The sequence below is a fragment of the Marinobacterium litorale DSM 23545 genome, from assembly GCF_000428985.1.
GTDB classification, from domain to species: Bacteria; Pseudomonadota; Gammaproteobacteria; order Pseudomonadales; family Balneatricaceae; genus Marinobacterium_D; species Marinobacterium_D litorale.
The window spans coordinates 53,324-110,994 of sequence record NZ_AUAZ01000003.1 but is presented as its reverse complement, the minus strand read 5'-3'; the positions used below and the strand labels follow the sequence as shown (position 1 = coordinate 110,994).

At 57.4% G+C, this 57,671-nt stretch carries 57 protein-coding genes and 3 tRNA genes (1 of these 60 cut by a window edge); 23 read left to right on the top strand and 37 right to left on the bottom strand.

The window, feature by feature from the left end; translation table 11 throughout:
- Both G403_RS0103555 and zntB read left to right on the top strand, forming a co-directional pair.
- Positions 1-282 carry the 3' portion of a hypothetical protein gene (locus G403_RS0103555; RefSeq protein WP_027852766.1) on the top strand. 105 nt of this gene lie to the left of the window's left edge, so the window shows 282 of its 387 coding nt (coding positions 106-387); the start codon falls outside the window, past its left edge; the stop codon is at positions 280-282.
- Positions 267-1,265, top strand: coding sequence for a zinc transporter ZntB (zntB, locus tag G403_RS0103550; protein WP_051298494.1), 999 nt, complete (start codon positions 267-269; stop codon positions 1,263-1,265). The genes G403_RS0103555 and zntB overlap by 16 nt, the downstream gene beginning before the upstream one ends.
- Here zntB and G403_RS0103545 read toward each other — a convergent pair.
- Both G403_RS0103545 and G403_RS0103540 read right to left on the bottom strand, forming a co-directional pair.
- Positions 1,262-2,158, bottom strand: a complete 897-nt coding sequence (locus G403_RS0103545) for a DMT family transporter (protein ID WP_027852764.1) — start codon at positions 2,156-2,158, stop codon at positions 1,262-1,264. The genes zntB and G403_RS0103545 overlap by 4 nt on opposite strands.
- 27 nt (positions 2,159-2,185) lie before the next feature.
- Positions 2,186-2,620 carry a hypothetical protein gene (locus G403_RS0103540; protein ID WP_027852763.1) on the bottom strand — a complete coding sequence of 145 codons (435 nt, stop codon included), beginning with the start codon at positions 2,618-2,620 and terminating at the stop codon, positions 2,186-2,188.
- An 83-nt stretch (positions 2,621-2,703) separates the two neighbouring features.
- On the opposite strand from G403_RS0103540, the gene greB reads away from it, so the two are divergent.
- On the top strand, positions 2,704-3,204 hold the full coding sequence (gene greB, locus G403_RS0103535; protein WP_027852762.1) for a transcription elongation factor GreB: 501 nt from the start codon (positions 2,704-2,706) through the stop codon (positions 3,202-3,204).
- A gap of 52 nt (positions 3,205-3,256) precedes the next feature.
- Here greB and G403_RS0103530 read toward each other — a convergent pair.
- The 6 genes from G403_RS0103530 to G403_RS0103505 all read right to left on the bottom strand — a co-directional run bounded on the left by G403_RS0103530 (position 3,257) and on the right by G403_RS0103505 (position 8,785).
- A tRNA-Lys gene (locus G403_RS0103530) sits at positions 3,257-3,332 on the bottom strand.
- Positions 3,333-3,378: 46 nt separating this feature from the next.
- A tRNA-Asn gene (locus G403_RS0103525) sits at positions 3,379-3,454 on the bottom strand.
- Positions 3,455-3,511: 57 nt separating this feature from the next.
- Positions 3,512-3,599: transfer RNA gene (locus G403_RS0103520), tRNA-Ser, on the bottom strand.
- A gap of 95 nt (positions 3,600-3,694) precedes the next feature.
- Positions 3,695-6,451, bottom strand: coding sequence for a bifunctional diguanylate cyclase/phosphodiesterase (locus tag G403_RS24310; protein WP_051298492.1), 2,757 nt, complete (start codon positions 6,449-6,451; stop codon positions 3,695-3,697).
- 35 nt (positions 6,452-6,486) lie between these two features.
- Positions 6,487-7,419, bottom strand: a complete 933-nt coding sequence (locus G403_RS0103510) for an ABC transporter substrate-binding protein (RefSeq protein WP_027852761.1) — start codon at positions 7,417-7,419, stop codon at positions 6,487-6,489.
- 622 nt (positions 7,420-8,041) lie between these two features.
- Positions 8,042-8,785, bottom strand: a complete 744-nt coding sequence (locus G403_RS0103505) for a glutathione peroxidase (protein ID WP_027852760.1) — start codon at positions 8,783-8,785, stop codon at positions 8,042-8,044.
- A gap of 330 nt (positions 8,786-9,115) precedes the next feature.
- On the opposite strand from G403_RS0103505, the gene G403_RS0103500 reads away from it, so the two are divergent.
- Positions 9,116-10,441: a DEAD/DEAH box helicase gene (locus G403_RS0103500; protein ID WP_027852759.1), complete on the top strand. Its 1,326-nt coding sequence runs from the start codon at positions 9,116-9,118 to the stop codon at positions 10,439-10,441.
- On the opposite strand, the gene folK is transcribed toward G403_RS0103500, so the two are convergent.
- Positions 10,438-10,977: a 2-amino-4-hydroxy-6-hydroxymethyldihydropteridine diphosphokinase gene (gene folK / locus G403_RS0103495; RefSeq protein ID WP_027852758.1), complete on the bottom strand. Its 540-nt coding sequence runs from the start codon at positions 10,975-10,977 to the stop codon at positions 10,438-10,440. The genes G403_RS0103500 and folK overlap by 4 nt on opposite strands.
- A complete protein-coding gene (folB, locus tag G403_RS0103490; protein ID WP_027852757.1) occupies positions 10,974-11,333 on the bottom strand; it encodes a dihydroneopterin aldolase in 360 nt (119 codons plus the stop codon). Before folB ends, folK begins: the two co-directional genes overlap by 4 nt.
- 23 nt (positions 11,334-11,356) lie before the next feature.
- Between folB and plsY the strand changes: the two genes are divergently transcribed.
- Positions 11,357-11,947, top strand: a complete 591-nt coding sequence (gene plsY, locus G403_RS0103485; RefSeq protein ID WP_036232441.1) for a glycerol-3-phosphate 1-O-acyltransferase PlsY — start codon at positions 11,357-11,359, stop codon at positions 11,945-11,947.
- 8 nt (positions 11,948-11,955) lie between these two features.
- Here plsY and tsaD read toward each other — a convergent pair whose 3' ends face one another.
- A complete protein-coding gene (gene tsaD / locus G403_RS0103480) occupies positions 11,956-12,984 on the bottom strand; it encodes a tRNA (adenosine(37)-N6)-threonylcarbamoyltransferase complex transferase subunit TsaD (protein WP_027852755.1) in 1,029 nt (342 codons plus the stop codon).
- A gap of 173 nt (positions 12,985-13,157) precedes the next feature.
- Between tsaD and rpsU the strand changes: the two genes are divergently transcribed.
- The 3 genes from rpsU (at position 13,158) to dnaG (ending at position 15,790) form a co-directional block, all read left to right on the top strand.
- A complete protein-coding gene (rpsU, locus tag G403_RS0103475; protein WP_027852754.1) occupies positions 13,158-13,373 on the top strand; it encodes a 30S ribosomal protein S21 in 216 nt (71 codons plus the stop codon).
- Between the two features lie 65 nt (positions 13,374-13,438).
- Positions 13,439-13,882, top strand: a complete 444-nt coding sequence (locus G403_RS0103470) for a GatB/YqeY domain-containing protein (RefSeq protein WP_027852753.1) — start codon at positions 13,439-13,441, stop codon at positions 13,880-13,882.
- 36 nt (positions 13,883-13,918) lie between these two features.
- On the top strand, positions 13,919-15,790 hold the full coding sequence (gene dnaG, locus G403_RS0103465; RefSeq protein WP_027852752.1) for a DNA primase: 1,872 nt from the start codon (positions 13,919-13,921) through the stop codon (positions 15,788-15,790).
- Here the strand turns inward: dnaG and G403_RS0103460 are convergent.
- The 10 genes from G403_RS0103460 to G403_RS0103415 form a co-directional block, all read right to left on the bottom strand.
- Positions 15,761-16,621 carry a putative RNA methyltransferase gene (locus G403_RS0103460; RefSeq protein WP_027852751.1) on the bottom strand — a complete coding sequence of 287 codons (861 nt, stop codon included), beginning with the start codon at positions 16,619-16,621 and terminating at the stop codon, positions 15,761-15,763. The genes dnaG and G403_RS0103460 overlap by 30 nt on opposite strands.
- Before the next feature lie 4 nt (positions 16,622-16,625).
- Positions 16,626-17,768, bottom strand: coding sequence for a succinyl-diaminopimelate desuccinylase (gene dapE / locus G403_RS0103455; RefSeq protein WP_027852750.1), 1,143 nt, complete (start codon positions 17,766-17,768; stop codon positions 16,626-16,628).
- A gap of 65 nt (positions 17,769-17,833) precedes the next feature.
- Positions 17,834-18,865, bottom strand: a complete 1,032-nt coding sequence (gene dapD / locus G403_RS0103450; protein ID WP_027852749.1) for a 2,3,4,5-tetrahydropyridine-2,6-dicarboxylate N-succinyltransferase — start codon at positions 18,863-18,865, stop codon at positions 17,834-17,836.
- A gap of 68 nt (positions 18,866-18,933) precedes the next feature.
- A complete protein-coding gene (locus G403_RS0103445) occupies positions 18,934-19,281 on the bottom strand; it encodes an arsenate reductase (RefSeq protein WP_027852748.1) in 348 nt (115 codons plus the stop codon).
- A gap of 9 nt (positions 19,282-19,290) precedes the next feature.
- Entirely contained in the window at positions 19,291-20,490 is a 1,200-nt protein-coding gene (dapC, locus tag G403_RS0103440) for a succinyldiaminopimelate transaminase (protein ID WP_027852747.1), read from the bottom strand.
- A gap of 148 nt (positions 20,491-20,638) precedes the next feature.
- On the bottom strand, positions 20,639-22,588 hold the full coding sequence (locus G403_RS22075) for a polysaccharide biosynthesis protein (RefSeq protein WP_051298490.1): 1,950 nt from the start codon (positions 22,586-22,588) through the stop codon (positions 20,639-20,641).
- Positions 22,589-22,623: 35 nt separating this feature from the next.
- Positions 22,624-23,646, bottom strand: coding sequence for an MraY family glycosyltransferase (locus G403_RS22070; RefSeq protein ID WP_036232438.1), 1,023 nt, complete (start codon positions 23,644-23,646; stop codon positions 22,624-22,626).
- Positions 23,640-24,596: an NAD-dependent epimerase/dehydratase family protein gene (locus G403_RS0103425; RefSeq protein WP_027852746.1), complete on the bottom strand. Its 957-nt coding sequence runs from the start codon at positions 24,594-24,596 to the stop codon at positions 23,640-23,642. Before G403_RS0103425 ends, G403_RS22070 begins: the two co-directional genes overlap by 7 nt.
- On the bottom strand, positions 24,596-25,699 hold the full coding sequence (locus tag G403_RS0103420; RefSeq protein ID WP_027852745.1) for a glycosyltransferase family 4 protein: 1,104 nt from the start codon (positions 25,697-25,699) through the stop codon (positions 24,596-24,598). Before G403_RS0103420 ends, G403_RS0103425 begins: the two co-directional genes overlap by 1 nt.
- A 12-nt stretch (positions 25,700-25,711) precedes the next feature.
- Complete coding sequence (locus G403_RS0103415; protein WP_027852744.1) at positions 25,712-27,154, bottom strand: mannose-1-phosphate guanylyltransferase/mannose-6-phosphate isomerase; 1,443 nt, start codon at positions 27,152-27,154, stop codon at positions 25,712-25,714.
- A gap of 175 nt (positions 27,155-27,329) precedes the next feature.
- Between G403_RS0103415 and rfaH the strand changes: the two genes are divergently transcribed.
- From rfaH to G403_RS0103355, 12 genes are all read left to right on the top strand, one after another.
- Positions 27,330-27,824 (top strand): transcription/translation regulatory transformer protein RfaH, encoded by a 495-nt coding sequence (gene rfaH, locus G403_RS0103410; protein WP_036232434.1) that lies wholly within the window; start codon positions 27,330-27,332, stop codon positions 27,822-27,824.
- 162 nt (positions 27,825-27,986) lie between these two features.
- A complete protein-coding gene (locus G403_RS0103405) occupies positions 27,987-30,782 on the top strand; it encodes a monovalent cation/H+ antiporter subunit A (protein WP_027852742.1) in 2,796 nt (931 codons plus the stop codon).
- A 1-nt stretch (position 30,783) separates the two neighbouring features.
- Positions 30,784-31,146, top strand: a complete 363-nt coding sequence (locus G403_RS0103400) for a Na+/H+ antiporter subunit C (protein ID WP_027852741.1) — start codon at positions 30,784-30,786, stop codon at positions 31,144-31,146.
- On the top strand, positions 31,147-32,655 hold the full coding sequence (locus G403_RS0103395) for a monovalent cation/H+ antiporter subunit D (protein WP_027852740.1): 1,509 nt from the start codon (positions 31,147-31,149) through the stop codon (positions 32,653-32,655).
- Positions 32,652-33,152 (top strand): Na+/H+ antiporter subunit E, encoded by a 501-nt coding sequence (locus tag G403_RS0103390; protein ID WP_027852739.1) that lies wholly within the window; start codon positions 32,652-32,654, stop codon positions 33,150-33,152. The genes G403_RS0103395 and G403_RS0103390 overlap by 4 nt, the downstream gene beginning before the upstream one ends.
- Complete coding sequence (locus G403_RS0103385; protein ID WP_027852738.1) at positions 33,146-33,415, top strand: K+/H+ antiporter subunit F; 270 nt, start codon at positions 33,146-33,148, stop codon at positions 33,413-33,415. Before G403_RS0103390 ends, G403_RS0103385 begins: the two co-directional genes overlap by 7 nt.
- 9 nt (positions 33,416-33,424) lie before the next feature.
- Entirely contained in the window at positions 33,425-33,796 is a 372-nt protein-coding gene (locus tag G403_RS0103380; protein WP_027852737.1) for a Na+/H+ antiporter subunit G, read from the top strand.
- A 113-nt stretch (positions 33,797-33,909) separates the two neighbouring features.
- Positions 33,910-34,788, top strand: a complete 879-nt coding sequence (gene galU, locus G403_RS0103375) for a UTP--glucose-1-phosphate uridylyltransferase GalU (RefSeq protein WP_027852736.1) — start codon at positions 33,910-33,912, stop codon at positions 34,786-34,788.
- Between the two features lie 18 nt (positions 34,789-34,806).
- Positions 34,807-36,438, top strand: coding sequence for a glucose-6-phosphate isomerase (gene pgi / locus G403_RS0103370; RefSeq protein WP_027852735.1), 1,632 nt, complete (start codon positions 34,807-34,809; stop codon positions 36,436-36,438).
- 20 nt (positions 36,439-36,458) lie between these two features.
- Positions 36,459-37,715 (top strand): UDP binding domain-containing protein, encoded by a 1,257-nt coding sequence (locus G403_RS0103365; RefSeq protein WP_027852734.1) that lies wholly within the window; start codon positions 36,459-36,461, stop codon positions 37,713-37,715.
- A 15-nt stretch (positions 37,716-37,730) separates the two neighbouring features.
- Positions 37,731-39,704: a bifunctional tRNA (5-methylaminomethyl-2-thiouridine)(34)-methyltransferase MnmC2/FAD-dependent 5-carboxymethylaminomethyl-2-thiouridine(34) oxidoreductase MnmC1 gene (gene mnmC / locus G403_RS0103360; protein ID WP_027852733.1), complete on the top strand. Its 1,974-nt coding sequence runs from the start codon at positions 37,731-37,733 to the stop codon at positions 39,702-39,704.
- Between the two features lie 22 nt (positions 39,705-39,726).
- Positions 39,727-40,398, top strand: coding sequence for a CBS domain-containing protein (locus G403_RS0103355; protein WP_027852732.1), 672 nt, complete (start codon positions 39,727-39,729; stop codon positions 40,396-40,398).
- A gap of 7 nt (positions 40,399-40,405) precedes the next feature.
- On the opposite strand, the gene G403_RS22065 is transcribed toward G403_RS0103355, so the two are convergent.
- The 14 genes from G403_RS22065 to G403_RS25250 all read right to left on the bottom strand — a co-directional run bounded on the left by G403_RS22065 (position 40,406) and on the right by G403_RS25250 (position 54,696).
- Entirely contained in the window at positions 40,406-41,128 is a 723-nt protein-coding gene (locus G403_RS22065; RefSeq protein ID WP_051298488.1) for a DUF4126 domain-containing protein, read from the bottom strand.
- A 28-nt stretch (positions 41,129-41,156) separates the two neighbouring features.
- On the bottom strand, positions 41,157-41,369 hold the full coding sequence (locus tag G403_RS0103345; protein WP_027852731.1) for a YheU family protein: 213 nt from the start codon (positions 41,367-41,369) through the stop codon (positions 41,157-41,159).
- Positions 41,366-43,717 carry an NAD-dependent DNA ligase LigA gene (gene ligA, locus G403_RS0103340; protein WP_027852730.1) on the bottom strand — a complete coding sequence of 784 codons (2,352 nt, stop codon included), beginning with the start codon at positions 43,715-43,717 and terminating at the stop codon, positions 41,366-41,368. The genes G403_RS0103345 and ligA overlap by 4 nt, the downstream gene beginning before the upstream one ends.
- 38 nt (positions 43,718-43,755) lie before the next feature.
- Positions 43,756-45,099, bottom strand: coding sequence for a cell division protein ZipA (zipA, locus tag G403_RS0103335; protein ID WP_027852729.1), 1,344 nt, complete (start codon positions 45,097-45,099; stop codon positions 43,756-43,758).
- Between the two features lie 57 nt (positions 45,100-45,156).
- On the bottom strand, positions 45,157-46,386 hold the full coding sequence (gene ccmI, locus G403_RS0103330) for a c-type cytochrome biogenesis protein CcmI (protein ID WP_027852728.1): 1,230 nt from the start codon (positions 46,384-46,386) through the stop codon (positions 45,157-45,159).
- Entirely contained in the window at positions 46,386-46,856 is a 471-nt protein-coding gene (locus G403_RS0103325) for a cytochrome c-type biogenesis protein (protein WP_027852727.1), read from the bottom strand. Before G403_RS0103325 ends, ccmI begins: the two co-directional genes overlap by 1 nt.
- A complete protein-coding gene (locus G403_RS0103320) occupies positions 46,853-47,389 on the bottom strand; it encodes a DsbE family thiol:disulfide interchange protein (protein WP_027852726.1) in 537 nt (178 codons plus the stop codon). Before G403_RS0103320 ends, G403_RS0103325 begins: the two co-directional genes overlap by 4 nt.
- Positions 47,390-47,393: 4 nt before the next feature.
- Positions 47,394-49,361, bottom strand: a complete 1,968-nt coding sequence (locus tag G403_RS0103315; RefSeq protein ID WP_027852725.1) for a heme lyase CcmF/NrfE family subunit — start codon at positions 49,359-49,361, stop codon at positions 47,394-47,396.
- Positions 49,358-49,819: a cytochrome c maturation protein CcmE gene (gene ccmE, locus G403_RS0103310; RefSeq protein ID WP_027852724.1), complete on the bottom strand. Its 462-nt coding sequence runs from the start codon at positions 49,817-49,819 to the stop codon at positions 49,358-49,360. Before ccmE ends, G403_RS0103315 begins: the two co-directional genes overlap by 4 nt.
- Positions 49,816-49,995, bottom strand: a complete 180-nt coding sequence (ccmD, locus tag G403_RS0103305) for a heme exporter protein CcmD (RefSeq protein ID WP_027852723.1) — start codon at positions 49,993-49,995, stop codon at positions 49,816-49,818. Before ccmD ends, ccmE begins: the two co-directional genes overlap by 4 nt.
- Before the next feature lie 7 nt (positions 49,996-50,002).
- The gene (locus tag G403_RS0103300) at positions 50,003-50,764 is read right to left on the bottom strand and encodes a heme ABC transporter permease (protein ID WP_027852722.1); all 762 of its coding nucleotides are present in this window, start codon (positions 50,762-50,764) and stop codon (positions 50,003-50,005) included.
- Positions 50,765-50,767: 3 nt separating this feature from the next.
- Entirely contained in the window at positions 50,768-51,484 is a 717-nt protein-coding gene (ccmB, locus tag G403_RS0103295; protein WP_051298486.1) for a heme exporter protein CcmB, read from the bottom strand.
- Positions 51,477-52,118, bottom strand: coding sequence for a cytochrome c biogenesis heme-transporting ATPase CcmA (gene ccmA / locus G403_RS0103290; protein ID WP_027852720.1), 642 nt, complete (start codon positions 52,116-52,118; stop codon positions 51,477-51,479). Before ccmA ends, ccmB begins: the two co-directional genes overlap by 8 nt.
- Positions 52,119-54,522: 2,404 nt before the next feature.
- A complete protein-coding gene (locus G403_RS25250) occupies positions 54,523-54,696 on the bottom strand; it encodes a hypothetical protein (RefSeq protein WP_156899633.1) in 174 nt (57 codons plus the stop codon).
- A 779-nt stretch (positions 54,697-55,475) separates the two neighbouring features.
- On the opposite strand from G403_RS25250, the gene fliK reads away from it, so the two are divergent.
- Positions 55,476-56,336 (top strand): flagellar hook-length control protein FliK, encoded by an 861-nt coding sequence (gene fliK / locus G403_RS0103275; RefSeq protein WP_084403917.1) that lies wholly within the window; start codon positions 55,476-55,478, stop codon positions 56,334-56,336.
- Positions 56,333-56,650, top strand: coding sequence for an EscU/YscU/HrcU family type III secretion system export apparatus switch protein (locus tag G403_RS0103270; protein ID WP_027852717.1), 318 nt, complete (start codon positions 56,333-56,335; stop codon positions 56,648-56,650). The genes fliK and G403_RS0103270 overlap by 4 nt, the downstream gene beginning before the upstream one ends.
- On the opposite strand, the gene G403_RS0103265 is transcribed toward G403_RS0103270, so the two are convergent.
- Positions 56,651-57,064: a DUF2802 domain-containing protein gene (locus G403_RS0103265; protein ID WP_027852716.1), complete on the bottom strand. Its 414-nt coding sequence runs from the start codon at positions 57,062-57,064 to the stop codon at positions 56,651-56,653.
- 69 nt (positions 57,065-57,133) lie between these two features.
- Positions 57,134-57,523, bottom strand: coding sequence for a chemotaxis protein CheW (locus G403_RS25245; protein ID WP_425411692.1), 390 nt, complete (start codon positions 57,521-57,523; stop codon positions 57,134-57,136).
- Between G403_RS25245 and G403_RS25840 the strand changes: the two genes are divergently transcribed.
- A partial coding sequence (locus tag G403_RS25840; protein WP_211232642.1) for a hypothetical protein occupies positions 57,473-57,671 on the top strand: 199 nt, incomplete at its 3' end. The genes G403_RS25245 and G403_RS25840 overlap by 51 nt on opposite strands.

The window sequence follows — 57,671 nt, the reverse complement described above, 5'->3', positions numbered from 1 at the left end:
CGCAGTGCCGGCGGAACCCATGCACTCGAGATCCGGATTGATGACTGCATAGTCCCGGTCATGATCCACGAAAAAGCGGCGGGTAAAGCCTGGATCAGCGTCTGGTTTCGTTCCGATAGAACCCCCTGGCCTCAGGATCTGGACTGCGCCATGGAGATAGCTCAAGCGCTGGAGACGCAGGTGCGTTGTATCGCCAGCGGCTGGAGCGAAGGCGATGATCCCGATGAGTGGTGGCGCGTAGAGCATGGAGAGGCGGAAAAGATTCAATGGCAGACCCAATAAGCAGCCCTGCGGGCGTACCTCCTCAGCCTTTACACGCGCTGATTCTTGATGGCCGTGGCGGAGCCCGGGAGCTCACCGGTGAGCAGATTATGCAGTGGCACCCCAGCGACGGGGTACTCTGGCTTCATTTTGACTATACCGAGCCCGGTACCGAACAGTGGCTTCGTGAAAACGCTGGGCTCAGTGATCTGATCGCCGATGCCTTACTGACCGAAAACACACGCCCTCGCGCCACACAAATCGACGACGGTCTGCTATTGACCCTGCGCGGCGTTAACCTGAATCCCGGGGCTGACCCGGAGGATATGGTTTCCGTGCGCGTGTGGGCCACACGGGACCGGATTATTTCCACCCGCAAACGCAAGCTACTTTCCGTTACCGGGCTTGCCGAACAGTGTCGCAACGGCAACGGGCCCTGCGATGTCGCGGATCTGCTGGTCAGTCTCAGTGAAGGCCTTGTCGAGCGCATGGGCGGCGTGGTCGAAGAGATTGAAGAGGAGCTGTCCGCCCTGGAGCTGGACCTGCTGGAACAGCAGCACAGCGCTCTTCGGCAATCGCTGGCTGCCCTGCGGCGCCAGACCATCACGCTGCGCCGTTACTTCGGACCGCAGCGCGAAGCCTACAATCAGATGCAGAGCGACAGGCTGAGCTGGATCCCCCCCGAACAGCGTATGCGGTTGCGTGAGATCAGTGACCGATTGCTGCGCCATATCGAAGATCTGGACATGATCCGCGAACGCGCGGCCATGGCTCAGGATGAGCTGGTCAGCCAGATCTCGGACCAGCTCAACCAGCGCATGTATATCCTGTCGCTCATCGCCGCTATATTTCTGCCACTGGGCTTCCTGACAGGCCTTCTCGGCGTCAATGTGAGCGGCATACCGGGTGCTGATTACCCCAACGCTTTTCTACTGTTCAGTACCGCGCTGGCAATATTGGTCGCACTTCAGATCTGGCTGTTCCGACGCCGACGCTGGCTCTAACCCGTGCGCTCGCTGCCACCCCGCTGCTGATAGATCACGGCACAGACGATCAGCGCCAGCCCGACAAAGGTGGCCGGTGCAATCGTTTCCTCCAGCAGATAACGGATAAAGATCAAAGAAAGAAACGGTGACAGGAAAATCAGGTTGCTGACGCGACTGACATGCACGGCAGCACGCATCGCCCCTAACCACAGCATGAACGTCAGTCCCATCTCAAACAATCCAACCCAGACCACACCCAATAATGCCTGACCACTGGGTACAACCCACTCTCCCTGCATCACCATTGTGAGCCAGACCAAAGGCGTTCCGATTAAGAAGCAGATCAACAGGGTGGCGCTTGCCGGGGCGCTGGAGCGCGTATTCAGTATCCAGTAGAGCGCCCAGAACAGGGTACTGAGCATCGCCAGCACCACACCTTCGAGACTATCGAATTGAAGGGACAGCAGATCACCCCGTGTCGCAATCACCAACGCCCCCAGGTACCCCCCCGCCAGCGCAACCATATCCCTCACCCGCAAAGGTTGTTTCAACAGCGGTATTGCCAATAAAGACAGGGTCAACGCCCACGTATAGTTCAGCGCCTGCGCCTGTTGCGCAGGCAGCAGATCGTAGGCCCGGAATAAAATCAGGTAGTAAGCCGCCGGATTAATGATGCCCAGCATCAGACAATAGAGCGGACGCGCGCGCAGCGCCTCGAAAACCGCCGGCCACAGCCGTTGCCAACTCACGGCCAGAGCCAGCACCAGCAGCGAGACCAGGCTGGCCCACGCCAGCAGCTGAACCGGCGTCAGCCATTGTAAAGAGAGCTTGAAGGCGGTTGCCACCGTCGACCAGAGAAAGACAGCGGATGCGCCCAGCAGCATGGCCCGGGGTTGGCTTTTAACAGTCATGAATCAATATCCGGTGGTCAACGAGGATCAGGCACTCACGCGGACGGAGCGCCGCGATTGATCGATGGTCTCCAGCATCATACGACCACTGGAAGCCAATGCAACCTGCTCGAAGGTATCCGCCGCAATACGGCCACGCCGCGGGATGTGAGACTGAGTATCCACCTGACTGACCAGGTACGCATACTCTCCGCGCTCACCGCTATTCACCGAACGGTTAAGACGATCGACCACCGCCGGCGTATAAAACTCATTGGGATCAGGATAAGTGAGGGCCTGAGTCTCCGGCAGCTCGAACGTCCCGTCACCGGTCGCCGGCGCTCGCTGGGGCGTGTAAACCTCCTGATTCGACGCAATCAGGCTCAACAGCATGGCGAACTGAGCACCATTAGACGACTGCACCGCCTGGGGCAGGTCTGCCGTATAGTTCTCTATGCGCTGTTGAATCAGTTCGGTTTGCATCTGCTCTCCCCGCCTACCCTTTTCTCTATCGGCCGGCTCGGGCTATCCTTTACCGAAAATCGTCTGTTTTTCAGGAAATTACGATGTCTCGATGGCGACCACCGGCACCACGCAGCGCACCTTATATAACACGCGAAGGCTATGACCGCCTGACCGCGGAACTGAAACACCTCTGGAAGGAAAAACGCCCGTCTGTAACTCAGGCAGTGAAGGAGGCAGCCGCGCAGGGAGATCGCTCGGAGAACGCCGAATACATCTACGGCAAGAAACAGCTGCGAGAGATCGACCGACGTATCCGCTATCTCTCTAAACGTCTCGACAGTATTACGGTAGTCGACCGACAACCGGAGGAACGAGACCGGGTATTTTTTGGTGCCTGGGTAACGCTGGAGGATGAATCCGGCATAACACGACGCCACCGCATCGTTGGTGCCGATGAAATTGGCGATCAGCCGGGTTATATCAGCGTGGACGCGCCGCTTGCACGCCTTCTACTGAAAAAGCAGACCGGAGACGAAATATGGTTGCGAAAGCCGGATGGTAGCGAAGAGTGGTTCGAGATAATCGAAATCGAATATTTTTAAGCCGGTGAGGTTTACAGGGAAACAATAACGAGAGGGGCGAACAGGGAAGAAGTGGTGGGTCGTATAGGACTCGAACCTATGACCAATTGGTTAAAAGCCAACTGCTCTACCAACTGAGCTAACGACCCGCTCTAACTCTTTCTAACGCTTTCCAACCCGAACAGGGTTGGGGGATGGCTCCTCGAGCTGGACTCGAACCAGCGACCAATAGATTAACAGTCTACTGCTCTACCAACTGAGCTATCGAGGAATACCCCGCTGCCTATGTTAAGGCAATTAACCGCCTTGCGATAAGCAGATCCTTAAATGGCGGAGGGACAGGGATTCGAACCCTGGGAGCCTCTCGACTCGTCGGTTTTCAAGACCGGTGCTTTCAACCACTCAGCCATCCCTCCGTAAGGATGGGCGCAAATATTACCGTCTAAATTTTGAGTGTCAACCACCACGAGTAACTTTCTGATATAAACCGCAAAAGCTGCTCATCCACTGATCAACTGTCGCCCGAAAACGCTTCTAACTCGCTGATCGGCAAGGGACGGGAGTAAAAGTAACCTTGAATCAGGTCACAACCATGCCCGCGCAGGAATTCGACCTGCTGCCCGGTCTCGGCACCCTCCGCTACCACTTTCATTCCCAACGCATGGGCCAGGATAATGACCGTTTCCACAATGGTTTGATCATCCGCATCCTGACCGATGTCGGCCACGAACGAACGATCGATCTTCAGATAGTCAATCGGCAGCCTTTTTAAATTGGCCAGAGAGGAGTAGCCCGTGCCGAAGTCATCGATGGCCACCTCCACGCCAAACGACTTTATTTCGGCAAGCTGGGCGCAGGCCAGCTCAAAATCCTCGACCAGAGCACTCTCGGTTACCTCGATACAGAGTTTTTTCGGATCGATCCGGCCGGACTCTATGGCCGACTCAAGCAAGTGCAGCCAGCTTTCGCTTCTGAACTGCCGGGGTGACAGGTTAATCGATATTTTCGCTCCCTCCAGCGCCAGATCAGCGGTGTCCCGGGCCATCCGATCGATCAGCCACTCGGTGAGCTGACCGATCAGCTCAGAGTCTTCGGCCACGGCGATAAACTCCGCCGGCGATACCGGCCCCAGCTCCTGACTGTTCCAGCGCATCAGGGCTTCGTACAGGCGAGCCTCCCCCGTTACAGGATCCACTTCAGGCTGGTAAACCAGACTCAGTTCATCACGCGCCCGGGCCAGCCGCAACCCCTGTTTGATACGCATCTGACGCTGGTTACGGGCATCGATATCGGCATCAAAGAATGCATACCGCCCCCGGCCACTCTCCTTGGCGTGATACATGGCGGCATCCGCATGACGCATCAGTACGTCGGCATCCTGCCCATCCCGAGGTGCCACGACAATACCGACGCTACAACCGATGATCAGCTCATTTTCCCCGATCAGATAGGGTTGGCTGATCGTATCGATCACACGCTGTGCGATGATTGCCAGCTCGCCGTCAGCCGCTACGTGGGGCACCAATACAGTAAACTCATCACCACCCAGGCGACAGGCCACATCCAGCTCACGCAGTTGATGCTCGATTCTGCGCGCAACCTGACCGAGCAGCTTATCGCCCTCCTCGTGCCCCACCGAGTCATTCACCTCCTTGAACCGGTCAAGATCAATGAACAGCAGGCCGAACGATTCCCGAAACCGGTTTAGACGCTGCAACGCATCCGACACCTTCTGTTTGAACGACGCTCGGTTATAGAGCCCCGTCAACGTATCGTAGTACGCCAGCTCACGTAACGATTCCTCAGCCCGTTTTTCGGCGCTGATATCCTGGTAAATGGCGAAGTAACCGCTGATATCACCTTCACGACCGGTAATGGTGCTGACCGACAGCCGGGCTGTGTAAAGAGTCCCGTCCGCCCGCCGGTTGACCACCTCCCCCTGCCAGCGACCGTTACTGTGAACGCTGTCCCAGAATGCCTGGTCAAAGTGCCGGCGCTCTTCATCGCCACGCAGCATGTCCGGCGTTCTACCCAACAGCGCGCGCTTGTCATACCCGGTAATTCGGGCGAAGGAGTTATTCACTTCAACAATGCGGCGCTCGGCATCGGTGACGATGATCCCCTCACTGGTGTTTTCGAAGATGCGCTTGGATATTCGAACCAGACGCTCACTCTGCTCTTTTTCCGTCACATCCATGGAAACCGTGCAGATAGAGTCGCCGTCGGCCGCGCCGTCAGTCAGGGGAAACTTGACCATCAACCAACTGCGCATCTGACCACGCAGGCTATAGGTGGGCTCCAGTTGCAGCGCCTTGTGACTCTCAAGCACTTGCGCGTTCCAGGTTCGATGCTGCCGTGCAACCTCTTCGCTGAAGACCTGCTCAAGCGTAATCGTTTCGTTCGCCGGGTCACGCCCGTAATCCTCAACAAACCGGCGATTGGCAAACCGCAGCGTTCCCTGACTGTCAACAATACTCACCAGGGCCGGGATATGGCGCATGATCCGGTCAAACCGTCTGTGCTGAAACTCCAGCGCCGTGCGACTCTGCTGGAGCGAGGCCGCCAGTTGGTTCATAGCCTGAGCGATCTGGGCCAGCTCATCATGCCCTGCAAGGGGCACGGGCTCCTCGTAACGGCCCTGCTCAAGCGCACCAAGCCCTTCAGTGATACGGTTCAAGCGTCGTCGAATGTGCCGATCGAATCCATACCAGAACAGCCCACCCAACAACAAAATACCCAACGAGACCCAGACAAACAGTTCCTCGATCCGTTGCAACCCCTGGGCCGTTGCCAGGCCCATATCCAGCTCCAGCACAATGACACCGTAGGCATCGGGCCTGAGCTGTCCCGTATCCGGGAATCGCAATGGTGCCACGCCATACAACGAGTTCTCATATTTCACGTACTGAACCATCACCGACAATGAGGTCAGTGAACGATTGATCAGATCAGAACCATGGTGCAGAGGAACCGTTGCCAGCGGCTGTCCGACACTCGCCAACGTGGAAGCCGCTAGGATGCTGAATCCGGGATCGAGCACAAGGAGATGTTTAACATCTCTGCGCGCGCTGTTAGCGGCCACTTCACGTCTCAAGCCATCCAGGTCCCCTCGGCTCAACATATACTCCAGCGTGCCCTGAAGACGGTTCAGAGAATACTGCATATCATATCGGGCATTGTCTTTGTTGAGCGTAAGGAGGTAGGGCCGGATCACGAAGTACGCCAACACCAGAGCAACGACGGCCGCCCCCGTAATAACGAGGGGCACCAGCCGTCTCAGGGGTATTGATGCTAGGGGTCTCATCATCGTTGCTCAGCCATGCCTAACAGTTGCGCCGGGTCCACGGCACGCTCAAGCAATCCGGCCTCCAGCATCACCCGATTCAATCGCTTCACCTGATTACTCACAACACCGCCTTTTTCAAGCATCGTCCGGTTTTCCTGGGCCTTGGGGATATACAGCAGCGACAGCGCCCCTGCGACCTGATCCGGCTCCAGTCCCAGCCTGGGCGACATCATTCGCAATGATTTTCGTGGCTGTTGCTCAAGATAGTCGATGCTGCGATACCAGCTTTCGATCAGATGCCTGACCTCTTCCGGGCGCGAACTGGCGACTGACGGGCGAACGACCAGCACGTCAATGATCTCCCCCGGAATCTTTCGGCTGTCGAATAGAAGGTTACCGCCTCGCTCCAGCAGCCGGGAGCGTACCGGCTCAAAGGTTACAACGGCGTCAACGGCGTGCTCGAGAAACCGCTTCTCGTGCTCATTGAACTCCAGGCTGACCGGATGGATTTGCCCCATACCGATACCATAGATCTCCAGTGCCCGGCTTAATACGTAAGCACCCAGTGCGGTTGATTCGAACCCGACCCGTTTGCCTATCAAGTCACGCGGATCGTCGCCCTCATGGGCGATAATAACGTCTGCCCCATAGGAGGTATCGGTGACCAGCATCACCTGCACACCCACGCCACTTTGCGCTAACAACAGCGCTTCATCCAACGTCAGAGCCGCGATATCCAGCGCACCATTGCGATAGGCTCGGATCACCTCACTGCCGGACAGGAGCTCTACCAGTCGCACCCGTCCTGGATCCAGATAACCCAGTTCCCGGGCCAGGTAAAGCGGCTCATACCCCGGCCAAACATTGGTCCCCAGACGAAGGGGGGTCTCCCTCTCAGTACATGCAGAGACAAACAGAAGACTGATAATAACCAGATAGCGCAGAATCACTGAGCGAAGATACCTACAAACTTGATGAATAGCCTCTTGTATCCCATCGGCTTTCGTTAAACCAGCCCATAGAGCGCGGCGTTATACCAAAGGTGTGTACAACTCTCATTCTTGCACAGGTCACCGGCGGATGCGTATGGAATGGGAGTAACTCACGAGCCCAAATAGATACACACAGGCCGGAAAGATGATACACACACACTTACCCTCAGCCGTCCAGAGTGTGCATAACCACCATCCTCGGTGTTCAGGGTTGCAAACAAATTCCGTGCAAAACTCTGTGAGCAAGTTTGGGAAAGCGCGAGGAGTAAGCCCCCTAAGCGCCGCAGCCACGGGGCTTCGAAAAAGCGATCATTTATTGTACGGCACTGCGCCAGTTATGCAGAACCACATTCTGTCAACAGCCCAAATTGGCAAAAATCACTCTTTACAGGGGCTGGATAGACTGATCCACCACAGTTACCCACAAAACATACCCACATCCTTTAGCGTCGCAGTCTATACACAGGCCTCAATGTGTGGACTAAAGATCGAGACGGCGCCCCTCTCGCGGCTACGATGAATAAAAAAAGCCGACTCCTCAGGGAAGCCGGCTCTCTGAATACTGACATTGGTGCACAGATCACTGCGGATGATCGGACATCCACTTCTCCAGCTCATCCGCGCCGCCGATATGGTCACCATCAATAAAGATCTGTGGCACCGTCCCTTTGCCACTGATCGCTACCAACGATGAATAGGTAATGCCGTTTTGTCCCAGCTGAATCTCTTCGTAATCCATACCTCGTTCGGTCAGCTGCTTCTTGGCCCGTGCGCAGTGCGGACAGCCGGGCTTGGTGAGCAGGGACACACGACGCGGCAGCTGCGCATTGGGGTTGATGTAATTCAGCATGGTATCGGCGTCGGACACTTCAAACGGGTCACCGGGCTTATTGGGCTCGATGAACATTTTCTCGATGACGCCGTCCTTAACCAGCATCGAGTAACGCCAGCTGCGTTTACCAAAGCCCAGGTCTCGTTTTTCCACAAGCATACCCATGCCGTCCGAGAACTCACCGTTTCCATCGGGCAGCATATCGATGTTCTGCGCACTCTGATCACCGGCCCAGGCGCCCATTACGAATGGGTCATTGACCGACAGACAGATGATGCTATCCACACCTTCGCGTTTGAACACCGGCGCCAGCTCGTTATAGCGAGGCAGATGAGTACTGGAACAGGTCGGCGTGTATGCACCAGGCAGTGCAAACAGGATAACGGTTTTACCTGCGAACAATTCGTCGGTTGTTACATTGACCCATTCATTACCCACTCGGGTGGGGAAGGTTACGTTCGGGACGCGTTGACCCTCTTTATTCTCCAGCATGGCTCGAACTCCTTGGTCACTTGAGCTTGATTGTTGAAACCAGTCTACCCTCGCGCCTGGGCAACCGATAATTGATTCTGGAAAAACAAGCCATAGCGTTGAGCTATTACAATGTATTTAATTGATAGGTTTTAAGTTATCCACGATAACCGTGGATAACTCGTGGAGTAACGCGGGGACAGCTTCAGTTCAGCCCATTGTCCGGGCCTTTGGCAGAAGCTGCTCAACGACTGAGCAGCACGGCGTGTTAGTTTCTGCTAGAATATCCGGTCTCCCGGTGGCCGATGCCACCCAGCGACAACCCCGACCCGTTTCTCCGGAGAACCACCCGTGTTCGATCAGTTTCAACTGCATGAGCGGCTGCTCAAAGCCCTGGATGCACAGGGCATCACGCACCCCACCCAGGTACAGGCGGAAACGCTGCCCAGGGCCATGGCCGGGCAGGACCTGATGGTCAGTGCCGAGACCGGTAGCGGCAAAACACTGGCTTTCCTGCTGCCGATTCTGCATCACTGCATCGAGCAACCGGCTCCCCGCAGCGGCACCCGGGCTCTGATTCTTACACCAACCCGGGAGCTGGCCGAGCAGGTCGCCGCCAGCTGCGAAAAGCTGGCCGCTTTTACCCAGATGAGTGCATTGTCTGTCTGTGGTGGTGAGAACTATCAGAATCAGGCCGCCAAGATCCGCAAAAACCCGGAGGTGATCGTCGGTACGCCAGGACGCATCAAGGAGCACCTGGAGCGAGGCACGATCGATTTCGATGACCTTGAGTTTCTGGTCCTGGATGAAGCCGACCGCATGCTGGACATGGGCTTTCGCGAGGAAGTACTGGCGGTCACCGATCTCTGTCGTGACCAGCGCCAGAGCATGCTGTTCTCGGCCACCCTGTCCCACCGGGGCGTGGCCGACATTCTGGATCGTGTACTGAAAGACCCGGAGCAGCTCCAGCTGGCCACGGCTCAGGATGCCGTTAGCGAAATTACCCAGCAGTTTATTCTGGCTGATGACGCGGCACTCAAGGAAAAACAGCTGGCCTGGCTGTTAAAAAACGAAACCTACGCCAAGGCCATTGTATTCAGCAACTACCGTGCCCAGTGCGAACAGCTCGGCCAGCGCCTGCAGGCCCAGGGTCTGCGCGTTGGTGTGCTGCATGGTGAACTTGATCAGCCACAGCGTACACGCATTCTAAACCTCCTGCGCGATGGCCGTATCGACATACTGGTGGCGACGGATGTCGCCGCTCGCGGCCTTGATATTGAAGGATTGGACCTGGTTATCAGCTTTGACCTGGCACGCAGCGGTGACGAACATGTCCACCGTGTAGGGCGGACCGGCCGTGCCGGCAGAACCGGTCTGGCGATCTGCCTGATCGCGCCCAATGAGTGGAACCTCAAAGCGAGCATCGAGCGCTACCTGCATCTGAAAATGACCCGTCGGGTTATCGAGCCGCTGAAGTCGAGCTATCAGGGGCCGAAGAAAGTCAAAAGCAATGGTAAAGCGGCCGGCACCCGCAAGCGGAAAGAAGCCAAGAAAGCGGGTACCGATAAGCCCAAGGTGAAAAAGCGACTGCGCGATCAAAAACAGGCCGGGAAACGCCGCAGCACGCCCGCCCCCGTCAGCAGCGATGGTTTTGCTCCTCTCAAGAAGAAAAGTTAGTCCGCTGCGCCCTGCAGGGCAGCGGGCTCATCCGGCCAGGATATCCGCTGCCCTCGCCAGACGAAATCGATGGGCCACAACTTCTGCTCACTCTGATACATACGCCAAAGCTGCTTGAAGCTTTTCCCGGTTGAGGGGTGTTTCTCGTCGGGGACCAATTCGGAGAGGGGCCAGAGAACGAACGCATTGCGGGTTATGTCATTACGAGGCAGGTTAATACCCGCAAAGCAGCCCGAAAGCGTACCGAAGGTCAGAATATCGATATCCAGCGATTGATCGCAGCGGCGCACCTGACGGTCGCGGCCGAAACGATCTTCCAGTCGTTTAATCCAGCTCGACAGTTCAGCCAGCGATAAATCGGTACTGAGAGACACGACCAGATTGAAATAGTTGTCGGCACGACAACCGACAGCCTCACTCTCAAATACACGGGAAACCCTGAGCGGACCGAAAGCGGCCTCCAGTGCATCGAGTCCCTCACAGATGTGATGTTCGCGGTCCCGGTTACTTCCTATTCCCAGCAGTACAGTGGTCATCGCTCACTCCGTGTACGTTCAATAACCACACCGACGGCCTGGGCTGGGCCAATGGCGCCGGGCTTAGCCAGATCCAACCGAAGCCAGGGCACCTGGAACTCATCAAGAACCAGTGCAGCCAGGGACTCGGCAAGTGTCTCGACCAGCTCAAAACGGCTGTCACGGGTATAGGCGATCAGACGATCACTGACACTTTTATAGTTGAGCGCCTGTTCGATGTTGTCACCAGCAGCTGCAGGTCGGTTATCCCACTGCATTTCGAGATTGATCACCAGGCGTTGAGGTGCGCGGCGTTCCCAGTCGTAAATGCCAATGACCGTTTCCACCTCTAGACCACGAATGTACACTTTATCCATCAATCAACCCGGAGAGTTCTGGTATGGCGGGCAGTCTGACTACAACAGCCGCACTGATTATCGGACTGAGCTATCTGCTCGGCTCGATCCCCACCGCCGTGCTGGTGTGCCACTCTATGGGCATCGCCGACCCCCGTCAACAAGGTTCCGGCAACCCCGGCGCCACCAACGTGCTCCGCATCGGGAACAGGCTAGCTGCAGGGCTTACTCTGCTCGGAGACCTGGGCAAAGGCATGGCCGCCGTCGCCCTGGCGCACCTGGCCGGTTTAACTGGAACCAGCCTGGCGTTAGCCGCATTGGCTGCCGTTCTGGGCCACCTCTATCCGATCCAAGGCGTTAAACACGGCGGCAAGGGCGTCGCCACCACATTGGGGGGTTGCCTTATGCTCAGCCCACTACTGGCACTCTGCCAGATTTTCAGCTGGCTGTTGTTGTTCGCTACGACCCGTATCTCGTCAGCCGCGTCAGTGATTACCGCCGCCCTGACCCCTCTTTATGGCTGGCTGCTGATTCCCGAGCTGCTGGGAACCCTGACCCTGATCTCCATGCTTCTGATCGGCCGTCATGCCCGCAATATTCGCAACCTGTTGAGCCATCGTGAACCCCGGCTCTGAGCCGGGGTTCAAAGCGGTGGCAGCGTATCCATGGGCCAGCGCGGGCGCGCCAGAATCGTCAGATCACTGGCCTGTCCCGCCAGCAAGCGCTGGGTACCGGCATAGGCGATCATCGCGCCATTATCCGTACAAAAACGGGGGCGCGCATAAAACAGCTGGGCACGCTCCTTCGCCACCGTTGCCTCAAGTTTTTCCCGCAGCCGCGCATTGGCGCTGACACCGCCGGCAATCACCAACTGCTTATAGCCGGTCTGCTGTAATGCTCTCCGACATTTTATCGCTAACGTATCCACCACCGCGTCTTCAAACGCCGCTGCGATGTCCGAGAGCGTCTGACTGTCGATTTCGCCCTGCTGACTGCGCTGCGCATTCACCGTATTCAGGGTAAAGGTTTTTAGACCGGAAAAGCTGAAATCCAGCCCGGGGCGATCGGTCATCGGTCGGGGAAAAGTAAAGCGGTCACGCTGTCCCTGCTGCGCCAGCTTTGCCACCAGCGGTCCGCCCGGATAATCAAGCCCAAGCATCTTGGCTGCTTTGTCGAACGCCTCCCCCGCTGCGTCATCAAGCGATTCCCCCAGCAAGCTGTAGCGGCCAATCCCTTCCACCTGAACCAACTGTGTATGGCCGCCGGAGACCAGCAGCGCGACAAACGGAAACGCGGGCGGCTTCTCCTCCAGCATCGGTGCCAACAGATGCCCCTCCATATGATGAACGGCAACCGCCGGAACTCCCAATGACAGCGCCAGAGCACGGCCGGTGGAGGCCCCAACCATCAAAGCACCGATCAGCCCCGGGCCTGCGGTATAAGCCACCGCATCCAGATCAGACAACGCCAGATCCGCCTCCGCCATCACCTCACGGATCAGTGGAACCAGCTTGCGGACATGATCTCTGGAGGCCAGCTCCGGTACCACGCCGCCATATTCGGCATGCATCTTGACCTGAGAATACAGGGCATCGCCCAGCAGCCCGCGTTCGCTGTCATAGAGCGCTACGCCGGTTTCATCACAGGAGGTTTCAATACCCAGTACTCGCATGTTTCAAAGCCTTCGGTAGATCGTGGATCAAAAGGGGTCCGCAGATTATCCCATCTCTTTACATCATCAGCCAGCACGACTAAAATTTGCGGCCTTATTCTCCGGGTATGGGCACTGTTCGGTGTTCCCGCGAATAAGCTATCAATCAATTGCAAAGAAAGGGTGAGTTACTCATGCCGAGCGTTAAAGTTAAAGATAACGAGCCGTTTGACGTAGCACTGCGTCGCTTCAAGCGTTCCTGCGAAAAAGCGGGCATCCTGGCTGAAGTTCGTCGTCGCGAGCACTACGAGAAGCCGACTACTCAGCGTAAGCGTGCTGCAGCAGCTGCCGTTAAGCGTCACGCCAAGAAAGTTCAGCGCGAAAACGCACGTCGCGTACGCCTGTACTGATAAAACGACCGATAGATCGATAGATAACAACTTGTAATCGAAGCCCGTTTCGACAGGAGAATCGCATGGCTGAGCTGAAGGCCCAAATTAGCGAAGCGATGAAAGATGCAATGCGTGCCAAGGACAAAGAGCGCCTGAGCACAATTCGTCTGATTCTTTCTGATATCAAGCGTATCGAAGTTGACGAGCGTATTGAGCTCGACGATGCCCGGGTTCTGCAGGTGCTGGACAAAATGGTCAAGCAGCGCCGCGATTCGATTGCCCAGTACCAGGCGGCTGAGCGCCCGGAACTGGCGGACAAGGAGCAGCAGGAGCTGGAGGTGATTAAAACTTTCCTGCCGCAGCCTCTCAGTGACGAAGAGATCAATGCAATTATCGATGATGCCATCGCCAGCACTGGGGCCGCCTCCATGGCGGACATGGGCAAGGTGATGGGCGTGATCAAGCCCAAGCTTCAGGGCCGGGCAGATATGGGCGCCGTTTCCAAGCTGGTCAAAACCAAGTTCTGACGCAACGCGCTCTCTGGTACTCAACCGCGAGGGCATATGGCCGGGCGCATTCCGCAACACTTTATTGATGATCTGCTGGCCCGCGTTAACATCGTTGACGTGGTGGACAGTCGGATCAAGCTCAAACGCGCCGGCAAGAACTACTCCGCCCTGTGCCCCTTCCACAAGGAAAAATCTCCCTCGTTTTCGGTCAGCCCCGATAAACAGTTCTATTACTGTTTTGGCTGTGGCGCCGGCGGTAACGCCCTGGGTTTCGTCATGGAGCACGACCGGCTCAGCTTTCCCGAAGCGGTGGACGAGCTGGCCCGACTGGTGGGTATGGAAGTACCCAAAGAGAGCCTGCAGCCCGCCGACAGTGCGCGTGACAAGCAGATCAAGAGCCAGTTTTCCCTGCTCGATAAAGCCAATCAGTTCTATCAACAGCAGCTTCGCGCCAGTGATCAGCGCCAACGGGCGGTAAACTACCTCAAGCAGCGCGGGCTCACCGGACAGATCGCTGCCCAATTCCAGATCGGTTACGCCCCTCCAGGCTGGGAGAACCTCCTTGATCATCTGAGATCTGGCGACACCGCAGAGCAGGATCTGGAGCGCGCCGGCCTGGTTATCCACAACGAAGAGCGTCACAGCTACTATGATCGCTTTCGTGATCGGATCATGTTTCCGATCCGGGATATGCGCGGCCGTACCATCGGTTTTGGCGGCCGGGTTCTGGGCGACGATAAGCCCAAATACCTGAACTCACCGGAAACCGATACGTTCCATAAAGGGCGTGAGCTCTACGGACTCTACGAAGCCAGGCAGAGTACCCGAAACCTGAGCCGATTGCTGATTGTGGAAGGCTATATGGATGTGGTCAGCCTCAGCCAACACGGCATTACCTGGTCCGTTGCCACGCTAGGCACTGCAACAACCGCCCACCACCTGGAGCGGCTGTTTAAACTGGTGCCGGAAGTTATTTTCTGTTTCGATGGCGATCAGGCGGGCCGCACCGCCGCACGCCGCGCACTGGACACCGCACTACCTGTCATCAAGGACGGGCAGGAAGCACGCTTTCTCTTCCTGCCTGAGGGGGAAGACCCCGACACACTGGTACGCCAGGAGGGTAATACCGCGTTCGAGCAACGGGTCAGCGAAGCCCTTCCCTTAAGTGAGTTCTTTTTTCGCGCCCTTGGTGAAGACAGCGATCTGAACAGCATGGATGGCCGTGCACGATTTTCTACCCAGGCACTGCCACTGATTCAGGCGATGCAGCCGAGCCTCCTGCAACAGATGATGATGGACCGCATCTGCGAGATTACCGGACTCTCGCTGGAACAGCTCAATAGCGTTATCGACCTGCATCGGGCAACCGCACAGCCACAAGCCCAGCCGGCCCAACACACCAACGGCGCCGATTCAGCCCCACCGCCACCGCCGCCTCACTGGGATGAACTGCCTGGGGAATCCCAGGCTGAACCCGTACGACGCCCGGCCAGCCGATCCGTCCAGATCAGCCCGGTTAACAGCCTGATTTCGCTGCTGATGCACTATCCAGAGCTTGCCAACCAGTCAGTGGCGGCAGAGGAACTCAGTGGCATTCAGGAGCCCAATATCGACCTGCTGCGGGCGTTACTGGCCTACTTCCAGGCTGATAGCAGACGCTCGCTGGGCACACTGGTTGTGGATTGGCAGGCCGAACCCGGTCTTCAGTCCTACCTGATGCTGCTTAATGAGATCACACACCAGGCTCCGGTGCTGGGGGATGCAGGTGTTGCCCACCTCTATCAGGATACGATGCAGCGGTTAACTGGACGCAACAGCGACAGCCAGCTCGACGCATTAATGAAGAAATCGCGGCAGGCGCCGCTATCCAGTGATGAGAAAACCCTGCTGAACCGCCTACTCAGGGAGCGCAGCGGGCTCCACTGAACGCTGGAAAATGCCGATCCGAATATCGGCATGACAATCGAGCTGGCCACGCTCTAGCAAAGCTTCACGCGCCTGCGCCCGAATACGCTGCCCATGGGGCGTCATCGCCAGCAGATCACTGAGCCCATCGGCACTGCTGACCTCGAAATCGAAGCTCAGCTTCTCTTCATGCAGCGGTTCAAACCAGGGAGATAACGCCTCCGCTGGAGACAGTTCCCGTTTGCGTACCTGATCGTAAATCGCCTCGCGCAGCTCAATCAGATGCTCGGCACCCGGCCAGACAACCAGCAACAACCCACCCGGCTTTAGCGCGCGCGCCATGGGCTGGGCCATGATTCGGCTGAACATCAGGGTAATCGCATCCAGCGACCCGGCCGGTACCGGTATATCTGCCCCGGTAGCCACCAGCCACTCCACCTGCTGACTCCGCTTACAGGCGGCGCGAATGGCCGGCTTGGAGATATCCAGTCCGATCAGTTCCGGGGTAAGACCCGCCCCATTAAGCGCCTCTTCTATCTGTGCGGTGTAGTACCCCTCGCCACAGGCCAGATCCAGAATACGGGGCGAAGAATCCTGCCCCAATCGATCAATCAACAGCTGACCGACCTGTTCCGCGATCAGCCAGTAATAGCCAGCATCGAGAAAGCGACGACGCGCCTGAATCATCTCGGCACTGTCGCCGGGATCCCGTGAGCGCTTGCGCTGAGGTAACAGCAGATTCCAGTACCCCTGCCTGGCGCGGTCGAAGCTGTGTCCGAGTTCGCACCGCAGGCAAGTCTGATCCTCGCTCACGAGCAACGGCCCATGACAGACCGGGCAGGCAAAGTTCATTGAATCAATGCCCCGCCAACAGTCGCGCCAGTGTGTTTTCGTAGATCGAAGACAGGGTATCCAAATCCTCGACCCTGACGCGCTCATCGATCTTATGAATGGTCGCATTCACCGGCCCAAGCTCCACAACCTGCGCCCCGGTGGGCGCAATGAAGCGCCCATCCGAAGTACCGCCGGAGGTGGAAAGCTCGGTATCGCGACCGGTAATCGCCTGAATCGCTTCGCGACTGGCATCGACCAGACTACCGGCCGGAGTCAGGAAGGGGTTGCCAGAGAGAATCCAGTCGATATCCCACTCCAGGTTATGACGGGTCAAAATATCCCGGACCCGGGTTTTCAGTGCATCCGCTGTGGTTTCAGTGGAAAAGCGGAAGTTAAAGGCTACCTCTACTTCGCCGGGAACCACGTTGGTGGCACCGGTACCGGCGTGAATATTGGAGATCTGGAAGCTGGTGGGCGGGAAAAAGTCATTACCCTCGTCCCAGACGGTGGCTGCCAGCTCCGCCAACGCAGGCGCCGCCTCGTGGATCGGGTTACGGACCAGATGCGGGTACGCCACATGCCCCTGCACGCCACGCACCTTGAGCGTACCGCTCAACGAGCCGCGACGGCCATTCTTGATCACATCCCCCACCTGTTCGGTGCTGGATGGCTCACCCACGATACACCAGTCAATCTTCTCGTTGCGCGCTTCCAGGTGATCAATAACACGGGTGGTGCCATTGATAAACGGCCCCTCCTCGTCTGAAGTGATCAGCAACGCAATGGACCCCTGGTGATCCGGATGGTGTTCGATAAAGCGCTCAAGCGCGGTCATGAACGCAGCAATACTGCCCTTCATATCCGCCGCGCCACGCCCATACAGGTACCCATCCTCAACGGTAGGCTCGAAAGGTGGGTGACGCCACTTTTCCACAGGGCCGCTGGGGACGACATCGGTGTGACCTGCAAAGCAGAAAAGAGGCCCCTCAGTGCCACGTCGCGCCCAGAAATTGGTGACCTCCTCAAACGGCAGACGCTCAATCTTGAAGCCGAGCTTTTCCAGCCGTTCAATCATCAGCTCCTGACAGCCGGCATCCTCGGGCGTAACCGAAGGCCGGCTGATCAGTTCGCAGGTCAGTTCCAGGGTTTCCGAGCGGGTGGACATTACTTAGGACTCCCGAAAACGGCCTGAAAGCATGACAAGCGCAGTAGCTTTCAGGCTGTTTTTAGTTAGTTGTGCTTGTGAAGCTCTTCATTCAACTCAATCGCACTCTTGTTGGTCTTCACCTCGATGCGACCATTCTGAGAGTTGCGACGGAACAGCAGATCCGGCTTACCGGCCAGATCAGCGGCTTTGACCACTTCGACGTCGTTGTTCTGGTCATCCAGAACGGTGACTTTGGAGCCGCCGGTGACATACAGACCCGCTTCCACGGTGCTGCGATCCCCCAGCGGAATCCCCAGACCGGAGTTCGCGCCCAGCAGGCAGTTTTCGCCCACCGAGATCACCACATTGTTGCCGCCTGACAGGGTACCCATGGTAGAGGCGCCACCGCCCACGTCGGAACCGTTACCTACGACAACACCGGCAGAGATACGGCCTTCAACCATGCTCACACCCAGGGTACCAGCATTGAAATTGATGAAACCTTCATGCATAACGGTGGTGCCTTCACCCACATGGGCACCCAGACGGATGCGTGAGGTGTCACCGATACGGATACCGGCCGGTACGGCGTAGTTGGCCATTTTCGGGAATTTGTCCACGGACTGAACATCCAGAACACGCCCCTGAGCACGCGCTTCGAGCTGGCGGCGCGGCAGGTCTTCCAGGGCGACGGCACCTTCACTGGTCCAGGCCACATTGGGCAGCAGGCCGAACATGCCGGACAGGTCCAGGCCATGGGGCTTAACCAGACGATGAGACAGAAGCGACAGCTTCAGGTATACCTCGGCCGTGCTGCTCGGACCCTCATCCTTCGCCAGAATGCAGATAACCAGGGGCTGCTTGCTGCCTTCCAGGACTTCAGTGATCAGCGCCTGATCTTCAGCACCCACTGACAGGAAAGCGCTCTCCAGCTTCTTCAGTGTAGCGGCATCGATTTCGATCGCTTCGTTGCCGCCTTCGTAACCAACCACGCCGGCTACGGCATCGATCAGTTTATCGTCGGCTCCCAACAGCGGTGCGTTGTAGTAAACCTCAAGCCAGTCACCGGCGTTGGATTTGGTACCGACACCCAGGCCGAATGCGAAATTTGCCATTGTTGTATCCTCGTAACGTGTGTCTGTCTGAGATAATCGTTCTAAAAGTGGTTCGGAGCGGGTCGTTATCAAACGCCGAACAGGCCAGCGTAGTCCTCGGCCTTGAAACCAACGCGGATTGTACCGTTGTGCTCCAGCACCGGCCGCTTGATCAGGGTCGGATGCTCCACCAGCAACGCGCGAAGCGACTCTTCATCAAGGTTATCACGCTGCTCAACAGGCAGTTGGCGCCAAGTCGTCCCCCGCTTGTTGAGCACGATCTGCGAGCCCTGATCGTCACACCAACGATCAACCTGCGCCCGGGTCAGGCCCTCTTTGCGAAAGTCGTGAAACTCGAATGCGATACCGTTGCTTTCCAGCCACTTGCGCGTTTTGCGCACGGTGTCGCAATTGCTGATGCCGTACAAAGTGGTCATTTCTATTCCTTACAGGGATTCGACGTAACGACGGATGCGCTCGGACGCTTCGATCACTTCGGAAACCGTGGCCACCAGGGCCATACGCACAAACCCGGCACCGGGCAGGCGACCGTCGGCCATCGGGCGCGACAGGTAGCGGCCGGGCAATACGGTCAGATTCTGCTGCTCATAAAGGCCGCGGGTAAATTCGTCATCGGCGATCGGAGTCGGGGTCCAGAGATAGAAGCTGGCATCCGGTTTTTTCACATCCAGCACCGGCGCAAGCACCTTGATCGCTGCATCGAACTTGTGGCGGTACTGGCTGCGGTTTTCCAGCACATGGTTCTCATCGTTCCAGGCGGCGATCGATGCCAGTTGGTGCTGGATCGGCATGGAGCTGCCATGGTAGGTGCGGAACAACAGGAAGGGCTCCATCAGCGCTGCATCACCGGCGATAAAACCGGAACGCAGGCCGGGCAGATTGGAGCGCTTGGACAGGCTGTGAAACACCACACAGTTGCGGTAATCGTGACGGCCCATCTCGGCACAGGCTTCCAGCAGCCCCGCCGGCGGTTTACTCTCGTCGAAGTAGATCTCCGAGTAGCACTCATCGGATGCGATCACGAAATCGTATTCGTCAGCCAGCGCAATCAGCTTCTTGAACTGTTCTAGGGTATGTGCGGAGCCGGTGGGGTTGCTGGGAGAACAGACGAACAGAAGCTGGCAACGCTGCCAGACATCGGCCGGAATGGCATCGTAATCCGGGACAAATTCATTTTCCGGCAGGGTCGGCAGGTAATAGGGCTCGGCACCAGACAGATAGGCTGCTCCTTCGTAGATCTGATAAAACGGGTCCGGTGTCAAAACCAGCGCACCGGGCTCCCGGGCTACAAGCGCCTGAGTAAATGCAAAGATCGCCTCACGGGTGCCATTGACCGGGATTACATTGCGATCGGCATCCATCGAACCTGACTGCAGCTTAAAGCGCCGCTCGCACCAGCCGGCGATCGCCTGGCGCAGCTCCAGCATCCCCTTGGTAGTCGGGTAATAGGACACTTTTTCCAGGTTCTCGCGCAAAATATCGAGCACAAACGGGGGCGCCGGATGTTTCGGCTCACCGATACCCAGTGAGATATGCTCGAGGTCGGACGGGGGCGTCACACCCTGCTTCAGCACTGCAAGTTTTTCGAATGGATAAGGCTGCAGGCGATCGAGATCTGGATTCATACGGCTCATGGATGTGTCCTTCCGGCTAGCTTCCAACCCGCATTATTCCTGCGGGTATAGCGGCATATAGGGCCGCAAAGTATACCGAATGCACGATGCCGGGCCAATTCGATTAAGCAGGTTCTGATAGCGCAGATGGCATGCCGCGTCAGTGCCGGACACTGGAATCAGCCCCTGCAGAGCTGACAGGCCGCGATGCAACCCAGTCAACCACGGCGCCATTGGAGCTGCTGTAACCGGCCACCGCTTTTTCAAGCACCTGGCGCACAGCGGTCACATCGTGTTTAACCAATGCGGATTCCAGCTCACCGAGCAGATCACGCAAACGCTCGGCGGGCAGAGAATCCTCTAACGCGCGGTTGATTTTCGGGTGCGCGGTCTGAACCAGTTCGGCACCGATCACAAGCTCTTCGTGAAGTTTTTCACCCGGCCGCAACCCGCTATACCGGATCGCGATTTCGCCGCCGGGGTTGCTGTCACTTTTCAGGGAGTAACCCATCAGGTGAATCATGCGCCGGGCCAGATCCACGATTTTTACGGGCTCACCCATATCCAGCACAAAAAGATCCCCCCCGCTCGCCATGGACCCGGCTTGAATCACCAGCGTGGCCGCCTCGGGGATCGTCATGAAATAGCGCGTAATATCGGGATGGGTCACAGTGACCGGCCCTCCCGACTTGATCTGCTTCCTGAACAGGGGCACCACGGAACCGGAGGAGCCCAGCACGTTGCCAAACCGTACCATGGAAAAACGTGTTTTAGAGCTGCGCTCGGCCATATCCTGCAGGACCATTTCAGCCAACCGTTTGGAGGCTCCCATCACGTTGGTGGGGCGCACCGCCTTATCGGTGGAAATAAGCACAAACCGCTCAACCTCGGCCAGCAGGGCAGCCTCCGCCAGCACCCGCGTCCCCAGGGTATTGTTACGCACACCTTCGAGGACATTATGTTCAACCAGAGGAACATGCTTGTACGCCGCCGCATGGTAAATCGTCTGAACCTGAAAATGGGCCAGTACCGATGACACCCTCTCGCCATCAAGCACCGACCCCAGCACGGGATAGATCGGCACCCCGGTATTCAGAGCCCGGAGCTCCTGCTCTATGGTGTAGAGCGCGAACTCACCCATCTCATACAGCACCAGCGCCCGGGGCCGGTTAGCGATCGCCTGCCGCGCCAGCTCAGAACCGATCGAACCGCCGGCACCACTGACAAACACGACCTTATCTTCGATACTGGTAGCTATCAGGCTCTGGATAGGCGGCACCGCCTCCCGGCCCAACAGGTCTTCCACATCCACTTCACGCAGGGTTTCCAGGGATTCACCGGATACCAGCTCGGGCATGGAGGGCACGGTTTTGACCCGCACGGAGTGCTCGGACAGCCGTTCCAGCACCGCTTTGCGCTGCCGCTGACTGGCGGTTGGCAGCGCCAGCAGAATCTGGGCAACCCGCTGATCACGAACCAGGCGACCGATCATGCGCGGCGGATGCACCGGCAAGCCGGCCAGGGTATTTCCCCACAACCCCGGGTCGTCATCAACAAAGGCCACCGGCATGTACTCCTTGCCCCCCATCAACGCCATCGACAGCTGTACCCCGGCACCACCGGCACCGTAGATCAGAATCGGTTCCTTATCGATATAGTGGCGAATCAGCCAATGGTAGTAGTTGCGAACCAGCAGGCGGCTGCCCCCCACATAGACCAGGGCCGCGAAAGCAAAACTGACCGGCACGGAGCGCGGAAAGGAATCAAGCTGGCCCAGATAGGCAAGCAGCCACAGTGTCAGCGCGAGCAAGATTACGCCCTTGGCCACCGCCCAGATCGCCTGAGCCCCCATGAATCGAACAACCGCTCGATAGAGCCCCAGGCGCATGAATATCAACAACCCCAGGACAGGCGTTATCAGGAACAGCCACCAGGCCGGCTTTAGATATTCCACCGGCCAGAAATCGGCTAACCGCAGGGCGTAAGCCGACCACAGCGCCAACGGCAGGGCGATGAAGTCGGCGAGCACCATAATCACCTTCTTGCGATTACGGCTCATATTGATAATTCGCGTATGCAGCGAACCGGAGATCGGGCCTTGTGCGTCCATAGCGACCTTGATTGGTGCCGGCTTTACGCCAACAGTCAGCGCTTCAGAGAAACGGGTACCTGATCCGGTAACCCGCCCCCGAGGCGGTACACGAGCCACAGCAGTGGCGAATACGCAATAATAGCACCAATCAGCCCGTCCAGCCGACCACTGGCCACCAGCAGCGCCAGCGACAATAGCCAGACCAGGTTGATTAGAGCAACAGCAACGGATACATAACCATGATTTTCCAGCGCCCGCGCCGCTCTTTGATAGGCGTGACTGCGGTGCGCCTGAAAAACCGCCTCACCTCGCTGGAAGCGTCGCACCAGGGTCCAGCTCGCATCGGTTACGAATACGGCCATCAAAATCAGCCAACACCAGAACAGTTCAGGGTCGATGGCGGTATGAAACAGTGCCGTGATGGCAAACACCACTCCCAGGAAGCCACTTCCCACATCGCCCATAAAAATGCGGGCCGGGGGGAAATTCCAGATCAGAAACCCAGCCGCCGCACCTGCTATCAATAGCATCGGCGCTGACACAGGAAGACCCGCGATCAGCAGTACAGCATTGATTCCCAGTGACAGGGTGAGCGCCTGCAGAGCGGCCAAGCCATCAATGCCATCCATGAAGTTGTAAAGATTCAACATCCAGACCACAAACACGATAGCCGGAAGCCACAACCAGAAACCGCCGGAAATTTCCACACCCAGCGCGCTGATCCCCGGAGGCCCACCCAGCCAATAGATCGCTGCGGCCGCAGCCACAATATGGGTCGCCAGCCGCCAGCGTGCCGGCACATGACGGTGATCATCGATAAACCCAACCAGCGCCACCGTCCCGCCGGCACCCAGCAATGCGGTAACCCATGGATCGGCCAATGACTGGCTCATCACACTGCCAACCAACACAACCAGTACAATCGAGACTCCCCCACCCCGCGGCGTCGGAACCTGATGCGAGCTGCGCTCCCCGGGCATATCGAGCAACGCTCGTTGCGCATAGCGCAGCACAGCGCCGGTGAGAAGCCAGGCACTGAGCATCGCCAACAGAAATATCGCTACTGGATTTAACATCGTGACCGAAAGGCCTCAGCCGTTGCTTTTAGCGCCTCATCCATAGACACCGGCGCGCGCCAGCCTAACTCGTCACGGGCAGGGGCGCTATCAACCACCAGCGAGCCGAACAACCGGCTCGCCTGACTCCCTTTACCAAGCAGCTGCGCCCCCGTTCGAAGGAGCCCTGGAGGCGCCCTGAAAAGACAGGCCCGTCCCGGTAGATACGTATTAAGACGACTGAGTAATGCACCGGTTGAAATCGGTGTGTCGTCGCAGATCATCCAGACACGGTTCGCTGCGCCGGGGTGATGTGTACATAGCCCAACAAAGTCCACCAGGTTATCCAGCGCCAGCAGTGAGCGGCGGTTATCGATAGCGGCCAGGGGCAAAGGCCAGGGCTTCATCAAAACACCCAGCATACGTGCAAAGTTTCCACCCACGCCCGGCCCATACACCAGCACCGGACGCACCACCACCCATTCCATCTCTCTCCCTGCCAACAGCTCGCTCAAACCCAGCTCAGCCTCCAGCTTGGAGCGACCGTAATCGTCCACGGGAGCCGGGATATCGTCGGCTCGGTAGGGAGGACTTCCCGCCAACTGCTCCTCACCGTTGACTTTGACAGTGCTGAGAAAGACAAAACGCTTTACGCCGGCCTCCAGCGACGCACGAGCCAGCTCCAGCGTAAAATCACGATTGACGCGCCGGTAATCAGCCAACGCCTGCCCCGGCCGATCGTCCATCTGATGCACCCGGGCGGCACAATGCACCAGCACATCGACTCCATCAAGCGCCTTTACCCAAGACTCATGACCGCTTTCAGGCGACAGCTGACGCCAATCCGCTGCCACAGACGTATCGGCGCAATGCCCCCGAGAAAAACCCCGCACCTGGCGCCCACTTTTTCTCAAATGGCGCAGTAAAGCACCCGCCACAAAGCCGGACGCGCCGGTTACAGCCACCCGCACTAGAGCAGCTCCCGGTAAAGCGCCGCATAGCGCTCACACATCTGCCGCGCCGTAAACAGCTGTTCAAAACGTGCCCGGGCCGCAGCCCCCATCGCCATCGCAGCTTTATCATCCGTCCAGAGCCTGCGCATGGCCTCAGCCAGCGCCATGGGATTCTCAGGCGGGATAATAAAGCCGGTCTCACCATCCCGGTTCACATAGCTGGTACCGGTACCGATCTCACAGCTGATCAACGGCTTGGAGAACATGGCGGCCTCCAGCAGCGAAACACCAAAGGCCTCCGAGCGCAGATGGGAGGGAAACACCAGGCCACGACACAATGAGAGTAAAGCCACCTTATCCTCGTCCGAGACCCGGCCGACCAGACTGATCTGTTTCTCGCCACCGGACAGTTGGCGCAGCCGTGACTCCATGGGCCCCAAACCTGCGATCACAACGGGCAGACCGTTAAGCCGGGCGGCCCGCACCAGAAATTCGAGCCCTTTGTAGTAGCGAAGCGCACCGACAAACAGGAAGAAACCGTCACCCAGACGGGAGCGCCAATACTCAACCCGTTCGGGACTGGGCCGGGGGTAACCCGCCTCATCAATCCCCAAGGGTACAACTCGAACCTTATCCCGATGGCGAGCCAGTACCGGGCTGGTGGCCACATAGTCCGGCGAGGTGGCGACGATTCGATCCACCGAGCCAAGAAAACGATGCATCAGCGGCGAATAGAGCTTCAGCAGATGCTTTTGTTTAACGATATCAGAGTGATAAGTCACCAGTGAGGGCTTGTTTATCCCTGACAGAAAATGGACCAGGTCCATAAACGGCCAGGGGAAATGGTAGTGGATCAGATCCGCCTCAAGGGCCAACTGCCGAAACCGCTGAATCGCCGACCAGGAGAACCCGGTGGAGGCCAGCTCAAAGTTCAGCGGCGCCCGGTCCACGCGATGTCGCCCAACCAGAGGTTCCCCCCTATCGGGCTCGGAACTCAGAGTCAGCACCCGGGACTCGATACCCTGTTCAGAACACCCCTCGGCGAGCTGGTAGATCACCTGCTCCACACCGCCAAAGGTGTCGGGGTAATAGGTTTTGAAAAAATGCAGGACTTTAGGCATACCCGGTCAGACTCAGCTGGTGCGCCCGTACTGATCCTCGAAGCGGACAATATCATCCTCTCCCAGGTAATCACCGCTCTGCACCTCGATCAAGACGAGTTCGATAACACCGGGGTTCTCCAGACGATGTTTATGGCCGGCGGGGATAAAGGTGGACTCGTTTGTATTGAGCATCATCTCTTTGCAGTCGTTGACGATGCGAGCCATCCCGCTGACCACAATCCAGTGTTCGCTGCGGTGGTGATGCAGCTGCAACGACAGGGAAGCGCCCGGCTTGACCACGATCCGTTTGATCTTAAAGCGCTCACCTTCCTCCAAAATGGTATAGGTTCCCCAGGGACGATGGACGGTCCGGTGCAAGCGATGTGCATCGTGGTTCTGTGCCTTGAGGGTGCTGACGATATGTTTCACGTCCTGCGCATTGTCACGGTGGGCCACGAGCAGAGCATCCGGCGTATCCACGATCACCAGATCGCGCACACCCACCAGGGCGGTCAGGCGCTCCGGATTACGAACATAGTTACCCGATGCATCATGCGTCACCACCTCACCTTCGACCCGGTTATTTTCACTGTCGGCCTCGGACAGTCCACTCATGGCCGTCCAGGAACCGATATCGCTCCAGCCAATATCGCAGGGTACCGTTGCCACCCGGGAAGAGCGCTCCATCAACGCATAATCGATGGAGATGTCCGGCACATCAGCAAAGAGTTCGGAATTAAATGTGATACATCGGTTATCCGGACTTTGCAGCAGTTTGGAGTGTTCAAGTACCGCAGAAACCGACGCGATAACATCGGGCGCATGGCGGTGCAGCTCTTCAAGCAGCGTACCTGCGCTAAAGCAGAACATCCCGGAGTTCCAGAAGTAGTTTCCTGCATCCAGGTAGCTCTGAGCCCGATCGAGATCCGGCTTTTCCACAAAACGGCTGACAGGATAGCAACCATCGGCCAGCGGCGCCCCCAGATCACCTTCGATGTAACCAAACCCGGTTTCCGGGTATTCAGGCTGGATACCGAAGGTGACCAGCCAGCCCTCCGCAGCCTGCACCTGGGCACTCTGGACGGCTGCCGCGAACGCGTCCTCATCTTTGATCAGATGATCGGCCGCCAACACCAGCAGTTGCGCGTCCGACCCGTGATGGCGCTCAACATCCAGGGCCGCCGCCGCCACAGCCGCTGCCGTATTGCGGCCGAACGGTTCCAACAGATAACTCTGCGCCACAGGCAGTGCGCTCGCCAGCTCGTACTCCTCTTCGGTTTTGAAAAAGAGCTCCCGGTTGGTAACCGTCATAACCTCGGCAACACCGTCCAAGGCGGCGGCCCGGCGATAGGTTTTCCGAATCAGATTATCCCCATCCGGCAGGGTCATGAATGGCTTGGGATGGGCTTGTCGAGAAACAGGCCAGAGGCGACTACCAACACCGCCGGACATAATAACTGGGATCAGTTTCATCCTTTTTCCTACAACTCCTGGGGAACGACCACCTGTTCGACCGGCGGTGTAACGCTGGGTTCACAAAGCGTGTGATTCTACCCCAGATTCAGCGCCAGCCCCAGCGACGGGTTTGGGAGCTGTTACGGTGAAGCCGTATACTTGTATCGAATTCATAACAGGAGCTCAGATAACAATGCCCAGCTACCACTGGTATGTCGTTCAAGCCAAGCCAGGGCAGACAGAGCGCGCCTATCGGGAGCTCGAAAACCAGGGCTTTGAACTCTTTTTGCCCGAGATTAGCGTGGAGAAGATACGCCGCGGCAAACGCACTCAAATACTTGAACCCATGTTCCCCGGCTACCTGTTCATTTACCTCAGCGAAGTAACCAGTAACTGGCGCCCGATACGCTCGACACGGGGGGTAGCCCGTCTGATCGCTTTCGGTGATACCCCCGCCAGAGTGCCGCATGCGGTGATCGACGCGATTCGGGATCATCTGCGAGCGCCTGTGCGCGATGTAAGCGCCTACAAACCCAGGCAACCTGTGCGAATTACCGAAGGCCCTTTTGTCGGTCTGGAAGCGGTGTTCGAACAGTACGATGGTGAGCAACGTGCATTTCTGCTGCTCGATATGCTGGGTCGCTGGCAAAAGCTCTCCATTGATCTGGACGCTATCGAGCCGAGCTAACCCTGTGTAAATTCACACTTTAGTTGGACTCCATTGGTCTAAGTCGCTATAAATATTGCCGCTGTAGTGGATGCCCCCTTCAAGTGGGGCTAAAGCTCTGTACACTACAAAGGTTTATCAACCGCTGGACAACGGCAAGACTGACAGGAGTAACCCCCTGCCATGAATCTGCTCTGGGTACCTCTGCTGCCCCTGCTCGGCACTCTGGTGCCGCTTCTGACCGGACGGCACAACCGTACCGTCTGCGCCTGGATGACAGCGCTGCTGCCGGCGGCCGCTCTATTCATTGTTCTAAGCCACGCCCCTGCGGTCCTCTCCGGCGAGACGCTCAAGGCGAGCCTCCCCTGGATACCGGCGCTGAAACTGGAACTGGCTTTCCGGCTCGACGGTCTGGGGCTGCTCTTTTCGCTGTTGATACTGGGAATCGGGTTGCTGGTAATCCTGTATGCCCGCTATTACCTGTCGCCCAAAGACTCCATGAACCGGTTCTACAGCTTCCTGATCCTGTTCATGACCGCGATGCTGGGCATTGTCCTCTCCGACAACCTGATTCAGCTCTGGGTTTTCTGGGAACTGACAAGTATCAGCTCCTTCCTGTTGATCAGCTTCTGGAATCACAAACAGGAGGCGCGTCGCGGCGCCCGGATGGCACTCACGGTTACCGGCGCCGGTGGTATGGCGTTACTGGCCGGCTTTCTGCTGATCGGCCAGGTGGTCGGCAGCTACCAGATTGATGATGTACTGTCCCATGTCATTCAGATTCGCGAGTCCGGCTATTATCCGGCCATTCTGATTCTGGTGCTTTTGGGTGCCTTTACCAAGTCGGCTCAGTTTCCGTTTCACTTCTGGCTACCCCACGCCATGGCTGCGCCGACCCCTGTCAGCGCCTATCTGCACTCAGCGACCATGGTCAAGGCGGGCATCTTCCTGATGGCACGCTTCTACCCCGTGCTTTCGGGCACTGACATGTGGTTCCTGATCGTCAGTCTGACCGGCCTGTCGACACTCCTGCTGGGTGCCTACTTCGCGCTTTTCAAACACGACCTTAAAGGCCTGCTCGCGTATTCCACCATCAGTCACCTGGGGCTTATCACGCTGTTGCTGGGTATGGATACCAAGCTGGCAGCGGTGGCGGCGGTGTTCCACATTATCAACCACGCTACCTTCAAAGCCTCGCTGTTCATGGCGGCGGGGATCATCGATCACGAGTCGGGCTCACGCGATATGCGCCAACTCAACGGCCTGTGGAAATACATGCCCTACACCGCCACGCTGGCGATGGTAGCGGCCTCTTCCATGGCCGGGGTTCCCCTGCTCAACGGCTTTCTGTCCAAGGAGATGTTTTTCTCGGAGACGCTGCATCAGAGCACCCTGGGCTCGCTCTCCTGGATCGTGCCCGTGCTGGCCACCTGTGGCGGGGTTTTCTCCGTGGCCTATTCGCTGCGCTTTATTCATGACGTTTTCTTCAACGGCGAGCCGATTGACCTGCCGAAAACCCCCCACGAACCACCGCGCTACATGAAACTACCGGTGGAGATTCTCGTCGCGCTCTGTCTGCTGGTGGGCATTCTTCCCGGTTACGTGATCGGTGATCTGTTGCACAGTGCCTCGGCTGCAGTCCTGCAGGGGGTTGTTCCAGAGTACAGCCTGGCTGTCTGGCATGGTTTCAACCTGCCCTTGGCCATGAGTATTCTCGCCTTCCTCGGAGGCTTGGCGATCTACTACAACCGCAAGGTATTGTTCCAGTTCCAGGCACAGTTCCCGGAAGCGGACGCCAAAGAGGTGTTTGAACGGGGCATGAAGCGCACGATGGCGATTTGCCGGCAAGTTCATGGCTGGCTTGAGAACGGATCGCTGCAGCGTTATCTGCTGCTGATGCTAACGTTTTCCATCGCCCTGACGGCGGCACCAATGATGTCCCTGAGCCAAACCTCCGGTACGCGCGCGCATCTGCCCGCCGATGGCGTTGTTATTACCGGTGCCGTGTTACTGGTACTGGGTGCCCTGGCCACTGTCATCTGGCATCGCAAGCGGATGATTGCGCTGCTGACACTATCCATTGTGGGCCTGATTGTTTCGGTGGCTTTTGCCCGCTTTTCAGCACCGGACCTGGCGTTGACCCAGCTGTCAGTGGAAGTGGTGACCATCATCCTGCTGATGCTCGCTCTGTTCTTCCTGCCTCAGCGCACCCCCAAGGAGTCCAGCCCCCATCAGGTGATGCGGGATCTGGGCATCTCCGCGATGATCGGGGGTATCGTGGGTACACTCTGTTACGCACTGATGACTCGACCACTGGAATCGATCTCCGATTACTTCCTGGCTAACAGCAAAACCGGCGGTGGCGGTACCAACGTGGTCAACGTCATCCTCGTCGATTTCCGTGGCTTTGACACACTGGGCGAGATTACCGTCCTTGGGATAGCCGCTCTGGGTATATTCAAGTTGATAAACCGTATGCGGTTGTTTATGCCATCCGGTGACGAACGCGGCCGCCCCTGGGCCAGTGATCGTTATCCGGTGATCCTGGCGGTGGTTTCTCAGTTATTGCTGCCGCTGGCACTGCTGGTGTCGGTCTATATATTCCTGCGCGGCCACAACATGCCGGGCGGCGGCTTTATTGCCGGCTTGATCACCTCGGTCGCGATCATTCAGCAATATGTAGCCCATGGTGTGGAATTTATTAAAAACCGCCTGCATCTGAACTATCAGTGGCTGATCGGTTCGGGGCTGTTGATCGCCACCGCTACCGGTATTGGCAGCTGGTTCTTCGGCAAACCCTTCCTGACCTCCTGGTTTGATCATTTCCACCTGCCACTGGTAGGCGAGTTCGAGCTGGCAAGCGCCATGCTGTTCGACCTGGGTGTCTATCTGACGGTTGTCGGCGCCACCCTGCTGATCCTGGCTAATCTGGGCAAACTGACCACCGCCGAACGCCCAGTCCATGTGGAGGAGCCCTGATATGGAGATGATATATGCGCTTTGCGTTGGCATACTAACGACCTGCGGTATTTTTCTGACCCTGCGTGGCCGCACGTTCCCGGTGGTTGTGGGGCTGACCATGCTGTCCTACGCGGTAAACCTGTTCCTCTTTGCCAGTGGCCGCCTTAACGTTGAGGCTGCGGCCGTGCTGCAGAAAGAGGGAGCCGCCTACACCGACCCGCTACCTCAGGCGCTGGTGTTGACGGCGATCGTTATCGGTTTCGCGATGACTGCCTTCTGTGTAATCCTGGCCATGCGTGCGCGCGCAGACCTGGGTAATGACCATGTGGATGGCCGCTTACCGCTGGCCGACGATGACCAGGCGCAGAAGGAGAAGCCGTAAATGGAACACCTGGCGATTCTGCCCATCATTCTGCCCCTGTTAAGCGGCGTGATGATGCTGCTTCCCCCGGTAAGCAGTGAAAACTCTCGGCAACGCGCCCTTTCTCTCGCGACCTGCGGTGCGCTGGTACTGGTGACATTGCGCCTGCTACTGCAGGCGTCCAGCGGCGAAATTCAGCTTTATGTGCTGGGGGACTGGCAGCCTCCGTTCGGAATTGTGCTGGTGGCCGACCGTCTGTCCACCCTGATGCTGCTGCTTACGGCGGTGCTTGGTTTTGCGGCCATGCTGTACGCGTGCGGCGGTGATGACAAACGCGGCAAGTACTTTCACCCGTTGTTCATGTTCCAGCTGATGGGCATCAACGGCGCTTTCCTGACCGGCGACATTTTCAACCTGTTTGTTTTCTTCGAGGTCCTGCTGATCGCCTCCTATGCACTGCTGATCCATGGCGGCGGCAAGCAGAAAACCCGGGCCAGTGTGCACTATGTGGTGCTGAACCTGGTGGGTTCATCCCTGTTCCTGTTTGCGCTCGGCATTCTGTACGGCACACTGGGAACACTTAACATGGCTGACATGTCGAGCAAGATCGGTCTGCTCAGCGGCAGTGAACAGGCGATCGCCAGTACAGGCGCACTCTTGCTACTTGTGGTTTTCGGTCTGAAATCGGCGATGCTGCCGTTGCAGTTCTGGCTGCCACGTACCTATGCCAGTGCCAGCGCACCGGTCGCTGCACTATTCGCTGTCCTGACCAAGGTGGGTATCTACAGCATTCTGCGTGTATTTACAGTGATTTTCGGGGAGCAGGCCGGGGGACTTGCCGGCATCGCGACCCCCTGGCTCTGGCCTCTGGCGATCCTCACTCTGGTGATCGCCACGCTGGGAATTCTCGCAGCATCAAGCCTGCGACAATTGATCGGTCAGCTGGTTATTCTCTCCATTGGCACACTGCTGGCCGGAATAGCCATGTCTAAAGTGGAGGCAACCGGTGCCGTGCTTTATTACCTGGTTCACTCCACCCTGGTCTGTGGCGCGCTATTCCTGCTGGCGGATCTGATCACGCAGCAGCGCGGCAAAGCGGAAGACCGGTTTGTGACCGCGCGTCGTATGTGCCAACCGGTACCGCTGGGTATCGCATTTTTCATTGGTGCCATGGCAATTGTAGGACTGCCGCCCTTCTCCGGTTTTGTCGGTAAAGCGTTAATCCTGCAATCCGCCAACATTGAGAATCAGGCCGCCTGGGTCTATTCGGCCGTTTTGATTGGCGGCATGGCCGCTCTGATCGCACTATCCCGCGCCGGTACCACACTGTTCTGGAATATAAGCCGGGAAAAGGATGCCTGCGAGCCGGTACCCAGACTTCAGCTCAGCGCCGTCTTTCTGCTGCTGGCAACCTCGCCGATACTGGTTATCTTTGGTGGGCCCATAACCGACTTTACACTGGATACGGCGACTCAGCTGCACGGCCTCAGCCGCCAGCTTGGACCACTACTTCCCGGAGGTGGCTCATGAGCGCAGTGCGCCGTCGCTGGCTACCAATGCCGGCTCAAAGCCTGATCCTGTTTTTGGTTTGGCTGCTTCTAAACAACTCCGTGGCCCCCGGCCATCTGCTCCTGGCCACCTTTTTCGCCCTGGTCATTCCTTGGCTGGTCGCACCGATGCAGATGGAGCAACCCCGGGTAGTCAAGCACTGGGTTGCAGTACGCTATACGCTGACCGTGCTATACGACATCCTTGTGGCCAATTTTGAAGTTGCACTGCGCGTACTCGGCCCAACCCGCAAACTGCAACCGGCATTCGTTGCTGTTCCGCTGGATGTGGAAGGGGCTCTACCGATCACGATTCTGGCCAGTACCATCTCACTGACACCCGGCACGGTCAGCGCAGAAGTCAGCGAAGACCGTCAGTGGATCTACATCCACGTGCTCCATCTTGAAGACGAACGGGCGTTAATCGATCAGATCAAGTCTCGGTACGAGACACCGATCAAGGAGATTTTCGGATGCTGACAACCACAATTCTGATCGTCAGCGGTATGATCTGCGTGGCTCTGATTATGAACCTGGCCCGGCTTTTGACCGGCCCGGATCTGCCCGACCGTATCCTGGCCCTGGATACGCTTTACATCAACAGTATTGGGCTTATCCTGCTGTTCGGTTTGCACAAAGGGTCTATCCTCTACTTCGAAGGTGCCCTCCTGATCGCCATGCTCGGTTTCGTCAGTACCGCGGCACTATGTAAATACCTGCTGCGCGGCGATATTATCGAGTAAGGAGCTATCATGAACCCGATCGTTGAATTAATTATTTGTGTTTTTCTGCTGATGGGCGGTCTGTTCGTGCTCCTGGGCTCATTCGGGCTGCTGAAACTGCCCGACTTTTACACACGACTGCATGCCCCGACCAAGGCCACCACGCTCGGGCTGGCCGGGCTGCTGATCGGCTCCATGATCTACTTTTTTGTCAACGAACAGCGGCTGGTAGTCCATGAGCTGCTGATTACACTCTTTCTCCTGATCACGGCCCCGGTCAGCGCTCATATGATGGCGAAAACAGCGCTGCACCATAAAATCCGGGTGCTTAAGCGCACTTCGGGGCAAGAGCTCACCGGTGCTGCCAGAGAGCGTCGGGAGCCCCCGTTCGATAGCGCCTGAACCGTTCGCCCTCCCTCTGAAGGCTCACCGCAAGCCCATCACATGCAACCGTGATGGGTTTTCATTGTTTGTGGTATGGTTAACGAAACGACCAACAGAGGAACAGGGCAACAATGCTGACCAAAGTTGTGATTCCCGTTGCGGGACTGGGTACGCGCGTACTGCCTGCCAGTAAAGCGATCCCCAAGGAGATGCTCACCGTTGTCGACAAGCCGGTGATTCAGCATGTGGTCGAAGAGGCGATCGAAGCGGGCTTCCGCGAAATCATCCTGGTAACCCGTAGCGGCAAACAGGCCATCGAAGACCATTTCGATCACCATTACGAGCTGGAACACGAACTGACTCGCAAAGGCAAACATGAGCTGCGTGCCGCTGTGAATGACACGCTGCCTGATGATGTGGAAGTGGTCTCGGTACGCCAGCCCCAGGCACTGGGGTTGGGTCACGCGGTACTTTGCGCTCAGCATATCGTCGGTGGAGACGACTTCGCCGTCATCCTGCCCGATATGGTCATCGACAACCCGGATGGCCTGCGCGACCTGAGCGCCATGGCAGAGCGCTACCGCAGCAGCGGAAAAGGGCAGATCATGGTGGAATCGGTCCCCGAGGAACAGGTTCAACGCTACGGTATTGTCGATTGCGGAGGCACGACGGTTGGGGCCGGCGAGTCTGCAGAGATTCGTGGCATGGTCGAAAAACCCGATCCGCAGGATGCGCCCTCTAACCTGGCTATCGTTGGGCGCTACATCCTGCCCGGCAAGATCATGTCTCTGCTGGAGAACACGGCGCCCGGTGCCGGGGGAGAGATTCAGCTTACCGATGCCCTGCTCGAACTCACGCGTGAAACACCGCTGGAGGCATATAACATGCGCGGGCGGGTCTATGACTGTGGAAACAAAGCCGGCCTGCTACAAGCCAATATCGCGCTTGGACTCAGACACCCGGAAACAGGCGAAGCGCTTCGTGAGTTCCTGACGGAATACAAATGGTAAGCAACCCAAGGAGTTGGCGTGAACCGGGATTCCTGCTGGCGCGAGCTGCGCCAATCGGCCGAGGCCCTGAAACCTCGGCACTTAAGCGAGTTTCTCGCTGATGAGACACGCTTTGAGAAACTGTCCTTCACCCATGACGGCGTTCTGCTTGACCTGAGCCGACATCGGTTTGACTGCCGGACACTGGACCGACTGGTCCAGCTTGCCGAAGCTTCCGAGCTGCGCACGGCGATATCGGATCTAACCGAAGGCCGCCCGGTCAACCATACCGAGCAGCGTGCGGCGCTTCATACGGCACTGCGAACACCGCCGGGCCAGCGGGTTGAAGTCGAGGACGAAAACGTCATCGAAGGCGTTCACGAAACCTTGAACAAAATGGAGTCGTTGGTTGCAACCCTGCACAGCGGCCAGTGGCGGGGCTACAACGGCGAGGCAATCGACACCCTGGTCAACATCGGCGTCGGTGGCTCCGATCTGGGACCGCTGATGGCCTGCCACGCACTTGAAGAATTTAAGCCGGATGCGGCTCAGGGTATCGAAATACACTTTGTATCATCCATGGACGGCAGTCAGTTGGCTGGTTTGCTTGACCGACTCAACCCGGCCACAACGCTGTTCGTACTCTCCTCTAAATCGTTTACGACGATCGATACCCTGGCCAACGCCGCTACCGCCTGTCAGTGGTTGATCGATGCCAGTGACGAGCCGCGCGAGCTGCTGCTCAAACACCACTTTATCGGCATCACCGCCAAGCCGGAAAAAGCATCCGAGTGGGGTATCCCCCTGCAGAATCAGCTTCTTTTCTGGGAGTGGACGGGCGGTCGCTACTCCCTCTGGTCGGCGATCGGTTTTCCGATCGCCGTCGCTATCGGTATGAGCGGCTTCCGCCAACTCCTGGCGGGCGCACACAGCATGGACCGCCATTTCCGTCATGCAGATTTCCACGAGAATCTGCCGGTTCTGCTGGCCCTGGCCGGGGTCTGGAATATCAATCTGCTCGATATTCACGCCAACGCGATCCTGCCCTACGATGGCCGCCTGGCCCACCTGCCCGCTTACCTTGAACAGCTCGAGATGGAAAGTAACGGGAAAAGTGTACGCTCTGATGGCTCACTGGTGGAACAACGTACCTGCCCGGTACTCTGGGGAGAGATCGGTCCCAATGCACAGCACGCGTTCTATCAACTGCTTCACCAGGGTACTGAGTCGGTCATGTGTGACTTTATTGTCCCGATCCGGCGCTACGCCGCCCAGAGCGCACACCTGCAGGAGCAACACCGGTTAGCCCTGGCTAACTGTCTGGCCCAGGCACGGGTGCTCGCCCTCGGTGATAAAGCACTCGATGATGAGGGGGCCGATGCACAGCCGCCCTGGAAGCGCTACCGGGGCAATCAACCCAGCACCGTAATTCTGGTCGATGAACTGACCCCCTATTCGCTGGGCCAGTTGATCGCGCTCTATGAGCACAAGGTCTACACCCAGGCGGTGATATGGGAGATCAATCCGTTCGACCAGTGGGGCGTGGAGCTGGGCAAGAAAATGGCGACGCAGATGCTCGATGCACTGGAAGACCCTGACAGCAATGAAGCGCTGGACTCCGCCACACGAGGCTTGCTGGACCAGATCCGGAAACGCCGCGAACCCGCCTGAATACCGGATAAGGATAACGCATGAAGATCTGTATATGGGGTGAAGAACTGGCAGGCTGGACAGCCGCTGCCCTGCTCGCCGAATATGGCAACCATATCCTGAAGGCAGGCTCGGGACTCGAACCTGCACAAAGCAGCATCCGCGCCGAACCGGGCCTGATGAACCGACTTAGAAACGGTATCGAAGCAGGCAGGATTATGCCCGCCGACGAGAACGATCCGTTCAGTGCCGACATCCACTGGCTGGCTGTGGGCCCGGGCGAGGAGGAGCAGGGACGCAAAATTGTGGCGGACCTGGCGAAAAAGGACACCCCCGTACTGGTTATCAACCAAAGCAACCTGGGTACCGGTGCCAGCGACGAACTGCAAACACTGCTCGACCGGGAACGTGAACAGCAGGTCGTTTACCTGCCAGATATGCTACAGGGCGGACAGGCGATTCAGCAGTTCGCGCACCCCGGTGTTCTGCTGGTGGGCTGCGAAGATGAGCGCGCCCGGGTGACATTCACAGCCCTGATGCGCCCGTTCACCCGGGAAGGCACCGAAATTCGGCTGATGAGCCGCAAGGAAGCAGAGTTTACCAAGTTTGCCATTACCGGCATGCTTGCCCTGCGTCTGGGATACATCAACGAACTGGCCAGCCTGGCCGATCACGTGGGCGTTGATATCGAAACCGTGCGCGATGGCATGAGCACGGACCAGCGAGTGGGCCCTCACTACCTCTCTCCCGGCTGTGGCTTCGGTGGTCATCACTTCACTCAATATATCGAGGGTCTAGCCGGGCTGTTAAGCCGAACCCGAGGCTCCACACTTCTGGAAACCGTGCTGGAACAGAACGAATTCCACAAGGAACTGCCGTTTAGAAAACTCTGGCAACACTACAACTGTGACCTGAACGGCCGACGGATCGCACTCTGGGGACTGGCCTTCAAGCCGGGTGTCGCCACAGTGGAAAGTGCACCCAGTCTCAGAATCACCGATGCCCTGCTGGCACAGGGGGCCACACTTCAGGTACATGATCCCGAAGCTCAACCGGAGTTTCGTCGTATCTACGGGGATAACCCACAGCTGGTTTACTGTGACACCCCCTACTCTGCCGTCGGAGACGCGGATGCCCTGCTCCTTCTGACCTCCTGGCCCGATTACTGGTCCCCCAACTACACCGAGCTGCACCGCCTGATGAACGAACCTGTTATCATTGACGGCAGAAACGTATATGACCCGCAGCTACTGCGCGACCTGGGCTTCACCTACTATGGCGTCGGGCGCGGGCAATAAGTCAGAGCGGTACCTTTGAACACAGACAGCGGTAAACTGACCCCAGCCGAGATCGAGTGGCAAGAAGGCTCACCGGTCTCGGTTACTTTTGAAGATATCTATTTCAACCGTGCCGGTGGTAACGAGGAAACCGAGCATGTCTTTATTAACGGAAATGATCTGCCGCAACGCTGGTCATCGCTGGATGAAGACACCCGTTTCACGCTGGCCGAAACCGGCTTTGGAACCGGCCTGAACTTCCTCTGTGCGCGGCGCTTTTGGTTAGACAAGGCCCCCAAAAGCGCCTGCCTTCACTACCTGTCCTGTGAAAAGCATCCAATGAGCGCGGAGGATCTGCGTCAGGCTCTAAGCGCATGGCCTGAGTTCCAGGACGCCAGTGATCAACTCTGTGATAACTGGCCCGCCCCCGTGCCAGGTTTTTATACCCTGGTATTCGATCAGGGGCGGGTCCGCTTAACGCTGCTCTTTGGTGACGCCGCGGAGATACTCTCGCGCCTGGATGCAACGGTAGACGCCTGGTTTCTTGATGGCTTCGCACCGGCTAAAAACCCAGAGATGTGGAGCGAGCAACTGTTTGCCAGTATCGCTGCCCGAAGCCGCCCCGGTAGCACCTTTGCCACATTCACTGCCGCCGGTCTCGTCAAGCGAGGCCTGGCCGCTGTAGGTTTTGATATTCATAAACGTGCAGGATTCGGACGCAAGCGGGACATGCTCACCGGCAGAATGTCCGCTCCTGCGCAACAGGCCTCAGTTAAACGGCCCTGGCTGGCCCGCGCCACGGCCTGTGAAAGCGACCGTCATGCCATTGTCATCGGGGCGGGGCTGGCCGGCTGTTCAACCGCCTCTGCACTGGCCCGGCGGGGCTGGCGGGTAGACCTGCTTGAAAGACGCTCAGCACCAGCGCTCGAAGGTTCCGGCAACCCACAGGGGGCGCTCTACCTCAAGCTGCCTCTACAACCGACAGCCCAGAGTCGCCTCCACCTGAGCGGACTTCACTACAGCGCGGCCATGATACGCGAGCTGAACACGCGCCACGGCGAGCAAGTCGGTGACCTGTGCGGTGTTCTATCCCTGGCACTGGATCCTCAGGAGAGCAACCGCCAGGAGAGATTACTTGCGCAGGGACTCTATCCCGAAGCATTGGTACAAGGCGTAGACTCAGAGCAAGCCCGAGTCCTATCGGGAATGACAACCGGTGCCGGCGGCCTCTATTTTCCGTCTGCCGGCTGGGCGTCCCCCCCCAGGGTCTGTGCTGCACTGACCGACCACCCCCGCATCCACTGCCACTACAACACGACCGTCTCCGAGCTTACGCAGAGTGAGGCCGGTCATTGGCTGGTAAACGGGGGACAGTTCCAGGCACCGGCGGTGATCATCTGCACGGCGAACGACGTACAAATTATAAACTCATTTGCCGAACTGCCCCTCAAACCGATTCGGGGGCAAACCAGCACGACAGCCGCGCCCGAAAGCGTCGCTGAATTGAAAACCGTTGTATGTGGCGAAGGATACGTATCGCCACCACTGGGCAGCCACTACTGTTTTGGGGCAAGCTTTGTCATCAATGACGCTGAACTCGCTCCCCGTGAAAGTGAACACCGGGAAAATATGGCACTGCTGTGCCGGGCACTACCGGAGCTGGGCGAGGCGGTGGATGAGCTGCACTGGACTGGCCGGGTAGCACACCGCGCTACAACCCCCGATTATTTACCCATTGTTGGCGCACTGCATAATGAACCCTGGACAAAAGATCATTTTGCCCAGCTTCGGCATGACGCAAAATGGCCTTTCAAACCCGGTATGAGGCATTATAAAGGCCTGTATATCAATACCGGTCACGGATCAAAAGGACTGATCAGCTGTCCAATAAGTGCGGAGTATATCGCGGCGCTGATAGAGGGTTCGCCACTACCGCTGGAAAGAAGCGTGGTCGACGCAATCAACCCCGTGCGCTTTTTAATCAAGAAATTGATCAAGGGGTCGATATAAAAAAGAAACGGGAGAGTAGCTTATGGCGCTGGTAGTTTATGATCAGGGGTATCGTATTCAGACCCCCGTGTCGGCGCTGTTCAAGCCCAGGGGGACCGAACAGACCACCGAGCTGCGCAGTTCGGGTGGCTTGCCCGGCAGCGACGATATCGCTCATGGCGAGGCCCATGAGCTGGAGCAAGCCTTTCTCAACAATTCCCGCCAGCCCCTGCAGCGGCGTCTGCCCACCGGAGAGCGTGGCGAGGGTCGCAGTTCCGGTACCTATGAAAATGTAAAGTTCAGCGGTGCTGAACGTCGCAAACACGGTCTGACCGCACAGCAACTGATGGTATCCCCGGTGTATACGGCGCGGCCTGAAGAGAGCCTGAGGCGTATCGCCGAGCAGATGCTGAACTACAAGGTCCATCACATTGTTGTGACGGACGATAATCAGAGACCTTTAGGCATTGTGTCAGATAACGATATCCTGGCCCATGGCAGTGATTCGCCCATGCCCGCGTCCGAGGTCTACCAGAGCCAGATAGTCGTGGCCGCTCCGGATACGGAGTTATCGATACTGGCAGCGACTTTCGTCAATTACCCGATCCGCGCAATTCCGGTCATCGATGAGCGTGAGCAGGTGGTGGGGATCATCACACGCTCTGACCTGCTTCGATTGCTGATCAATAATGCGAGGGTGGAGAGCTGGGCATAACCCTCTGCTAGCCTGACTCACTATCTCCGTGCTTTTTCGGCGAGACCAATGCACGGTGCGGCGACCCCGTTATTGGCCCAGGAGACGAGACCTGAACGGGGGAGGCCGACACCGGTTCAGGCTCGGGATTGGAAAACAGACGCCCGATGAAGCCGAACACACGCTTGATGCCCCGCCAGATCTTGGGTAACAACCAGATCAGCAGACCAATGAAAAGGATCAATGCACCGATAAACCAGAGTGGATGATTTAACGCCGCCCAAAGCCCTCCGATCACGGCCAGATCTTCACCCACCGATGCGGTCCAGTTGGTGACCGGCTCCGGCGAGGTATTGATTAATACTCGTCCTCCGGCTTTGAGACTGTGGCTGCCGGCAGCCATGGAGCCACCGACAATCGCCGCCGCCAGCTCGGCTGCCGGTGAGATATCCCCAACGGCGCCCGCCGCCAGCATTGCACCGGCCGGAATGCGAACAAAGGTGTGCAGCGTATCCCAGCCCGTATCCACACCCGGCACCTTGTCGGCAAAAAACTCCACGCAGTACATCAAACCTGCCGCCATCAAGACCAGGGGATTGGAAACAATCTCCAGCCCGGGGGGAAGCTCGATATTACCGGTATTGGCCATGATGCCGAGCATCAGGATCGTTGCATAGAGGTTGATGCCGCTGGCCCAGGCTACGCCCATTGACAGGGCGATCAAACTGGTTATCTGATCAAACTGCTCCACGACCTCACCTCCAGCGAAACGCTTTGCGCTATAGGGACTCTTTCGACACTATAGAGCATTCACCTGTACTTTCACTGAACAGCAGCACGACTTCGCCCGAGCGGAGTTTCGCCTTTACCTGCTCGACCTTGCGCTCCAGTGTGACTTCCTGCTCACCATAATCGGTCCCATCACGGGTCACGAATTCCTCAATCAAACCTGTGAGCGCATCGGTCGAGAGGGCTTCCCAGGGCAGAATCATACGCCTTGGCCCTCAGCCTCAAGCAGCTCAATCAACTGGGATTCATTAAGAATACGAATACCCAGCTGCTCCGCCTTGGCCAGTTTCGATCCAGCCTTTTCACCGGCCACCAGTGCGGTGGTCTTGGCCGAAACACTACCGGCCACCTTGGCCCCCAGCGCTTGCAGACGTACCTTGGCTTCATCCCGCGTGAGTCGCTCCATGGCTCCGGTCAACACCCAGGTTTCCCCCTCCAACGGGAGAATCTGGCCACTGCTTTGGGGCTCGCACTCCCAATGCATACCAAATTCACGCAACTGCTGCTCTGTTTCGACAAGTTTACGCCGGTTTTCCTCCACCTGCAGGAAGGCGAACAGGTTACTGCGCGCCTGATTAGACAGGCCGCTGACTTCAGACAGAGCCTCTTCGCTGGCCTCAAGCAGCGCATCCAGACTGCTAAAGTGCGCCGCTAGGTTATCCGCGCCTTTGCGACCCACACGGAAAATACCGAGACTATCGATAAACGCACCAAAAGATACGCTACCGACCAGAGTGGCACTGATCTGCCCGGACTCCTTCGGCTCCACGCCCAGTGCAAGCAGATCATCAATCACCTGCTGATTGTGACTGTCCTGCATGAAATTATGGATCTCATGGGCCACGGTGAGGCCGATATCCTTAAGCGTTGCCAACACCTGTGGCAACGCCTTGCGAATATTAGTCAGGCTGCCCAATCCGTTGGCCAGGGTACGGGCTGTTTCCTCACCGACCTCGGGGATACCCAGCGCGTAAATAAAACGCTCCAGCGTCACATGGCGGCGCTGATCAATCGCCGCAATCAGATTCTCACTGGAGAGCTGAGCAAAGCCCTCCAGTCTCAGCAGATCACGTTCGGTGAGACGGAATAGATCCGCCGGGGAGCGCACCAGCTCCTTATCCACAAGCTGCTCGATGTTCTTCTCACCCAGGCCATCGATATCCATCGCTTTGCGTGAGCCAAAGTGAAACAGGGCTTGCTTCAACTGGGCCTCACAGGAGAGGCGGCCCACGCACCGGTAGATGGCGCCCTCACTGATCTGAGCACCGCTTTTGCCATGCTTGATCAGCTGCGTGCGTTCGATATCGGAACCACACACAGGACACTGTTCAGGGACATGTACCGGCTTTTGTCCTCGCGGTTTGTCGGTAACGACTTTGACGACCTGAGGAATCACGTCACCGGCACGACGTACCATCACATAATCACCGATCTTCACGCCCAATCGCGCGATCTCATCCATGTTATGCAGTGTGGCATTGCTGACTGTGACACCACCCACAAACACAGGCTCAAGCCGGGCGACCGGCGTCACGGCACCGGTACGCCCCACCTGAAACTCCACATCGTTGAGACGCGTAATCTCCTCCTGGGCCGGGAATTTGTGGGCAATCGCCCAGCGTGGCGCCCGGGCCACAAAGCCGAGCTGCTGCTGAAGCGCTCGACTGTCCACCTTAAAGACCAGTCCATCGATATCGTAGGCCAGGCTGCCCCGCTTACTCTCCAAATCCCGGTAGTATTCCAGACAGCCGTCAGCGCCGGTCACCAAACGCATTTCCGGATTGATTTTCAAGCCCCATTCGCGCAATTGATACAGCGTTTCACTGTGGCTGTCAGGTAACTCCCCACCCTCTACGATACCGGTACTGTAACTACAGAATTCAAGCGGGCGCTGGGCGGTGATCTTGGGATCGAGTTGACGCAAGCTTCCCGCTGCCGCGTTACGGGGATTAACAAAGGTCTTTTCACCCCGTGCTCTGGCACGCTCATTCAGCGATTCAAACCCGCTCTTGGGCATATACACCTCGCCGCGAACCTCCAGCCGCCTGGGCCAGTCGCGGCCACGTAGTTTAAGCGGGACATTGTCGATGGTACGTACGTTCAGGGTGATATCTTCTCCGGTGTAGCCATCACCCCGGGTTGCCCCACGCACCAGCACGCCCTCTTCATACAGCAAGCTGATTGCCAGACCATCCAGCTTCGGCTCACAGGCAAATCTGAGTGTGTCGCCGTTGATCGTGTCGATCCGTTCGGCAATTCTCTTCACGAAGGCGCGCAACTCATCTTCACTGAACGCGTTATCCAGTGACAGCATCGGCAGCTCGTGAGTTACCTCGGCAAAACCACCTTTGGGTTTAGCGCCAACACGCTGGGTCGGTGACTCGGCTGTAACGAGATCAGGATGTGCCTCTTCCAACGTTTTAAGCTCTCGGAACAGGCGGTCGTACTCGGCATCAGGAATGCCTGGCTCGTCGAGTACGTAATAGCGGTAGTTGTGCTGATCGATCTGATCGCGAAGCGCCTGTATACGCTCCGCTGCGGGGGTGCTCATCGGTCTAATTCATCTCGGAAAGGCAAGGACAGAACGGGTCAGGAGCCGCGCTTAACCCGTTTGTGAATCTGAAAATCACGAATGCGTTCGCGATAGTGCTCTTTGGTTTGCGGGCGCATAACAGAGCGATCTCCATCGAGGAGTTCGGCGTCAAGATGACGAGCCAGTGTTTCAGCCGTAGCCAGCATGCACTCGTACGCATAAAGCGGATCATTCGGGTCGCGCATGGACATGAAAAAGGTAACGGCCGGCGTCTCCTCTTCATCCATGGTTTCAAGATCAAAAGTTCCGGGCTGAATCGCATTCGCCATGCTGAATTGCAAAGAGCCGCTGGCATCCGGATTTTCATGGCGGTGGAAAACTTCAAGTTCACCATACTCCATGCCACACGCCTCCACGATTCGCCGCACACCGGCTCCGGGAAGAACTTGGCCTCGCTTGGCTACGACGAATATAACCAGCATATCTTCCGGGTCCGGTGTAATCTCCGGGGCCGGCCGCTTGCGATCACCTGTCTCACTGCGACCCGCTTGCGGCTCAGGTTCCGGCGCCGGTTGCGCATCACGTCCAGCTTCATTCGCAGACTCGTCCAGGTCCAGCGAGAAACCATCACTGGCGTAGGTCTCTTGATCTGCCTCGCGTTGTGCATCTCCTCCCTGAGACTCTGTATTTACATCCTCAACAGCACCTCGGCCGCTCCCTCGAACACGATCCATCAGCACCGGTATAGGCTGATCGGGATCGAAATCCAGACTCATCGAAAGCGCGTTATCGTAATCATCCTCAGCCGCGTCGGCGGAAGCGCCCCGGGCAGAAGCACTCCGACCGGACTCGGCCGCCTGATCGTCCAGAGAGAAACCATCAAATTGTCCCTGGCTCAGAGCGTCACTGAGTTCATCGTCGGAGTCGGCAGAGTCCTGCGCATGCAAGGGTGCGTGAGGCTTGGGTTCAGGCGGACGACGTTTGCTGCGCTTGGGTTCAACAGGTACATCATCGAACAGGGGGTCCATCTCTTTGAGCGAATTAGTATCCGCGATGCCGGTTCGAGTCGCTGATCGGGCGCTGGACTTGTGGGACGATGCGCTATCTGACGGTTCATCATCGTCCAAAGCTGAGCCCAATGTCGGTTCACGGCGCCCGTCTTCGGGTTCGATACTTTCTTCGTCATCGCCTGCACGGCGAACCCGAGCTCCCCCATTGGGGAGCTCGGGATTGGCGACGTAGGGATCCTCATCCGGGCCTTCGCTATCCACACCGGACCGGTCGATATCCATCCGAATGCGGTTCCGGTTGCCCCGGATACGGCGCCAACCATCAAAAATAATCAGCGCGATTACTAAAATCCCGCCGATGATGAGCCACTCGCGCAGACTGATCTCCATGATTACGCTCTATTCCCGTCGAACCCTAGCTTCTGTAAAGAATTGTCCGCTTACAGACTACTCTACAACCCCATCGATCACCACCTCAACGCGCTGAACGGAGGTCCCCACGTCAATGGGTGATACCGAACCGATCAAATCACCTGCTGCGGGTATAGCGTCGCCACTGGCGCTAATCCGAGCACCGACCTCAACCTGGTCGGTGCCGGAGAGACGTGCACGCGGCGTCATCGCCATGCTGTCATCCAGGGTCACTTCAGCAGGGAGCTGATCGGCCTTGAGCCGAACAGCGGCCAATGGCATGCGTCCTCCGACGGGGCGCGCGTATATAAACAGGGTATCCTCGGGTGATAGCTGATCAGCCAGCTCCGGTGCGATACTCACACTCACCTGAAGTTGCGGACCGGCATCAGGCGCATCCGGAACCGGTTTTCCAGCCGCAGCCAGTTGCTGTCGGGCCTGATTAATACCGGCTCGAAGCGATTCGGCAGCTTGTCCCGAAGCGTTATTCAACGCCTGATTCCAGTACTGGATGGCTTCTTCGTAGCGAGCGGATTCGTAGGCTTCAATACCCAATAATCCCAGAGCGGCCATCTCCTGCGGGTCCAGCGCGAGCGTCCGGTCAATCTGCTGCTTAACCTCTTCATTCATCGTCGCGCCAGCTTGAAAATAGAGCGCCTGAGCTATCTGTCCCTGAACACCGGCGTACTGAGGTGCGCTCTCCGGCAACAGGTCGGCTACGCGACGAAATGCCGTAATCGCTTCATCGTAACGTCCCTGATTCAGATAGGTCGTTGCCAGTAGATACCATCCTTCGGCATTCTCCGGGTTCCGATCCAGCTCCTGCTCAAGTTGAGCCAGAGCTGCCTCCAGGGTCGGCATCTCGGGCGGGTTAAGGGCTCGCGCCAAATCGTTGGATCGGCCCAGTTGGCTGTATAACCCCAGTGACGTAACCGGTATCAGCAGAGCCAACAGCACCACAGTCACCAACTGTGGCCCCTGCGGGCGCACTTTACGCACACGGGGCTGCGCCTGCTGCGCATCAATCAGCAGGTTCTTCTCCAGCTCGAGCTTGAGTACCGCAAAGCTTTCCTGGTCGAGTGTACCCATTGCACGCTCTGCTTCCAGCTCCGCAAGACGTTCACGATAGATATCCACGTTCTGATGCTGGCGGTCTTCACTCGCGGACGTCTGTGTAGTTCGCGCGCGAGCCCGCAGCAGCGGGTAAAATAGAACCGCCACCGCAACCAGTGTTAGCAGGGCAATCCCGACCCAGAGTCCAACCATTACTTCTTATCCTGTTCCAGCAGTTTATTCAGTCGCTCACGCTCGGACTGGCTTAAGCCGGACGAATCAGCACCCGGCTCCGCGCTACGTTTACGGCGTTTGGCAATCACGACAACAACTATCAACCCTATCGCCAGCAAAACAAAGGGCCCGTACCAAAGCAGCCAGGTCATCTCATTTACGCGAGGCCGGTAGAGTACAAACTCACCATAACGTGTCACCATAAAGTCGATCACCTCCTCATCGGAGGCTCCAGACTGAACCATTCGATAGACTTCGCGACGCAGATCGGACGCGATGGGCGAGTTGGAATCGGCAATATTATTGTTCTGACACTTGGGGCAACGAAGTTCCGCCGTCAATTCCTGGAAGCGCGATTCTGTTTGCTCATCCTTGAACTCGTAAGCATCAATGGCCGCCAGTGATGGGCCGGCCAATACAACCAAAATCGTCAGTAGAAGGGCTCTCATCCATTGCTCCCCGCTTCAACCTGTTCCATAACGGTTTTCAGCTGTTCCCAAACCTGGGAGTCGACGGCGCCCACATGGCGATAACGGATCACCCCCTGCGCGTCAATAACATAGGTTTCCGGTGCCCCATACACACCAAGATCCAGACCTAACAGGCCCTCCTCATCCAGCACGACACTGCGATACGGGTCCAGATAGCGCTTCAACCACTCCCGCGCCTTTACAGGTTCATCCTTGTAGTTAATCCCGTAAATAGTGATGCCCTCCCGTTGTAACCTGTTAAGGAAAGCATGCTCTTCCTTGCAGGTGGGACACCAGGTCGCCCAAACATTAACTAGCGCCACCTCACCTTTAAGGTCATCCGGTGTCAAAGTTTTGTTGGGTTCAGTCAACGAGGGCAACTCAAATGCCGGAAACGGATCATTCAACCGGGCGGACGGCAACTCCGTGGGATCGATAGACAAGCCACGCCAGAGAAAAAAACCCAGCCCTAAAAAAATAGCCAATGGCAAAAACACCAGTGCTCGACGCATCATGTCACCCCATACTTTCCGACCGCGCCAACTCACGCTGCGCTTGCCTGCGATAACGAAGATCCATCGCCGCCAGAATACCGCCGGCAGTCATCAACAACCCACCCAGCCAAAGCCAGCGAACAAAGGGTTTGTATTGAACCCGCACGGCCCAGGCGTCGCCACCTAAAGGCTCTCCCAGCGCTACATAAAGATCACGGAACAGGCCGGGATCGATTGCCGCCTCGGTCATCACATTGCCTCGCGCCGTATACAGCCGTTTCTCAGGGTGTAACTCGGTATAAGGCTCGCCTTTATACAGAACCCGGATTACCCCTTTGTCCGAGGTAAAATTAGGCCCTTCGACATGCTGGATACCGTCAAAGACGAACTCGTAGTCGGCAAAGGATTTTCGATCACCCGGCTCCATTCGCAGATCACTCTGCTCGGAATAGGTGGATACCAACGCGGCGCCAACAATCAGTACCGCTACGCCACCATGAGCAAGCATCATGCCGTAATAGGCGCGAGGTTGTGACAGTGCCGCGGCCAACGGATTGGATTTATGGCGCACCCGGTTCAGCAGATCACGACAACCGGTAAATACGATCCACCAGGCCATAAGCAGCGCGATTGAGGTATAAAAACCGGGCAAGCTTGGCAACATGACTATACAAATGCCGGCCAGCACGGTGGCAAACAGCCCCGGCAACCAGATTTGAGCTGCCAGGCTGCCGCCCTCGGTCTGCTTCCATCGCATCAGCGTGCCCACGCCAAGACTGAGCGCCAGCAGCAGACTCAGCGGGATAAACAGCGCGTTGAAATAAGGCGGACCCACCGACAGCTTACCCAGGTTCAACGCGTCTATCAGTAATGGATAGAGCGTCCCTAACAGGACCATGGCGCAGATTACGGTCAGCAAGACGTTGTTGATCAGCAGGAAGCTCTCACGAGAGAACAGACCGAAGCTCGATTCGCTTTTGACCTCAGAGGCTTTGAAGGCGTACAGCAGCAGCGAGCCACCGATGGTCACAGCCAACAGCGCGAGAATGAAGAAGCCTCGATCAGGATCGGAGGCGAAAGCATGGACCGATGTGAGCACACCAGAGCGGACCAGGAACGTTCCCAGCAGACTGAGCGAAAAGGCGAAAATTGCCAACAACACCGTCCAGCTTTTGAAAACACCTCGTTTTTCCGTCACGGCCAGGCTATGCACCAGAGCCGTACCTATCAGCCACGGCATCAGAGAGGCGTTCTCGACCGGGTCCCAGAACCACCAGCCGCCCCAGCCCAGTTCGTAGTAAGCCCACCAGCTGCCCAGCGCGATTCCCAATGTCAGGAATGCCCAGGCCACACTGGTCCAGGGGCGTGACCAGCGCGCCCAGGCTGCATCAAGCTGCCCACTGAGCAGCGCGGCAATGGCAAACGCAAATGCCACCGAAAATCCCACATAGCCCATATACAGCATCGGCGGGTGAACGATCAGGCCGAAATCCTGTAACAATGGATTCAGATCCGCCCCATCTTCAGGGATCCGCGGCAGAAGACGCTCGAAGGGGCTGGACGTAAACAGCACGAACAGGATAAAGCCGGTGGCAATCAGGCCCATCACCGCCAACACACGTGCCAAAATATCGTCAGGCAGGTTGCGACTTTTCAACGCAACAGCCACCGTCCAGCCCGCCAAAATCAAGAGCCAGAGCAACAAAGAACCTTCATGCCCTCCCCACACCGCACTTAAGCGGTAATACCAGGGCAGCGCGGAATTGGAGTTATTGGCTACATAGGCCACTGAAAAGTCATTCTGCAGAAACGACCATCCCAGGCACAGGAACGAGAACAGCACAAAACTGAAAAGCGCCACTGAGAGCGGGCGCGCATAACCACACCAAAGGCCGTTGCCGGTACTTGCCCCCACCAGAGGAATCGTGCCTAACAAAACAGACAGGCACAGGGAGATAATTAACGCATATTCGCCAAGTTCGGGGATCATTTATTGAACTCCTGACCGGCAGGCTTGGGCATCTTACCCGCTTTTTCAAGCGCTTCAGCCACCTCGGGTGGCATGTAGTTCTCGTCATGTTTGGCCAGAACTTCAACGGCCTGCAGGACGCCATCACCATCCAACGCCCCCTGCGCAACGATTCCCTGACCTTCCCGGAACAGATCAGGCAGGATACCGGTATATTCGACACGCACCGTTTTTTCGTAGTCGGTAATATCGAAACTGACATCCAGGCTTTCAGTAGAGCGATTAACGCTGCCTTCCACAACCATGCCACCGGCGCGTATCCGGGTATCCATCGGCGCTTCGCCGGCTGCGATCTGCGTTGGTGAGTAGAACAGGTTGATATTTTGGTTTAGCGCGAACAGCGTCAGTCCGACGGCGATACCAACGCCGGCAACAATAAACAGAACGATAAACAGCCTCTGTCTGCGTTTAGGGTTCATGAACGCTTAGCCTCCCTATGAATACGACGCGCCAGGCTTTGCTTGAGACGCTTACCCGCCTGAAGCGGCAAGACCAGGTTAGCCAGAATAACGATCAAGCCGAGGGCATAACTGAGCCAGACATAAAGCCCGTGCCCACCCATCGACAGAAATTCGGAAAAGGAGTTGAAGCTCACAAATACCTCACTTGACCAACAGCAGCTCTTTCACCCATCCGGAGCGACGCTCCCGGCGAAGAATCTCATTACGAAGCCGAAGCATTAGCGCTACGGCAAAGAAGGTGTAAAACCCGATCACCATCACCAACAGCGGCATCCACATCTCGGCCGGCATGGCAGGTTTCTCCGTCAGCTTGAATGTCGCGGGCTGATGCAAGGTGTTCCACCACTCTACCGAATACTTGATGATCGGAATATTGACCAGACCGACCAATGCCAGGACTGCGGTAGATTGCGCAGCTGTAGACTCGCTCTCGATGGCAGAGTTCAGTGCCATTACACCCAGATACAGAAAAAACAGAATCAGCATCGATGTCAGCCGCGCATCCCAGACCCACCAGGAGCCCCACGTCGGCTTGCCCCAGATCGCTCCCGTCAGCAACGCCAGCACCGCCAGCGACGCCCCGATGGGCGCACAGGATTTGGCCACCATGTCGGCGACTTTCATTTTCCAGATCAAACCAATGGCACCCGCAACAGCCATCAGCATGTAGCAGGACTGGGCAAGAATAGCCGATGGCACGTGCAGGTAAATGATTCGGAAGCTATTACCCTGCTGATAATCCGCTGGCGCAAAAAGGAGTGCCCACAGAGTCCCGCCGAGCAGCAATACCAACGTAACCAACGAGAAACCGGGCAGCAACTTCCCGCAGATCTGATAGCACCAACGGGGGGATGCCAGCTGATAAAACCAGCGCGGCAACCATTTTTTCTCTGCCTTTGCCATAACTCATCCACTCACTGAAATTCGTAACGCCGCCGCGACGGCCAGAGGTGCCAACGTTATCCCCAGCGCCAGTAACGCACCCAGCAACGCTAGGTATCCACCGATAGGCAGGCCGGTCACAGCAGCCTGAACCGCACCGGTACCAAAAATCAAAACCGGGATATAAAGCGGCAGAACCAACAACGAAATCAGTACACCGCCCTTACGCAGGCCAACTGTCAAAGCGGCACCGATCGCACCGACCAGGCTCAGGGTTGGCGTGCCCAGCAGCAGACTGAGCATCAGCCCCGGCATGCCCTCGGATGGAAGAAACAACATCACGCCGATCAGCGGTGCGACCAGTGTCAAAGCCAACCCCGTCATCATCCAGTGCGCAGCTATCTTGGCCAACACGACGATGAACAGTGGCTGAGGGCTCAGCAGAAGCTGCTCCAAAGACCCATCATCGAAATCACTGCGAAACAAGCTATCCATGGACAGCAGCGTCGCCAACAGTGCAGATACCCAAAGCACCCCGGGCGCCAGCTGTGCCAGAAAACCAGGTTCAGGACTGACACCCAACGGAAAAAGAGTGATCACCATCAGAAAAAATATCAGCGGATTGACCAGCTCACTTTTTCGGCGTAACGAGAGCATTAAATCCCGCCTGAGTGCTGCGATGAACAGTGCAGCCACTCCCACATCCCGGTTAATGCTCTGATTAGTCGGCAGATTATCCATTCGGTTCCATTTGTTTATCGAGATTGATCCGCCTGACCGCGCCGCTGCCCTGCAAATCCTGATGAGTTGTCAGGATGACACTTCCACCTCGAGCGATATGTCGCCCGATCAAAGCCTCTTTGGCTGCCACTCCGCGTTTATCGATGGCCGTAAAAGGCTCGTCGAGTATCCAGAGCGGTGCGTCGCTCAAGTACAGCCTCGCCAAAGATACGCGACGGTGCTGACCCGCTGACAGCGTGTGACAGGGAACATCTTCGAACCCCGACAACCCCACTTCAGCCAGTGCTGCACGAATTCGCGATGGGTCCAGAGAGGGAGAAAGTGCGCAATACCAACGCAGATTCTCTTCCGCGGAGAGCAACGCTTTAACTCCCGGCTGGTGCCCGAAGTAGAGCAGCTCGCGGCAATAACGATCCCGGGCTTGCTCGACAGGCTCCTCCCGCCAAAAAATATCACCTTCATAATTACGTGACAGACCACTGAGAATTCGTAGAAGAGTCGTTTTACCACTCCCGTTCGCACCTTCGATCTGGACGATTTCGCCGCTGTCCACCGAAAACGACAGACCGTCAAAGAGCACGCGGTCATCCCGCTCGCAAAACAGCTTTTCGACTCTGAGTAACACCTCGGACAAACAGTGACTCCCCCATCACATCGGTCTACAGTTGTGGTCTAGCTGGCCGACTAATTCTAAACGCGCCATTATAAACAGATTACCCCCCGTCGTCAGGCTAGAAAGCGGGTTGTCGGCGCGAGTAAAACCAAGGTACCAGGAGGACGCGACTAAGGTCGCGCCGATAGTTATCGAGACTCACTAACGGGTTGCAAAACAGACGTGGCACTGACCCTACCGATTCAATCACTACAAACGGCAAACCGTTCGAGCAGCCATCAAAGCGCTGACCTGCGCGCGCAGCTCAACGAAGGGAAAACGCTTAGCGGAAACGTGCGCGAAGTCACTCAAGACCCCTCCCGGCCTAACCTGTTCCGTATCAAGGTGGACGTTCAAAATCAGCTGATGGAGCTGGTCACCAGCCGCCCCCTGAGCACGGGCGCTCAAATCAACTTAAACCGCTCCCCTGAAGGGGGACTGCAATTAACGCTGGTAAACCAACCCGCCAAAGCTCAGGCACAAGCAACAAGCAGCAACAGCGCTCTAGGAACAACACAACCCGCTCCGCGCACCTCCACGGGTACCAGCAACACTCTGGCCCTAAAGATCCCAATGGACGCCCAAACCAGCGATCTGTTGAACCGAACTCTGCCACTTAATCAGCCACAAACCGGCAGGGTGCTACCCAACGTAATCCCCAGCCAAACCAATGGTCTTCAGAACCCTGTTACCATCCCAAGCACGCCCAACATGCAAAGCCCCGCCAACACACAGAGTGCAATTAACACCCAAAGTACGGCTATATCAGGGCAAAATACCGCTCAAATAATCGGTGCATCGGTAGCTCAAAGCATTACACCACGACAACCAGCGGCCCACAGCACAGGAGTGCCCTCTAAAACCACAAACCAGACCAACGCGCCTCAGAATCCTGCAAGCAATCCAAGCGCGGCCAACACTCAAAGCTCCACCAGTACACAGGGTGCAACCAACACCCCAAATACTGCCATATCAGGGCAAAATTCCGCTCGAATAATCAATGCATCGGTAATGACAGAGCTGGCTCAAACCATCACACCGCGACACACCCCCAGCAAAGCGGCACCCTCCTCTACCAGAGGCCAAACCAACACTCCTCAGAATCCTGTTACCACCCCAAGCTCGGCCAACACACAAAGTCAAACAAGTACACAGGGCGCAACTAACACCCAAAGTACGGCCATATCGGGGCAAAACGCCGCCCGAGTAATTAATGCATCGGCAGTAACAGAACTGACTCAAGCTATGCCCCCCCGCCAACCAACAGCTCCCGGCACAACAATACCCTCGTCTACCGGGAGCCAGGCCAACCCGGCGGCAGGTGCTCAGCTCCCCTCATCTCAAAGCCCCCTCGCAGCCAACAGTAACCAGGGAGCCCAGGGAGCCCAGGGAGCCCAGGGAGCCCAGGGAGCCCAGGGAGCCCAGGGAAGTTTATCCTCACAGCCACAACCGGCCACCCCTGACGGAGCCTCAAACCAACCAAAACCTCCATCGGGACAGACAACATCTGCCGGGGCTGGCGATCAAACCAACGCGGCAAAATCCCAGATATCTACTGCTGGCAATAGCACAGCAAACAGCGCTCCCGTCGCCAACTCACGCGCAGCAACAGGCAGCCCCCCGCAGGTATCGAGCAGCCCAACCGCGCCCCCCGTCACAGGCCAGGCAAGCACTGGAAGCCCTGCGCCTCAATTGCAGACACGAACCGAGCAACCACCGGTTCAAAGTCAGCCGACCAATCCATCAACAGGCCAGCCCGCAAATACTGCAACACCCACGCCGGCACAGGGACCGTACAACGTACCCCAGTCAACGGGACCCCGAACGCAGAGTAGCCAGAGCCAGACGCCGCCGCAAGTACGAACAGGCCCAACAGTTACGGAGTCCAAAAGGGGGCTGGCGTCATACAATCAGCTATCCAATCAGACTTCCCGTCCGGAACAGACACAGCCTGCTCCCAACAAGACATCTGGACTAACACTGTCCCGACAGGGCGGAAGCGAACAGCCCCAACAAGCTACACCAACATCTCGCCAATCAAGAGCAGCGGTTACGCCCTCCTCAACGACCCAACCGCCGCAAGGCAGCGCTCAACCACAAAACGCTGCAACGCTTGAGAGGAGTACTAACACCAATCAACAGACCGCTCCCCAGCAACAGGGCACTCAGCGGGGCGCGGAAGTTTCCAACCCGCAACTGCCTGCTGGCCGCACCATTAACACTCCGCAACCGGCACAGCAGGCACCTGCTTCCACTCAAGGGCAAGGGCAAGGGCAAGGGCAAGGGCAAGGGCAAGGGCAAATAGCGGAAGCAAACACCCGGACCGCAACAACACCCGCCGCTAAGCACGAGGCACCTTCAACCGCATCACCCGACACTGCGAGAATCAATCCTCATCCCGCTGGCAGAACCAGTACAGGCGCTGTTGCTCTGCCGGCTCAGGCCGGACAACCACCAAGCCAGACCCCACCCCCACCTGCGTCAGGGCAAACACCTGGCTCGACAGCGGCACAGCCTGCAGCCAGCGGGTCAGCCGATACGAACCCGGTAGGCGGGACACAAACCACTGCGTCTCCCACCACCAACCAGATTTCATCCGCACCGCAGGCAACTGCGGCAAGAGGCAATTCGCAACCAGCGCAGACCGCGGGCGGAAACACCCCTCTGGAGAGTCGACCCACGCCACCATCGCCCCCTGGCCAAGCTCCAGTTCCGCCGACAACTAATCAAGCAACAGCTAACATAAACCAGGGCAACTCGCATACCCCCGGTGCCATTGTTGTCTCTCAAGCGGCACCTCCGCCTGCACCCGGAGCTCCAGCCGCAACCACGCAAAGCAGCACGCAACCCGCACCAGGGACTCAGACACCCGCGGCGCCGACTCCTGCGTCCGGCGCGCCGCCCCAAACCAGCGCCGCAACACCGTCACCGACAGGTGCACTTCAGGCAGGCGCACTGCAGGGCGGTGCCACGGAGCCCCCCCCTGGCGCTGCCCGACCAAGCCTCCAGGCACCGCAGCCACAAGCGGCATCTGTACCAGCTCCTAGTAATACCGGACCTGGACCAACCCCGGTTCAAACAGATCGAGGAAATAGCCATCCGGTGCCCCCTCCGCCAGCCGCCGTTGTTAGCGACAGCCGGGCACAACAGCCCGCGCCTTCCACATCAGTTCGTGACGGAGCCACCTCCGGTGCCGCCACAGCTTCAACACAGAGCCGCCCCGGAGCCGCCCCGGTACAGATCAGCGTCAACGGCCAGAGAATTGAACTCATCTCTCAGCGCCCACTTCAGGCAGGGTTAAACGTTCAGCTAACACGGACCGATTCATCAACGGTACAGATGAGTGTTCAACCCCCATCAGTCGACAGCGCCAGCCGATCTCGCCTCCATGAAGGCTTGCAACAGGTACTCAAGGACAACCTACCCCAGCAACTTCCGATGGGAGAGGCACTCAATCAGATGCGCCAGCTCAGCACCGGCGCGCGGCAGGGCGATGCACTCGGACAGGTCGTCAAGTCGATGTTGAGTTTATTCAGCGTCCCGGCCAAAGCCGACGCATCCTCCGTAAAGCAATCGATTCAGAACCAACTTATGGGTAGCGGCCTGGTTAAAGGGGGCTCAACAACTCAAGAGGCGTCTCAAACAGGCAAACAGAACACCCTTCAGGAGCAGTTCGGCAAACTCAGCCAAATTGCCGAGCAGCTACCGACGGAAGCCCGGGAGCGGATGCAATTCCTGCTTCAGGGGCTAAAATCCCGGACCCACTCTCAACAGGCCGCCAGTTTGCAGAGCTGGAATGATGCGCCTGACGGAGGGATTGAACGCCAATACCGGCTCGATATTCCCGTTCGCGTCAGTGAAGATCGGGTTGATAATACCGAAATAAAGATTACTCAGCATAAGCGCCCGGATAGCGAAGAACTTTACACTTCAGAGTGGTCGATCAATATGCACTTCGACCTTGAGCAGCTCGGTGCGGTCGATGCGCGGGTCAGTATCCAGCAGGACTGGCAAATCAGTGCACGCTTCTGGGCAGAGCAGCGCAATACAACGGAAATGATCCGTGACCGACTGAATAGCTTTGAAGATCAACTGCGCGGCACGGGATTTGACGTGGATACCCTACTGGTTCAGCAGGGACGCCAACCCCGTGAGGAACAACCGGCAATCAGTAAACGTCTAGTGGATCTGCACACATGAGCAGGGATGACGACAATAACCAAGCACCACTTCCCGGTGCGGTGGCACTAAAATATGACCCTTTATCCGGGAGAGCGCCCCGAGTCACCGCCAAAGGCCAGGGTGTTATTGCTGAACAGATTGTGGCTCTGGCCCGTGAACACGACATCCATATCTATGAGAGCCCTGAGCTACTCGAAGTATTAATTCGTATGGAACTGGGTGATGAAATACCGGAGTCGTTGTACCGCGCTATTGCAGAGGTCATCGCCTTTGCTTACGGACTAAGACCGGACCAGCCGATCGACCTGGGATTGGCCGACGAGAAGCGCTAGCTAATGACGCGGCAACTGCTCATCGACCCTCAACTCTCGATGCAGTAAAGCCATCAACTCCGCCTCGGGGCGCCCAATACCACAACTACGCACCAGATCATCCACATCCGCTCCCATTTCCATTAATTTGGCAGCCTGGTTATAGGCCAACACGCTGGGATCCCGATTTTCCAGCTCCTGTTGCTTTTCAACGGTAATATCAAGCTTACGCTCAATAGCAAGCAGTCGATTACCCATGCCGATTGAGCCGTTGGTCATCGCTTTTATTTCGTTGCGCAAGACGTTAATCAGGGCCTGATGCCGACGCTCCTGACGGCGAACACGAACCAACAGAGATACACAGAGCACAACGCTGGAAAAAGCCAGTAGTGCAACGGCTAGCAAAGTGATCTGATCAGGTGTTAATTCAAGCACGCCGAGACCTTTTTCAGGAGAGCAACTGCCTGCAATAGCAGGCAGTCGGGGATTGTAGCGGGTATTTGATCAGGCGGACACCGCCTCAAACTCCTCTACCAGCTGGTCGACATCGATGATGGCACAACGCTCAGCCATATACGTGCCCAATAGCCAGGGGCGCCGCTCTCTATCCTGATTCAGATTAACCCGATCCAGCGGTACCTGGATCGATTTCACCAACCCATCACAGGCTAAAGCCCACTTACGCCCCTGAAGAATAAGCACTTCGGAGTACTGTGAGTGCTCTGGCTTGTAGCGCTCAGGGATCAACCACTGCGCGGTATCAACCACATGCGTGCGTTGCGGATCCATGCCAAAGGCGCCCAGGATCCAATCCGGCAGACCGGCTATGTCCATCGATAAATCATGGATATTAAGAGCCCCTTCAATGCGATCGAAATTTACCGCCAGTTTCATGCCATGCATGTCGATCAGGACACAGTTGAGCACCTGTACAGGTGCTTTCTGAGCCGCTGGCTGGGGTACTGGCTCTGGCTCTGGCTCTGGCTCTGGCTCTGGCTCTGGCTCTGGCTCTGGCTCTGGCTCTGGCTCTGGCTCTGGCTCT

Bases quoted from the DNA above. Each gene is read 5' to 3' on its own strand.
- dnaG (WP_027852752.1), top strand. From the start codon at position 13,919: ATGGCCGGGCGCATTCCGCAACACTTTATTGATGATCTGCTGGCCCGC.
- rpsU (WP_027852754.1), top strand. From the start codon at position 13,158: ATGCCGAGCGTTAAAGTTAAAGATAACGAGCCGTTTGACGTAGCACTG.
- zntB (WP_051298494.1), top strand. From the start codon at position 267: ATGGCAGACCCAATAAGCAGCCCTGCGGGCGTACCTCCTCAGCCTTTA.
- G403_RS0103420 (WP_027852745.1), bottom strand. From the start codon at position 25,699: ATGCCTAAAGTCCTGCATTTTTTCAAAACCTATTACCCCGACACCTTT.
- folB (WP_027852757.1), bottom strand. From the start codon at position 11,333: ATGGATAAAGTGTACATTCGTGGTCTAGAGGTGGAAACGGTCATTGGC.
- G403_RS0103300 (WP_027852722.1), bottom strand. From the start codon at position 50,764: ATGGCAAAGGCAGAGAAAAAATGGTTGCCGCGCTGGTTTTATCAGCTG.
- G403_RS0103415 (WP_027852744.1), bottom strand. From the start codon at position 27,154: ATGAAACTGATCCCAGTTATTATGTCCGGCGGTGTTGGTAGTCGCCTC.
- dapE (WP_027852750.1), bottom strand. From the start codon at position 17,768: ATGTCCACCCGCTCGGAAACCCTGGAACTGACCTGCGAACTGATCAGC.
- G403_RS0103395 (WP_027852740.1), top strand. From the start codon at position 31,147: ATGGAACACCTGGCGATTCTGCCCATCATTCTGCCCCTGTTAAGCGGC.
- dapD (WP_027852749.1), bottom strand. From the start codon at position 18,865: ATGGCAAATTTCGCATTCGGCCTGGGTGTCGGTACCAAATCCAACGCC.
- G403_RS0103345 (WP_027852731.1), bottom strand. From the start codon at position 41,369: ATGATTCTGCCCTGGGAAGCCCTCTCGACCGATGCGCTCACAGGTTTG.
- ccmI (WP_027852728.1), bottom strand. From the start codon at position 46,386: ATGGTTGGACTCTGGGTCGGGATTGCCCTGCTAACACTGGTTGCGGTG.
- G403_RS0103470 (WP_027852753.1), top strand. From the start codon at position 13,439: ATGGCTGAGCTGAAGGCCCAAATTAGCGAAGCGATGAAAGATGCAATG.
- ligA (WP_027852730.1), bottom strand. From the start codon at position 43,717: ATGAGCACCCCCGCAGCGGAGCGTATACAGGCGCTTCGCGATCAGATC.
- G403_RS0103540 (WP_027852763.1), bottom strand. From the start codon at position 2,620: ATGCAAACCGAACTGATTCAACAGCGCATAGAGAACTATACGGCAGAC.
- G403_RS0103385 (WP_027852738.1), top strand. From the start codon at position 33,146: ATGCTGACAACCACAATTCTGATCGTCAGCGGTATGATCTGCGTGGCT.
- galU (WP_027852736.1), top strand. From the start codon at position 33,910: ATGCTGACCAAAGTTGTGATTCCCGTTGCGGGACTGGGTACGCGCGTA.
- folK (WP_027852758.1), bottom strand. From the start codon at position 10,977: ATGACCACTGTACTGCTGGGAATAGGAAGTAACCGGGACCGCGAACAT.
- G403_RS25245 (WP_425411692.1), bottom strand. From the start codon at position 57,523: ATGAAACTGGCGGTAAATTTCGATCGCATTGAAGGGGCTCTTAATATC.
- fliK (WP_084403917.1), top strand. From the start codon at position 55,476: ATGAGTGTTCAACCCCCATCAGTCGACAGCGCCAGCCGATCTCGCCTC.
- G403_RS22070 (WP_036232438.1), bottom strand. From the start codon at position 23,646: ATGTTAAATCCAGTAGCGATATTTCTGTTGGCGATGCTCAGTGCCTGG.
- G403_RS0103315 (WP_027852725.1), bottom strand. From the start codon at position 49,361: ATGATCCCCGAACTTGGCGAATATGCGTTAATTATCTCCCTGTGCCTG.
- ccmE (WP_027852724.1), bottom strand. From the start codon at position 49,819: ATGAACCCTAAACGCAGACAGAGGCTGTTTATCGTTCTGTTTATTGTT.
- G403_RS0103320 (WP_027852726.1), bottom strand. From the start codon at position 47,389: ATGCGTCGAGCACTGGTGTTTTTGCCATTGGCTATTTTTTTAGGGCTG.
- ccmB (WP_051298486.1), bottom strand. From the start codon at position 51,484: ATGGATAATCTGCCGACTAATCAGAGCATTAACCGGGATGTGGGAGTG.
- G403_RS0103365 (WP_027852734.1), top strand. From the start codon at position 36,459: ATGAAGATCTGTATATGGGGTGAAGAACTGGCAGGCTGGACAGCCGCT.
- zipA (WP_027852729.1), bottom strand. From the start codon at position 45,099: ATGGAGATCAGTCTGCGCGAGTGGCTCATCATCGGCGGGATTTTAGTA.
- G403_RS0103270 (WP_027852717.1), top strand. From the start codon at position 56,333: ATGAGCAGGGATGACGACAATAACCAAGCACCACTTCCCGGTGCGGTG.
- G403_RS0103405 (WP_027852742.1), top strand. From the start codon at position 27,987: ATGAATCTGCTCTGGGTACCTCTGCTGCCCCTGCTCGGCACTCTGGTG.
- G403_RS0103400 (WP_027852741.1), top strand. From the start codon at position 30,784: ATGGAGATGATATATGCGCTTTGCGTTGGCATACTAACGACCTGCGGT.
- G403_RS22075 (WP_051298490.1), bottom strand. From the start codon at position 22,588: ATGGACGCACAAGGCCCGATCTCCGGTTCGCTGCATACGCGAATTATC.
- greB (WP_027852762.1), top strand. From the start codon at position 2,704: ATGTCTCGATGGCGACCACCGGCACCACGCAGCGCACCTTATATAACA.
- G403_RS0103505 (WP_027852760.1), bottom strand. From the start codon at position 8,785: ATGCTGGAGAATAAAGAGGGTCAACGCGTCCCGAACGTAACCTTCCCC.
- rfaH (WP_036232434.1), top strand. From the start codon at position 27,330: ATGCCCAGCTACCACTGGTATGTCGTTCAAGCCAAGCCAGGGCAGACA.
- G403_RS0103355 (WP_027852732.1), top strand. From the start codon at position 39,727: ATGGCGCTGGTAGTTTATGATCAGGGGTATCGTATTCAGACCCCCGTG.
- plsY (WP_036232441.1), top strand. From the start codon at position 11,357: ATGGCGGGCAGTCTGACTACAACAGCCGCACTGATTATCGGACTGAGC.
- G403_RS0103325 (WP_027852727.1), bottom strand. From the start codon at position 46,856: ATGAGAGCCCTTCTACTGACGATTTTGGTTGTATTGGCCGGCCCATCA.
- G403_RS0103545 (WP_027852764.1), bottom strand. From the start codon at position 2,158: ATGACTGTTAAAAGCCAACCCCGGGCCATGCTGCTGGGCGCATCCGCT.
- G403_RS0103460 (WP_027852751.1), bottom strand. From the start codon at position 16,621: ATGAACTTTGCCTGCCCGGTCTGTCATGGGCCGTTGCTCGTGAGCGAG.
- G403_RS0103445 (WP_027852748.1), bottom strand. From the start codon at position 19,281: ATGACCACTTTGTACGGCATCAGCAATTGCGACACCGTGCGCAAAACG.
- tsaD (WP_027852755.1), bottom strand. From the start codon at position 12,984: ATGCGAGTACTGGGTATTGAAACCTCCTGTGATGAAACCGGCGTAGCG.
- dapC (WP_027852747.1), bottom strand. From the start codon at position 20,490: ATGAATCCAGATCTCGATCGCCTGCAGCCTTATCCATTCGAAAAACTT.
- G403_RS0103390 (WP_027852739.1), top strand. From the start codon at position 32,652: ATGAGCGCAGTGCGCCGTCGCTGGCTACCAATGCCGGCTCAAAGCCTG.
- G403_RS0103380 (WP_027852737.1), top strand. From the start codon at position 33,425: ATGAACCCGATCGTTGAATTAATTATTTGTGTTTTTCTGCTGATGGGC.